Here is a 57,671-nt window from a genome sequence, read left to right as displayed (position 1 = left end):
GGCTCCTTCACCCGCCCGATGTGGGTCGAACGCGGCGATACCGTGCTCGCCGACTACGGCTCGTTGGGAACGGTCTCATGTCGCTTCGTCTGAATCCGACGTTCCGGGACCAGCTGACCCGCTCCGACCGGACGCTCTATGGCGGATGGATCTGCTCGGGTTCGCCGGTCGCCGCGGAGATCATGGCTGGCGCGGGTCTCGACTGGCTGCTCATCGACATGGAGCATGCGCCCAACGGCCTGGAGTCGACGCTCGCACAGCTCTACGCCGTCTCCGGCTATGCGTCGACGCCGGTCGTGCGCGTCCCGGCGGGCGACACGGTGATCGTCAAGCAGGTGCTCGACCTCGGCGCGCAGAACATCCTCGTGCCGATGATCTCGACCCCTGAGGAGGCGAAAGCAGTCGCCGCGATGACCCGGTACCCGCCCGTGGGGGTACGCGGCGTGGGCAGCGCGCTCGCGCGATCGGCGCGATGGAACCGCGTCGACGGATACCTGCAGAACGACTCCGCTCACCTCTCCGTGTTCGTGCAGATCGAGACCGTCGAGGGCGTGGCGAACGCCCGTGCGATCGCCGAAACCCCCGGCGTCGACGGTGTTTTCGTCGGCCCGAGCGACCTGGCCGCCTCGATGGGCCTGATCGGGCAGCAGACGCATCCGGATGTCGTCGCCGCGGTGAAGCGGGCCTTCGCCGGCATCGCCGCGGTCGGAAAACCCATCGGGGTCAACGCTTTCGATCCGGTCGCCGCACGCGACTATGCCGAAGCGGGAGCCCGCTTCATCCTCGTCGGAGCCGACGTGGCGCTGCTCGCACGCGCCTCCGAGAAGCTGGCCGAGACCTACATCGCGAGCACGGATCGGGTTCCCCGTGCCTCGTACTGAAAGGACCCGCACGGTGCGCGATCCGCGGACGGCAGCGTCCGCGCGCAGTGGCGTACCGCAAGCCGTGTCCGAGACAATCGCCTCAGGAGTGACGTCGTGACCGAACGCGAGACCATACTGCTTTCCTCCGCCCCCCACCAGTTGTTCATCGGGGGCGAGTGGATCGAGGCCGCCGGCGGCGGCACCTTCCCGGTACGCGACCCCGCTACCGGCCGGGTCGTGCGCGAGGTGGCCGACGCCACCGCCGATGACGCGATCCGCGCGCTGGACGCCGCCGTCGCCGCACAGGATTCGTGGGCGGCCACAGCGCCCCGCACCCGCAGCGACATCCTGCGTGCCGCTTGGGAACTCGTGCAACAGCACCGTGACGACCTCGCCCTGCTGATGACAGTGGAGATGGGCAAGCCCATCGCCGAGGCGCGCGGCGAAGTCGCCTACGGCGGCGAGTTCCTGCGCTGGTTCAGCGAGGAGGCCGTGCGCATCCACGGCAGATACGGGCTCAATCCCGAAGGCACGGGACAGATGATCGTCTCCCAGCGGCCGGTGGGACCGTCGTTCTTCATCACGCCGTGGAACTTCCCGTTCGCCATGGCGACCCGCAAGATCGCCCCCGCGCTGGCCGCCGGGTGCACGGTGGTGATCAAGCCCCCGCAGCTGACGCCGCTGACCACGCTGTTCTTCACCCAATTGCTCGTGCAGGCAGGCCTGCCCGCCGGTGTCGTCAACGTCGTCACCTCCGCGTCGTCGCGCCGTGTCTCGGCACCGATCATCGCCGATCCCCGGCTGCGGAAGCTGTCGTTCACCGGGTCCACCGAGGTCGGCCGCCAGTTGATCGCCCAGGCCGCCGACAACGTGTTGCGTGTGTCGATGGAGCTCGGCGGCAACGCGCCCTTCGTGGTGTTCGAGGACGCCGATCTCGACAAGGCCGTCGAGGGAGCGCTCACGGCGAAATTCCGCAACATCGGCCAGGCGTGCACGGCCGCGAACCGGTTCATCGTGCACGAGGATGTCGCCGACGAGTTCGCGAAACGGATCACCGAGCGGGTCGAGGAGATGAAGATCGGCCGCGGCACGGAGGAAGGCGTGACGATCGGCCCCCTCATCGACGACGACGCGGTGGACAAGGCCGCCGAACTCGTGGCGGATGCGACGGCGCGCGGCGCGGTGGTCCTGACCGGTGGCGCGAAGGTCGACGGCCCCGGCAGCTTCTATCAGCCGACGGTCCTCACCGAGGTCGCCGACGGCAGCGACATTCTCCGGGAGGAGATCTTCGGCCCGGTCCTCGCGATCGCCACGTTCTCCACCGAGGAAGAGGCGGTCCACCTCGCGAACAACACCGAATACGGCCTGGTCTCCTATGTCTACACCCGCGATCTCGCCCGCGGCCACCGCATGATCGACCAACTCGAAACGGGCATGATGGGCCTCAACTCCGGCATCGTCTCCAACGCCGCAGCGCCATTCGGCGGTGTCAAACAGTCGGGCGTCGGTCGTGAAGGCGGCTTCGAGGGCATCCACGAATTTCTCTCCACGAAATACACCCTCATCCCGAACCAATGAACGTCTGAGGACTGGGACCGGTCACCGAATCGGACTCGTCACCCCGCCTAGGCCGGCCGAACCGGCATCCCGCATACGGATCGGCCGCTGCCAGGATCCCATTCTTCTGCGCGGATCAGCTGAGTTCGAATCACACTCTTCCCATAATAGTACGCGCGTGCATACGATATGCACGTGCGTACTATTGAGATTCCTGAACAGCCGTTCGCGGAGGGCATCGTGCTCATGCCGTGGAAACCCGGTCCGCGCCAGGATGTTTCCGGGCGTGTATTCGTCAGCGTGACCGACTTCCTGGCCCGGTCCGACGAGGAAGTCCACAGCATCTACGAGATCGGGTACGAGCTGGGGAACACCTGGCCGGTCATGCAGGGTGCGGTGGGCCTGTGGCTGTGGGGCAGGCCCACCGCGCGGCGCGGCGGATCCATCACGGTGTGGGAATCGGAAGAGGACATGCGCCGATTCGTGCGATGGCCAGTGCACACCAAGATCGTGCGGGCCTGGCGCGGCAAGGTGGGCATCGGCACCGACTCGTGGCAGGCCGACCACTTCGAACCGCGACAGGTGCTGGAACGCGCGCGGAACACACTCGAACGTCCACATCGCGACGCCGCGCAACCACGCACGCATTGATTCGACATCGCGTGCCCGCACCGCGGTAACTCGAGTGGGCCATGGCCGCGGATCGGTCGTGGCCCGGCGTAGCCGCGGCGCTTGAACGCACCGGAGCCGATCGTCATCGGAGTACCCCGGCAGTGGAAGTCGCTGCGGATCCCGAGCATATCTTCGGGAATGCCCGTCGCATGAAGGTCGATGCCGGTGACCAGCTCTTGAACGATCGGGCGCGGCATCAGGACGTCCGGATCTTCGATAACCGGGGATCAGTTCGACCGCGTCGGCCGGGATGCCCGACCATTGCAATGATGGTGAGATGTTGTCTCCCACACCGTTTCCTGCGTAGCGGAGGGTCGACCGGAATACGGCAGAAACCTGCCGTTGAGGCCATAGTGGCCGGTGGGAGACCCGGTGTCGGTGTGGCGGGTGGTGCCGGTTGAGGTTCGGGTCTTCTGCTGATGTTCTTGTTCCGGGTGGGTTCGTGGCTTCGATCGATCGCACCGCGTATCCGCGGTTCAAGCGTTTGGTTTCGGCACGGGTCGTTCACTCCGTCCGAAGACGAGACCGGGTGGGCACGGTCGAAGACCACGTCGGATGGTCACTTGCTGGCGTTGGTGGTACTGCTGAAGTGCAATCAGCGGTTGGGGTATTTCCCGAAGCTGGCCGATGTGCCTGATGCCGTGGTTTCCTACGTGCGCAGCATGCTCGGTGTCGCGGATTCAGTTGTGGCCGGCCACGAGTCGGAGCGGACGTTGTGGCGGCACCGCGAGTTCGTCCGTACTCGGCTGGGGGTGGTGTACGAGCCGGCGAGGGTGCGGGCGGTGGCAGAGAAGGCTATTCGGGCGGCGGCGCTGACGAAGGACAATCCGGCGGACCTGATTAACGTCGCGTTGGAGGAGCTTGTCCGGCAGTCGTGCGAACTGCCCGGGTACACCACCCTGGACTCGATGACAACCAGCATCCGCGCGGAGGTGAACTCCGGCTTTTTCGCGACGGTGGCGAACCGGATCCCGATCACGGACCGGGCCCGGATGGCGCGGCTGCTGCTGGTGGATCCGGTGGCGCGGCGCAGCGAGTTCGATCGGTTGAAGACTCCGGCGAAGGCGGCGTCGCTGGGCAAGTTCCGGCAGCGTCTGGACCATCTGGCCGCCCTGGACTCCCTCGGCGCGACCGAGGTGTGGTTGGAGGGGGTGCCGCTGGGCAAGGTCGGGCATTTCGCCGGTGAGGCTCGGGTGACCGATGTGGCTGATCTGCGCAAGTACAGCGAGGACAAGCGGCTGACATTGCTGGTGAGCATGATTCACGTGTTGCGGACCGAGGCCCGCGACGAGGTGTGCGACATGTTCTGCAAACGCATCTCCGCGATCCACAAGCGCGGCCGCGAACGCCTCGACGAGCTGCGTGAACAGCATCGCGCCGAGTCCGAACGGCTCCTCGGGGTGTTCGGTGACGTGCTCGGTGCCGCTCGTGAGGTCGTCGGCCCCGCCGATGTGCCAGATGACGGCGACGGCGTGCCGGTCGCCTCGGGCGCTGGTGTTTTCGAGCGGGCCGGGCAGTTGATGCTGCAGGTGCTCGACGCCGGTGGCGGGGTCGAGCGGCTGAGCACGGCGCACGAGGCGGTGGCGGCGCATCACGACAACAACTATCTGCCGTTGTTGGAGCGGTTCTACCGCTCGCACCGCAAATCGCTGTTCACACTGGTCGACTCGATCGAGCCGTGGCGCGCGTTCGACCTCGACCGAGGCCGACACCGTGGCAGCGACGAATTCTTGGAGCAGGCCACTGGTGGAAACTGTTCTCGAGTTCTGTCAGGGGTCGTGCCTACCCTGTCGTCATGGTGAGTGTGAAGGTCTTCGACGAAACGGCATCCGGGGGTCGCGACGACGGCTGGATGTTCGAGGTGACCGAGGAGCGGCTGCCACTGCGGGAGATCATCCGGCGGCGGGTATTCCAGGAGGTCGCCGAGCACAATGCCGGCGCGTCTCGTGGTGTCTTTCGTGGTCTGGTACGGCCGGCAGATGCCCAGGCGGTGCGCGGCGGGTTCCGCACGACTGGTCGTGTCGATCCGGAACGTCAGTGTGAGGCGGCGTTGCAGGCTTTCGGGCGCAACGGTTTCGTGGTCCTGGTCGGCGATCGACAGATCGAGGAGTTGGACGAGGTGGTCGCGCTGCCACTGGGTGTGGAAATCACATTCCTGAAGCTCGTCGCATTGGTGGGTGGCTGAAATGTCGAGGTCCGAGTACGAGACCGCGGCGCGGGACGCCATCGCCGCAGACGATATGGACGCCTTCTTCGACGCGTATCTGCAGGCGTATCAGACGAAGACCGACAAGTACGTGTGGGGTGCGGTATCGGACATGGCACGCGTCTTGCCGGACGAGACCTCCGAGCGGTTGGCTCGCGTCTGCGCCACCGCGGCCCCGGCCGCTTCCGAGCACATCCGACACGGGATCAAGTATCTGCAGGGCAGCATCGTCCCTTCCAAGTACAAGACAGCGGTCCTCGATGCCATCGCTGCGGACGATATGGGCAGGTTGTGCGCCGAGATTGTGCGGGTACACCAGATCGCCGAGTCCTCCCATATGGCGTCTGACTATGCCTTATGGCATGCCCTGTTCGCCAAGGTGCGTGAACTGCCGACCGAGACGGTCGAACGGCTTGCTCGCGCTTGCGCGGTTGCGTTCCCTACCGCTTCGGAGCGCGAGCAGCACTCTCTGCTGCTCTTGGCGTCGACCATCGCACCTACCTTGCCGATCCTGGTCGAAGAACGGCGAGCAGTGCTGGAAACCCTGTCGAACCACCACGGCAGGTTGAGCCTTTTCGCGATCGACTCGTCTCTGGCCCTGGCGGAACTGGCGTCAGGACGTATCTTGAGCCCTGAGGTCGTCGCGGTGTACCGCCGCGGAGCCTGCGAGAGGTACCAGGACTCTCGTGTTGCACAGGTCGCCCGGCAATGCCCCGAACCAGTGGTCAATGTGGGTGAGCAATGGGCGGACCGAGCACTGGAGTTGGCGTGCATGTCTCCGAGTTGGAACGACCTATTGGCCTTTGCCGCGACCGCCACGATGGGAAGACCGAACGCCCAGTGGGAAAAGACCGGTCGAGCGCTGCTGGCGACTGTGGATTCCTTCGACGAGAAGGTGCTGTCGTTGTTGGAACTGGTGGGCCGACCCAGGACATTGCCGCTGCGGCATCGTCTCGCCGAAGATCCCGGCCTCAACGACGAGTACGACCCGTTCAACGCGAACGCGGTGCGCGGGCTGCTGTGGCTGCTGACGTATCGGCCTCCGCAATCGACGACCGCCCGCATCCTGGGCGGCCTGGTGGAAACGTCACTGCGCAAAATCAAGGGCCTGGGACCACGTAGCCCGAAGATAGCCAACGCCGGTGTTCACGCGCTGAGTCAGGTGATCGGCGAGGCTGCGCTGGCTGAGCTGGCCCGCTTGGCTGCCACGGTGACTTACAAGGGCACGTTGAAGCTGATCAACGCCGCGCTGGAGACCAAGGCACACGCACTCGGGCTGACCCGCACACAGATCGAGGAGATGGCCGTGCCCACCTACGGCCTGACGTCGGTAGGCACGGCGGAATTCGCCTTCGGCGACGCGTCGGCGACGGTGACCGTGGACGGCACCAAGGCGGTGCTGTGCTGGTTCACGAGTAAACCGGTGAAAAGCGTCCCGGCCTCGGTGAAACGCGACCATGCCGAGGAATTGAAAGAACTTCAGGCGACGGTCAAGGACATCGGCAAGATGCTGACCGCCCAAGTCGAACGGCTGGATCGCCAGTTCCTGGAGCGCCGCACCTGGGATTACCTCTCGTGGCGGGAGTATTACATCGACCACCACTTGGTGGGCACGATCGCCCGCCGTTTGTTGTGGACAGTCGACGGGGTCGCCTGCGGCTACTCGGACGGCACGCTGCGCGACGTGGCGGACAACCCGGTGGGTGGTGACGTCGTGGAGCTGTGGCACCCGCTCGGTCGCTCGACGGAGGAGATCCTCGCATGGCGAGACTGGTTGGAACGCAAGAATATTCGGCAGCCGTTCAAACAAGCCCATCGCGAGGTCTACCCACTCACCGACGCAGAACGCCACACCGGCACCTACTCGAACCGCTTCGCAGCGCACATCCTGCGCCAACACCAGTTCCACGCGTTGGCCGCTGTCCGGGGATGGCGCAACCAACTCTTGCTGGATGCCGACACCTCCGTGCCTCCACCGACCCGGGAACTGCCGCAATGGGGTGTGCGCGCTGAATACTGGGTGGAGGGCGACCGCGGCGACATCGGGGACGTCGACAGAACGGAGTCCGGCAGCTACCTACGCCTGCACACCGACCAGGTGCGGTTCTACCCGATCGACGCACCACAGAACCTTGCCAACAGTGCATTCCATGGCGGCTTCCATGGGTCGGCCGAGCCACTGCCACTGTCGGACGTGCCCGAACTGGTCCTGAGCGAAGTACTGCGCGACGTGGACCTGTTCGTCGGTGTGGCTAGCATCGGCAACGATCCGACATGGTACGACGGTGGTCCGAACGGCAGGTTCGCCAACTACTGGACCGACTACAGTTTCGGCGACCTGAACCAGACTGCACAAACCAGACGTGATCTGCTGACCAGGCTGCTGCCCCGACTGGCCATCGGCCACCAATGCACGGTGGAAGACAGATTCCTGCACGTGAGAGGTACCAAGCATTCGTATCGGATCCACCTGGGCTCAGGAAACGTCCTGATCGACCCCAACAACCGCTATCTGTGCATCGTCCCCTCGGCACGAACAACCGAACCGGACTCGTTCCTGCCGTTCGACGGTGACCGGATGCTGTCGGTGATCCTCAGCAAAGCCCTGCTTCTGGCCAACGACACAAAAATCACCGACCCAACCATCCTGAGCCAACTCCCGTGACAATGCTTCAGGCGTGACAGTTGGTCGAACTCGGTGCACCGATCGCCAGCTCGTGGCGCACTTCCGCTCCTGACACGATCCTTACTTACCTCACCCAAGACGAGGATGGGGCGGGGATGTTTCATAGGCGGTCACCTATGAAACAGCGTCACCTGGAGGCGCCGTCCAGGGCATCACGCGTTTCATAGGTCGTTCCATAAGAGTGGACCATTGAAACACTCCCATGAAACACTACGACGTGTGAGTGCCGACGAGTTCCTGAGCGTAGAGGCCAACGGCTGCCCGATGTCATCATGCAATGCCCCGGCCGGGTCACCATGCCGGACCGGCCGGGGCAAGGTAGCCAGCCAGTACCACACCGCCCGGTTCCGGCTCGTGCCTTCCCTGGCCAAGTCAGTCAACGTTGCGACCCCAGCAATCCGCAAGCCAGGCTCGACCTGGCTCGAACTGCCCCACCCCGCAGCAGCCGACCCGTCCCCGACCGGGGGTGTCCGCATCGGCTACGCCCGCGCATCCACAAGCCGCCAGTCGCTGGATACCCAGCTCGACTCCCTCCGCAACGCCGGTATCACCCGCGTCTTCTCCGAGAAGATCTCCACCCGAGCCACGCACCGCCCCGAACTCGACGCCGCGGTCGCTCTCGCCCAGGAGATGCGCGTGGCCGGGATCGCGGTCACCGTGGTGGTACACGAGCACAAACGGCTCGGCCGCGGCATCGAACTGGCGGCATTGGCCGAACAGCTCAAGGCATCGGGCATCGGCCTGGAATTCCTCACCGGCGAACTGCAAGGACAACACGACCCAACCGGGATCGTGTTCACCGTGCTCGCGGCACTATCCGGGATGGAACGCGAATACATCCGCGACCGCACACTCGAAGGCCACGAATTCGCCCGCAAACGCGGCAAAACCATCGGCGGCGCCACCGTTGTCGGCGACGACATGCTCTCCCACGCCCTGCACCTACGCGCCCAAGGACTTAGCCTCCGTGACATCGCCACCCGCCTCGTCATCGCCAAAGGCAAGAAGAAAGGCCAACATCCCTCCCCGGCCACCGTCTTGCGCATGCTCCGCGACCACGACCGCACCACAGACCAGGCGGTAGCCCCGGACTGACTCACACCCCGTCAGCTGCCGGCAGTTCTACCTTGGGGTTGGGGCCAGCTTCAGGATTCCCGGGCCTCGTCCGTGAATGTATCACCGGTCACCGCAATGGTTTCTGGTGCGCGGTGAGGCTCGCGAACACCGCCGGGTACGGCCGGTTCCAGCATCCGCATGCCAACGAATCCGATGTGCAGCGGTTCGCGGCCCGGCCCTGTCGTGGATTACTCGGCGGTGGCGAGCACGTCGGCCAACGATCGCACGGCGCTATCGGCGTCGGGGCCGTTGGCAGTAATGGTGACGGTACTGCCGACAGTGGCACCCAGGGCGAGCACGGCGAGGATGCCGGCGAGTTCGATGGATCTCCCGGCGTATTCGAGGGTGATGACGCTGGCGAACTGGGCCGCGGAACGGACGAGCCGACCAGCGGGCCGGGCGTGCAGGTTGGCGGGCAGGGTGACGGTGGCTTCCGCGCGCATTGTGGCGGAGGCTGTCGGCGTGGTCTCAGAATTTGGGAACATGGCGGGCTTCCTGTGCTGCGGCGATGACGGCGTCGAGGTCGCCTCCGCTCGCCGCGGTGACGACGGCGGCGACCGCTCCCTCGACAAAGGGAGCGTCGATCACGGCGATGTCGGCGCGGGGATGGTCCCCCAGAACGGTGCGGGCGGTCAGCACGGAGCTGCCCAGGTCCGGCAGGACGATCACCCCGTTGCCGTGATCGGCTTGGTCGATCGCCTTCGCCACCAGCTCGTAGCTGGTGCCGACCTCACCCTCGGATGTGCCGCCCGCCGCGACGACCGGCACGGTGTCCGAGCCGATCTGTGCAAGCATGGCCTTCAGCCCGGCGGCCAGGTCGACGCTGTGGGATACAAGCACGATCCCTACTGACTTGGTCATGAACAGCTATGCTAAATGTCTGAACACGATTCAGCAATACCGAAAGGTTCGGATGATGATGGTTCAATCGGTGCAGCGGGCAGCGCGGATCTTGCGAGAGCTGGCCGCCGGCGGCCCGCGGCTCGGGGTCACCGAACTGGCCGAGCGCACGGGGCTGACCAAGCCGACAGTGCACGCATTGCTGCGCACCCTCGAGGGCGAAGGTCTGGTCACGCAGGACGCCGAGACGGGCAAATACCGGCTCGGGCCGGACCTACTTCGGTTGGGCAACGCCTACCTGGATACCCACGAGCTGCGGGCACGCTCGCTGACCTGGGCCGATTCATTGGCCAGCCGGACCCGCGAGGCGGTGTGGGTGGCCGTACTCGACGGCGATCACGTCCTCGTCGTGCACCACGCGTTCCGGCCGGAAGGCGCCGTGCAGATCCTGGAAGTGGGCGCGAGCATTCCGTGGAGCACATGCGCGCTGGGCAAGGCGATCGTCGCGTTCGCGCCACAACATCAGCGCGAGCGGCTGCTCGCCGCGGACCTGCCGGTATTGACCGGTGCCAGCCTCACCGACCGCCGGCGCTTGTCCGAACAGCTCGATCGGGTCAAACGAGTCGGTTACGCCATGGAGGACCAGGAAGCCGCGATCGGCGACGCCGGGATCGCTGCGCCGGTGTTCGACCGTTCGGGCGAGGTCGTCGGCTCGATCGCCATCGTCGGCCCGGTGGAGCGATTGCTGGCGGAGCCGGTCCGCGAGGCGCACGCCGTGATGGTGCGGGAGACCGCCCGCAATCTGTCGCGCGACCTCGGCGCCCCGCGGGCGGGTGTTCGGCGCGGCGCCTGACCGAAAGGCGCTTGACAGTCCGATGTGACTCCGCTTACATTTACGGAACTCAGTTCAGCAATGCTGAACGTCATTCATTAGATATGACTCGATTTCGAGCCGTCAGCAACCTGAGTTCCGTTCGTAGGACGGAGGAGGTGAGACGCCCGGAAGGCCGATTACGGCACCGGGCACATCATGGACGATTACACCTACCCCCAGAAAATTCTCGCCGAGGTTCTCGGCACCGCCGCGCTGGTGTTCATCGGCGTCGGCTCGGTGCCCGCCACGAAGCTCATCGGCGGCACCGCACCGTTCACAATGGCCGAGTTGGGCGTGATCGCCTTCGCATTCGCCATGGCCGTGGTGATGATGATCTACGCAATAGGCCACATTTCCGGGTGCCACATCAACCCGGCAATCACCGTGGCACTAGCCGCGACCGGGAAGATGCCGTGGCGGCAAGTTCCCGGCTATATCGCTGCACAGCTCACCGGGGCCACCATCGGCGCGCTGGCCATCGTCGGCGTCCTCGGCGGAAAAGCCGTCGACCTCGGGTTGGGCATAGCCGCCTACAGCCCGCCGGTTGGTACCGGCCAGGCGTTCTTCGCCGAACTCGTCGGCACCTTCCTGCTGGCGTTCGTGGTGTTCGGGGCCATCGACACGAGGGCTCCCGCCGGTTTCGCCGGCCTGGCCATCGGTTTCGCCGTCTTCGCCATCATCATCGTGGTCGGCCCGACAACCGCCTCGGCCATCAACCCGGCCCGCGTGGTCGGCCCCATGCTGATCGGGCAGGCATACGGTGGCCCCGTGCACTGGGCTCAACTGCCCGTCTACCTCATCGCCGAGATGATCGGTGCTCTTGCCGCTGGCCTGGCCTATGCGGGACTGACCGCGCGCCACCGGGTAGCCGCGACCAACGCGCTGGCCAACCCGATTACCACTGAGGGGATCGTGCCGTGAAGAAGTTCCTCAACACACCCGACTCGTTTCTGTCCGACGCCCTGACAGGGATGGCCGCGGCACACCCCGGGCTGACGGTCGACCTGGACCGGAAGATCGTCACCAGGGCAGCCGAGCCACAGCGCCCCAAGGTGGGACTGATTTCCGGCGGCGGCTCGGGACATGAGCCCCTACACAGCGGTTTCGTCGGGTTCGGCATGCTCGACGCGGCCTGCCCGGGCCAGGTGTTCACATCACCGGTACCCGATCAGATCCTGGCCGCCACCAAAGCTGTCGACCGCGGTGTCGGTGTGGTGCATGTGGTGAAGAACTACACCGGCGACGTGATGAACTTCCAGATGGCAGCCGAGTTGGCCGCCGACGAGGGCATCTTGGTGGAAACTGTCCTGGTCGACGACGACGTTGCCGTGCAGGACTCCACCTATACGGCGGGCCGGCGCGGCACCGGCGCAACCGTTTTCGTTGAGAAGATCGCCGGTGCGCTGGCCGAAAACGGCGCGAGTGTGGCCGAGGTCGCCGAGATGGGGCGGCGGGTCAACGCGGCCTCCCGATCGTTCGCCGTCGCGCTGACCGCGTGCACGACCCCGGCATCCGGAGTACCCGGTTTCCATCTCCCCGACGACGAGATGGAAGTGGGCGTGGGCATCCACGGCGAACCGGGACGCAGCCGCGAGAAGCTGCGTTCCGCTGCCGAGATCGTGTCCACCGCGCTGGACGCGATCCTGTCCGACCAACCCCTCGCACCGGCCGACGAGACCATCGTGATGGTCAACGGGCTCGGCGCCACTCCACTGATCGAGCTGTACGTTCTGTTCGGCGAGGTGGCGAATGCGTTGTCCGGCAAAGGCATCGCGATCGCCCACTCGTTGGTCGGCAATTACGTCACCAGCCTGGACATGGCCGGTGCGTCCATCACCATCTGCCGAGCCGACGAACAGATACTCCAGCTCTGGAACGCGCCAGTTCATACCCCCGCGCTGCGCTGGGGAATGTAAATCGACCCCTGCCGAAGCCGGGCGCGCATGTACCGCAATGAGGGCGGCACGGACACGTCCGATCCACTCGGCACTCCCCATCACCACGCCCAACATAAGGAGAATCCGGTGGACATCGCCGCCACCCGAGGTTGGATACAGGCTATTGCCGCGACCATCGAGGAACACACCGACCAACTGACCCAGCTCGATTCGGCTATCGGCGACGCCGACCACGGCACGAACATGCGCCGAGGCTTCACCGCTGTGCTGGCCACGCTGGCCGACCTCCAGTCGACCACGGTGGGTGAGATCCTGCTGAAAACCGGCAACACGCTGATATCCAGCGTCGGTGGCGCCGCCGGCCCGTTGTACGGCAGCGCGTTCCGCGCCATGGCCAAAACCCTGGACGCACCCGAAGTGGACAGCAAGCAGGTCCTCGCCGCCCTGACCGACGGCTTGGCCGCCATTCAACGACTGGGCGCGGCTGTGCCCGGCGACAAGACCATCGTGGACGCTTACGCTCCCGCGATCGCCGCTTGGGAAACCGCACTGTCGGTCGGCAAGGATCTGGCCGACGCGGCGGCGGCCGCGGCCGCCGCCGCAGAGCAGGGCATGCGAGCCACGACCGAGCTACCGGCCCGCAAAGGCCGCGCATCGTATCTCGGCGCCCGCAGCATCGGCCACCAGGACCCCGGCGCAACATCCACCGCGCTGATCTTCCGGGCACTCGCAACCACCGCGGCCGCAGCATGAGCGGGAACGTGTTCAGCGGGCACCTCGCCTCGGCGGGCACCGCGCTCGGCTTCGCCCACCGAACCGACCGGGACTACACCACGACGCTGCCGCACCGCAGCACCGGCAATCCGGTCCAGCAGATCACCGACGCCTTCGACGCCGTCGCCCGGAACCTGCGCCAACTCGCGGAATCCCTGCGGACACGCGGTCAACGCGAGCAAGCAGACATTATGGAGACCACGAGCTACATCGCCGACGACAACGATTTGCGCGGCACAGCAATCGAACTCACACGCAAGGGCTATCCGGTCACCTTTGCGATCAACAAGGCCGTCGATACCTACGCCAGAGTGCTGGCGGAACTGGACGACCCGGTGCTGGCCGAACGTGCCACCGACGTGCGGCAGATCGGACGCCGCGCTCTGGCCTGGCTATACACCGACACCGACACCGACACCCGCCCGGACGGTCCGCTGGTCCTGCTCGCCCATGAAATCGGTGCGGGCGATCTCCTCGAACCAGACGCCCCGGTGGTCGCGGCCGCGTCGGTCATCGGCGGACCCAACTCCCATGCCGCGATCGTCGCCCGCTCCCTCGGTATCCCGCTGCTGCTCGGTATCGACGATGCCGCACTGAACTGCCCGGACGGCGCCGAAGTCCTCATCGACGGCGAGCATGGCACTGGTGTGCTCACCATCGATCCCGCACCGGACCAACGGCGGGTCGCGCTCGACGCGATGGACACCGCCCGCGCCCGGCGAGCGGCGTTGCTGACCGACCGTGACCTGCCGTGCGAAACGCTCGACGGCCGCCGCATCATTCTGCGAGCCAACATCGCCACCCCGACCGACGCTCGCACCGCAGTGGAAGCCCACGCCGACGGCATCGGGCTGCTACGCACCGAACTGCCGTTCCTGGACTCGACCGCGTGGCCGAGCTATCTCCAGCACACTGCCGCGCTGACGCCGATCTTCCGGCGGCTCAACCACCTGCCGGTCACGGTGCGGACCTTGGACTACGCGGATGACAAGCTCCCACCATTTCTCGCCGCTGGCCGGGTGGACGGGAGACTCGGCCGCGGCCTGCCGTTGATGCTCGCCCAACCGACCGCGTTCATCGAGCAGTTCCGCGCTCTCCTCACCACCGGCACCACGGCCGACCTGCGCATCATGATCCCCATGGTGGCCACCGTGGATGAGTTTCGAACCTGCCGAACACTGCTGGACCGGGCCGCCGCCGAAAAGGGCATCACGCCACCCCCGCTCGGGGCCATGATCGAGTTACCCGAGGCGGTCGCCGCGATCGACGACATTGCCGCGGCCGCTGCATTCCTGTCCATCGGCAGCAACGACCTGACCTGCCAAATCCTCGGCCTCGACCGCCGAGACCCCGCCGCCACCCCGGCCATGGCCGCCCACCCCGCGGTCTTGCGCGCCATCGCCGACGTCATCGACGCCGCGCACCGCCACCAGCGCCAGGTGTCGGTGTGCGGAGACGCCGCCGCACACCCACAGGTCATCCCGCTCTTGATCGGTCTGGACTGTGACATCCTCTCTGTCGCTCCCGCCGCACTCGACCAGACCCGCGCCTATATCCGCCGCCTCGACCACGCCACCTGCGCCGCACTTGCCACCACAGCACTCACCCAGGCCACCGTGGAACAGGTCTGGCACCTCGTCGATCACAGCCATCCCGCCGATTCCCCCCTGACCATCACACCCGAGATCCCGACCGGCGATGCAGCGGCTGCACGCAGACGGAGCGCTTGATACCCATGTCGAGCGAAGTCAGGCCGAAAGCCATTGGTGGATCTCCGAACGTCTTAGGCAACTATCCGGCAATTCGTTGGTTGCCACAGCAGGACGTGTACACAAGGACCGTGTGTGGAGCGGCATGAGCGCCTGAGCCCCGCACACCGACAAGGAGGTTCCCATGACTCTGCTGCTCAGGGCCGCATCACATCAACGTATCGGCCTGGGGCTCGCTGCCGTCGGGCGCCCCGGCTACATCACCCTGGGCCGCCGGTCTGACTTGCCCGAGGTGCGCTCCCCCGAGGCCCTCGAGGAGCGGGCCTTCGAGTTGATGGACACTGCCTACAGCCACGGCGTACGTTACATCGACACCGCACGGTCCTACGGACGGGCCGAGAGCTTTCTCGCTGAATGGCTAGATACCCGCTCTGAGATCAAGGACCTGGTGATCGGCAGCAAGTGGGGTTACACCTACACCGCGGACTGGCGCACCGAAGCGGATGTGCACGAAGTCAAGGACCACAGCGTCTCCGCATATCGCCGTCAAGTCGCCGAGACCCGTGCGCGGCTTGGCGACCGGCTCAGCCTCTACCAGGTCCACTCCGTCACCCCGGACAGTCCCGCACTCAGCGACACTGCCCTGCACGAGCAACTGGCGCAGCTGTCGACGGAGGGAGTCACAGTCGGCCTGTCCACCAGCGGCCCCCACCAAGCCGACACCATTCGCGCGGCGCTAACGGTCACCGTGGGTGGAAAACCACTGTTCGGCTGCGTACAAACCACATACAACCTATTGGAACGTTCCGCATGCAGCGCCCTCGCAGAGGCGCACGCCGCTGGCCGCGCGGTCATCATCAAGGAAGCCCTGGCCAACGGCCGCCTTACCGCCTCCCACCTCGCAACACCGCAAATGAATGCATTACACGAGATCGCCCGACAGACGGGCACCTCCTGCGACGCCGTCGCCCTCGCCGCTGTCATCGCGCAGCCCTGGGCGGACATCGTGCTCTCCGGAGCGGCTACCGTCGATCAGCTCACCAGCAACCTCGCAGCCACCCATGTGCACCTCAACCCCGCACAGCTGGAACGGCTCACCGAGCTGACCGAGCCCTCTGATGCCTACTGGGCACACCGATCCCGGCTGGCCTGGACCTGAAACCTCACGAGCCGGTCAGGGGGAAACGTCGTGCCGGGGGCTGTCAAGCGACGACGGAACGTTGTGGCACGCCGACGTATTCGCTCAGCGGCCGGATCAGCGCATTGGATTCGCCCTGTTCGATGATGTGGGCGGTCCAGCCGGTGATGCGGCTCATCACGAAGATCGGCGTGAACACCTCGATATCGAAACCGAGCAGGTAATAGGCCGGGCCGGTGGGGAAATCGAGGTTGGGTTGTATACCGGTCGCCTCGTTCATGGTGCGCTCGAGAATCTCGTACATGCGCACCCATTTCTGACCGTCGGTCGCGCCAGCGATGTCGAGGAAGGCCTGCTTCATGGTCGGCACCCGGGAGTCGCCGTTCTTGTAGACCCGGTGGCCGAAGCCCATGACCTTCTGCTTGTGCGCCAGCTTGTTCCGCATCCACTGCTCGGCCAGCGCGGGATCGTTGATCTCGATCATGTCGTGCATGACCGCCTCGTTCGCCCCACCGTGCAGCGGGCCTTTCAACGCGCCGATGGCGGCGGTGACCGCACTGTAGATATCCGACAGCGTGGAGGTGACCACCCGGGCGGCGAAGGTGGAGGCGTTGAAACTGTGCTCGGCGTACAGGATCAGCGAAACCTCGAACGCCTTGACCAGCTTCGGCGCGGGCACCCTGCCGAAGCACATGTTCAGGAAGTTCTCGGCGAAGCCCATATGCGAGTGCGGCGCAATCGGGTCCAAGCCGTGGCGGCGGCGGTGATCGGCGGCCACGATGGTCGGCAGCACCGCCATCATGCGAAGCGCCTTGGCGCGGTTGGCCTTCGGGGAGTTGTCGTCCTCGAGCGGGTCTTCGGCGCCGAGGTAGCTGATCGCGGTGCGCACCACGTCCATCGGGTGGCAGTTCTCGGGCAGTTTGGTCACCAGCGATAGCAGCGAACGGTCGATGCGACGGGCCGTGCGCTCCTGCTGGCAGAACTGCGCCAGCTGGGCGTTGTTGGGCAGCTCGCCGTACCACAGCAGGTAGGCGACCTCCTCGAAGCTGCAGTGCGCGGCCAGGTCCTGCACCGCGTAGCCGCGGTAGGTCAGTGAGTTCGTTTCCGGCACCACCTTCGAAATCGCGGTGGTGTCGACGACGATGCCGGCCAGACCCTTGTAAATGGTCGGTATCGCGGTCTCCGTCATCACTGGTTCCTTCCCAGAGTGAAATTGAAGATATCGGAATCGAATTCGTTGTAGCGCTCGTACTGCAGCAGCTCGTAGAGGCGGCTGCGCTGCTGCATGCGATCCAATAGATCGGATTGCGTTCCCACAGAGTAGATTTCGCGCAAACCGAGCTCAGCGGCGAACATTGCCAGCCGCAGTGTGGTCACCGGGTAGATGACCGCGTTGTAGCCGATTTTCTCCAGTGCCGAGGCGGGGACGAGTTCGGACTTGCCGAATTCGGTCATATTCGCCAACAGTGGGGTCGAGACCGCCGCGCGGAACTTCTCGAAATCCGCGACGGTGCGCAGGGCCTCGGTGAAGATCAGGTCCGCACCGGCGTCCGCGTAGGCCTTCGCCCGTTCGATCGCCGCGTCGATGCCCTCGATTCCGGCGGCGTCGGTGCGCGCGCAGATCACGAAGTTCGGATCGCGCCGCGCCGAAACCGCCGCGCGCAGCCTGCGCACCATATCCTCGATCGGCACAACGGCTTTGCCGTCGAGGTGCCCGCAGCGTTTCGGATTGACCTGATCCTCCAGGTGCAGCGCGGCGATTCCGGCGTCCTCCAGGATCGTGACGGTACGTGCGGCGCTCATGGGTTCACCGAAACCGGTATCGGCATCGATCAGCACCGGCAGATCGGTGACGCGCGCGATCTGCTGCCCACGTCCGGCAACCTCGGTCAGGGTGGTGAGCCCGATATCGGGCAGTCCGAGATCGGCCGAGAGCACGGCACCGGAGACGTAGACGCCCTCGAAGCCGATCTCTTGAATCAGCTTGGCCACCAACGGGTTGAAGGCGCCGGGCAGGCGCTGAATGCGATCGGAGGACAGGTCCGCGCGGAAAGCGGCCCGCTTGTCGGCGGCGGAGGTGGACGCGGCCAGCAGTCCGGTCATCAGAACAGTCCCTTCGGCGATTGGGGCGCGCGGGCGAGCACGTCCGCGGAGACGGTGAAGGTGAGTTCCGACAGCTCACCAGCGGACAGTTCGCCCGCGCGCTGGACCGCTTCGAGGAACCGGTCCTGCTCGGCGGGGTCGATTACGTCTTCGGCGAGGGTGCGGAACTTGGCGATGTACTGCTCACGCGCGAACGGTCGTGCCCCCAAGGGATGTGCGTCCGCGATCGCCAGCTCGTCGACGATCACCTCGCCGCTCTTCAAGGTGACCTCCGCACGCGCCCCGAACGCCTTCTCGTTCGGATCGGTGGAGTGGTAGCGGCGGGTCCACTCCGGGTCCTCGGCGGTGGAGATCTTCTTCCACAATTCGATCGTGTCGGGCCGCTGCGCGCGTTCGGGCGCGTAGGAGCGCTCGTGGTGCCAGGTGCCGTCCTGGAGGGCGACCGCGAAGATGTACATGACCGAGTGGTCGAGGGTTTCGCGCGACGCCGTGGGGTCGAACTTCTGCGGATCGTTCGAGCCGGTGCCGATCACCACATGGGTGTGGTGGCTGGTGTACAGCGTGATGGTCGCGATCTGGTTCAGGTCGCCGATGCGCTCGCGCATGCGGCGGGCCAGATCGATGGGCGCCTGGCTCTGGTATTCGGCCGAATGCTCCTTGGTGTAGGAGTCGAGGATGGCGCGTTTGGGTTCGCCCGGACCGGGCAGCGGCACCGCGTATTCCTTGTCCGGACCACCCAGCAGCCAGGCGATCACACCGTCCTCACCCTCCCAGATCGGCGAAGGCGCGCCCTCACCGCGCAGGGCGCGGTCCACGGCCTCGACGGCCATCTTCCCCGCGAACGCGGGTGCGTAGGCCTTCCAGCTCGAAATCTCGCCCTTACGGGACTGGCGGGTGGCGGTGGTGGTGTGCAGCGCTTGGCCGATGGCCTGGTAGATGGTCTCGGTGTCCAGGCCGAGCAGAGTCCCGATACCGGCGGCGGCCGACGGACCCAGGTGGGCGACGTGGTCGATCTTGTACTCGTGCAAGCAGATCGCACGGACCAGGTCGATCTGGATCTCGTATCCCGTTGCCAGACCGCGGATCAGATCGCGGCCCGAGCGACCGGCGTGCTGGGCGACCGCCAGGATGGGTGGAATGTTGTCGCCGGGGTGCGAGTACTCGGCGGCCAGGAACGTGTCGTGGAAGTCGAGTTCGCGCACCGCGACCCCGTTGGCCCAGGCCGTCCATTCCGGCGAGTACGAGCCGCCGACGCCGAACACGGTCGCACCGGGCCGATAGGGGTGCGCGAGCGCTTGGGCGCGGGCGTTGGCGACGGGCCGCCGAGTGAGCGAAGCGGCGGCGACCGCGGCGTTGTCGATGATCCGGTTGACGATCATCTCTTCGGTCTCCGCGGCGACCTCCACGGCATCCGCGGCGACCTCGGCAATCCGCCAGGCAAGGTGTTCCTCGCGCGGGAAGTGCTCCGCGGAGCGGTGGGTGCGGACGAGATGATTCTTCACGGTCGGGGTCCTCCCAGACGTCGATTTCACCGGTACATTTCGCACGCTACACATCCGCGTCGGCAGTGGAAATCCCACGCAAATGCCTAATTTTGTGGAACAGCACCGGTGAATTTGCGAAAGTTGTGTAAGTTGTTTTTGCTACATTCGCCGTATGCAGAAGATGTACGCGGGTGGCCGGCTGCGCGCACTGCGAGACCAGCGGGGGCTGTCGCAGTCGGCGCTGGCGAAGGCGCTCGGACTCTCGGTCAGCTACATCAACCAGCTCGAGCACGATCAGCGCCCGCTGACCGTGCCAGTGCTGCTGCGCCTCAATGCCAGCTTCGACCTTGATGTGGGATTCTTCGCCGCCGACACCGACGCCCGGCTCATCGCCGACCTCCAGGATGTATGCGCCGAGGACCCCGAAGGCACCAACATCACCACCGCCGATATGGAGGATCTGGTGGCCCGCGTGCCAGCGGCCGCACGCCTGCTCGTCGGTCTGCATCGACGCCTGCGCGGAGCCACCGAACAGATGGAACGCGTCTCGGCCGGAATCGACAGCAGCGCAGGCGAATCCGCCGCCGCGATGCCCTTCGAGGACGTGCGCGACTACTTCTACGACCGGCGCAACCACATCCCCGAACTCGACACCGCGGCCGAAGAGTTGTTCGCCTGCAACGGTTTGAGCCTCGGCGGACTCGACCTGCAATTGACCGGACTACTGCGCGAGCGACACGGCATCGCGGTGGTGATCCGCACCGACGACCCCGATCACCCCGGCCCCAAACGCGTGTACGACCCCGATGCACGCGTACTTACCCTGGCACGACGGCTCACCGCCGGACAGCGCGCCTTCCAATTGGCCACGCAGCTGGCCTTTCTCACCCAGGCCGAGACCATCGCCGACCTGATCGACGAAGCCGAAACCATGCCCGAGCATTCGCGCGGGCTGCTGCGCATCGGATTGGCCAACTACTTCGCGGGCGCGCTCATCCTGCCCTACACCCAGTTCTGGAACGCGGCCGAAACCCTGCGGTACGACATCGAATTGCTCGCCGCCAAGTTCGAGGTCGGATTCGAGACCGTCTGCCACCGCCTGTCCACGCTGCAACGACCCGGCAAGCGTGGCGTTCCGTTCTTCTTCGTCCGCACCGACCGCGCCGGAAACATCTCGAAACGGCAGTCCGCCACCGCATTTCACTTCTCCCGCGTCGGCGGTAGCTGCCCGTTGTGGGTGGTACACGAAGCCTTCGCCACCCCGGGTAGCATCCGCACTCAGATCGCCCAGATGCCCGACGGACGCAACTACCTGTGGCTGGCACGCACCACCGACGAGAAGACACCGGGATACCTGTCCCCCAAACGAGATTTCGCCATCGGACTCGGTTGCGACCTGGCCTACGCGGACAAGCTCGTCTATTCACACGGGCTGCCCATCGACGACCCGCGCACGGCGGTGCCGATCGGCGCAGGCTGCAAGGTCTGCGAGCGCACCGATTGCGCGCAGCGCGCCTTCCCGCAACTGGGTCGCCCGATTCGAGTGGACGACAACAGCTCCCTGAATATCCCCTACGTGCCGACAACGGCCTGAGGCTGGATAGCCGGCGGGCGACTCGTGGTCGTCACCGGATCGCGACCACCACCGCATAGGTGATGGATCGCCATCCCCCACCGGTCTCGACGAAACCGGGCTCGCGCAGTCGCACACGATGCCAGGCCAGCGGCTGGGGCACCACTGAGCCTTTCGTCCGGAGATCGCACGGCTCACCCATTTCAAAACACCTAGGCGGACAGCCATTGAACACCGTGCCAGGACGTACCTTTCATCAGGTTGACGCCGAGTTCGGGGTCATCACCGGTCAATTCGACGAGTTCGCCGGCCGTCGGGTTCGACTTACCCCCCTTGAACCGTCTGATGATCTCGTCGAGTTGCTTTCGGTCGGCTGGCGAACAATCGGGACGGATCGCGGCGGCTCGTTCTTTGATGCTGGACACCGCCCGGGCCAGCTTATCCGAATCACGGTCGAAGTCGAAACCCGCTCGCGCCCAAGCGACGCTGCCGTCTTGAACTGCGAAGATCTTTATCTGGTCGACGCCCGAGCGGCGGTAGTAGTCGTTTATCGCAGCAGTGAAGGCTTTCGAAAAGCCCTTGCCGCGAGCCGCGGGTTCCAAGCGCATATGAGCGTTGAATACGACCGTCCGGCCATGCTCTGTGTAGATGTGTCGTTCGAGTTTGCCGACACTCTTCCCGGCATCATCAATGATCGCACCGTTGAACCTGAAGCCGCTGACTGCAGGCCCCCCGGAACCTGTGGGGCCGAAGTAGGCAGCGTCGGTGAGCCGCAGGCGATAGGGGCCGTACTGCTGTTCCAATCCGGACAGATGCTCACGAAGCCAGCGGTTGTCTAAGGTGGGGACCCGCAGCAGTTCATCCACGCCCGGTACCGACGAGAGATTGGGCCCAGCGATCCGTGAACGGCCAGCCGGCTCGATCCGGCCCAGTTCACGATCCGCCCCGCCCGCACGTTCTATCGTCTTCGCGATCTGATCGTCCTTTCCCCCGGTTGTCCTGGCAAATCTGGCAAGCTCGTCAGCAGAATGCCTAACCGCGGACGCGTCATGCTCCGCAAAGCGTCCTAGCGCTCGGGATACACGACCCGCACCGTCACGCAGCAGCTCAAAGGGCCTATACATCGAATAACACGCTCCGCCTGTTCCGAGTCTGCATGTCTAGTTTGTCATGCTCGTTCACCTGCGATCTCGTCCCACGCAACGACACCTCACCATCCCCGGTCGATGCGGTAGTCATGGGACGGCCCGAGGCTCACGTCGAAAACAGCTGTGCGGCACGGTCCGCAGGTGATGCACAAAGCGTTTGGCGACGAAGCGCGACCGGCGCCGGAACCTGCGTCGAGCGGATTACGAGCCCTGGCTACCGTCACCCACTTTCGGACACGGGCTAGTCGCAACCCTTTCGCACGCTGATGCAGGCACGGCCACCGATACCAAAACGGCATGTTCTGGAGTGGTGAATGACGTCAGCCCCAGACCCCGTTGTGTCATGTGTGGGCGCCACCGCGAAGCCAATCGGACCAGGGGATGCTCCAATCGCCGTTCTGCCAGATGTCGAGGGGGTCGCCGCCGGTGTTGCGGACCTCGACTACGTCGCCGGGGATAACGAAGTCGTAGAACCATCCGGCATCGTCGGGGGAGATGTTCAGACAGCCGTGTGAGACGTTGGTGTTGCCTTGGGCCCACATGGTTGCGGCCAATTCGTGCACGAAGATTCCGTCGTGGCTGATGCGGACCGCATGGTTGATGCTCGTGCGGTAGCCGAGCCCGGAGTCGGTGGGCAGGCCGTAGCTGGCGGAGTCCATGATCACCGGGTCTTTTCGGTCCAGCACGGTGTAGATGCCCGGGCGGGTCCAGAACGACATCACTCTGCCACCGATGGCCGCGGTGCCGCCCATGCCCATCGACGTGGGCATGGTACGCACCAGGTTTCCGTTGTCGAAGACCTCGATCTGTTTGGTGTTGTCGTCGGCGATCGCGATGTGCGCGGGCCCGATGTTCACCGACACTTGGCGGTCGCGCAGGCCGTAGCGGCCTTCGCCGAGCGAGCGGCCGAAGAGTTCGGCCGCGATCGTGATCCTCGTGCCCGGTGCGTGATAGCGCTCGGGCCGCCAGTGTGCGTTCTGATCGTCGAGCCAGTACCAGGCACCGGTGACGGCCGGCTCGGTGGTGACCTTCAGGTGGCGTTCCACAGCTGCCCGATCGACGGGTTCGTCGAAATGGGCGACGAGCACGAAACCTACTCCGTAGGTGTCGTTTTCGGCCAGATCGACGAGATTGGCGGAGCGCAGGGAGACGTCGACGAGCTGTTGCGGTCGCACCGTGGTGCAGGTTGTCGTCGCGGTGACGTCGCCGGTTTCGCCGTGAGCCACGGCTTTCGCGATATAGGTGTGTCCGTAGCCGAGTGGTTCGGCACTGGTCCAGGTTCGATTGTCGGGTGCCGACGCGCCCGGCAGTGATCTGCCCGTTTCATCGATCCATTCGACCGACCGCAGCGTCCCGTCGGTGACGGTGATCGTGCCAGGGCGGCGCGCTTCGACATTGTGGGTGCCGGGTGCGGGATCGAATCGGATTGTGGCAGGTTTGCCTGGCGCGGATTCTCGCGCCCACCCGCATCCGGCCAGAGCGAGGCCACCCGCACCGGCGAAGCCGATCAGCAGCCGACGACGTCCGAATGCCACCGTGTATCTCCCTTCTCCCGGGTAGCTGGACCGACCTCTGTCCGTCAGCATGCGGCAGCTACGCGCCGGCCGAGACACGGACGACCACTATCTCCACCGATCCGTCGCACAACCGATACCGATCCTCGATCGATCCGGTTCTCATAAGACGGTCATCGGCGGTCTGCAAACCCGTCGGCGACCGCCTTCGCGTTCTGCACGTGCGTTAGATACGCAGGGTCAGCGTCTCCAACCCCTGCCCGATCAGGAACATGTTGAGCGATGAGATCGACGAACCGAGGTCGTGCGGCAACTGCACCCGGCCTCGAGCGCGAAGGCTGGGCGCGCTCGAGGCCGCGTAGACCACGCCGGGGTAGCTGGGATCGGGGTCAGAGAAACCCGGGAATCGGGGCTTATCGTCTGCGCGTACCGTCCAGTCGAAGGTGCCGCCGTCGACGATGACACACGCGATGGTCGCACCATGGCCGCCAAGGTCCCGCCGGGCCCGAATAGCACGCGCCGCACCCGGAACACGCACGCAGAGCGGAACGGAACGGTCGCGACCTGCATTCATCGAATGCTGTAGCGTTGAAAGCCATTGCAGATGAATGGCTTTCGCCTGCCATCGCGTGGCGCTATTTCGCAGGAACGTCTGGAGAGCTGGTAGAAGAGCCGCTCAGGTTCCGACCTAGGTGGGCACTGGTTGCGGCGAGATCGGCTGTCCGGCAGGCCCGCCACCTGCACACCAAATCCATACTCCGTCAAGGAAATCCCGCTGAAAGCCAACCCCACCGCCGGATGGACTCAATTCCGTGGCAAGCCCCAGCAAGGGTAATCGCGGTCGGCATCGACAAGGCCGACGCTCTGCGGTGTTCGACAGATGACGTGCGGTTTATGGCGGTAATCCACAACCAGATGCAGAGTCGCGGCCTTGTCACCCGTGAACGTCTGATGGCACTGGGAACAATGGCACACATTGTGCGCGCTCAATGGCCACCAGCACCGACATCCTCGGCATTTCACCATCTCCGACGATCTCGTCTTCATGATCACTCACCCACTCGCACAACCCGGATGCGGTCCGTCACACCATCATCCTCGCCTGAGAGGCATCTGGGAATTCGGGTGTGCTGCTTGGGTGTTCAGGTTCGTCGTTACGGCAACGACTGGTAGCGGTCGCTTGTCGGTGGCTGGTGCGATGCTGTGGCGGTGGCGCGGTTCACGAGTTTCCGATTCCGTCTCGACCCGACCGTCGAGCAGCAAGCACTGTTGTCCCGCCACACGGGTACAGCGCGGTTCGCGTTCAACCAGTGCCTGGCTATGACGAAGGCAGCGTTGGAACGTCGTCGCCGTAACGAGGATGTGCGGGTGCCGTGTAAAGGATCGATTGATCTATATCGGCTACGAGTGCGCGACCTCGGACAACGACGCTGAAGATAGATGGACAGAACCGCCGCCAGGAGTTCGGGACTTGCCGCCGCGCAGCACGGGCTCTTTCGCGAGCCGGTCTTTCAACTGGACATGGTCGCATGGCGGTCGTCCCGGACAGGCGGGTCGACACTTCAGGCATGAATTCCTCGAAATGGCTTCGCAGGCAATGACGTAACACAGGTATGACTGGACAGCGCAAACCCCCGCGCCGGTTCGACCGGTATCAGCCGCCAAGGCTTCCCGGCGCGGACACCTGTCGATGGATTCGGCGGTGCGGCAGCAGCCGAGAGCGATGAGGGGGTCACGATCACCTCGGAGGTGTCGTGTCAGTGCCGGTAGAGATCTACGGTGGAGGTATGACCGCCTTGGAGTATCAGCATGTGTTGGTTGCGCGGGATGGCGACACGGTGCGCATCACCATGAACCGGCCGGAGCGGCGCAATGCGCTGTCGGGCGAGCATTTGGCCGAACTACTCGCCTCGTTCCGGGCCGCAGGCGAGACCGACGCCACGGGGATAGTGCTCGGGGCGCACGGTCCGGTGTTCTCCGCGGGACATGATTTCGCCGACGTTGCCGCGAGAGATCTGCTCGGCGTCCGGGAACTGCTCACACTGTGCACCGAGCTCATGTCGACCATCCAGTTGGTGCCCCAGGTGGTGATCGCCCGCGTGCACGGTCTGGCCACGGCCGCGGGCTGCCAGCTGGTGGCCTCCTGTGATCTGGCCGTCGCCGCCGAATCGGCCGGCTTCGCGCTCCCCGGCGGCAAGGGCGGCTGGTTCTGCCACACACCCGCGGTGCCGGTGGCCCGCGCCGTCGGCCGTAAACGGCTGATGGAACTCGCCCTCACCGGAGATCCGATCGATGCCCGCACCGCCGAACAATGGGGCCTGATCAACCACGCAGTGCCAGACGAAGAACTGGACACCGCCGTGAACGAGTTGCTCGCCCGCGCTACCCGGGGTAGCCGGGCCAGCAAGGCGCTCGGCAAACGCACTCTCTACCGCCAACTCGATCGCCCCGAAGCAGATGCCTACGCCCTCGCCCTGGAAGTCATGGCCGCCGCTGCCCAACTTCCCGGTGCCCGCGAAGGGATGGCGGCCTTCCTAGCGAAGCGCCCACCCGTCTGGGGCGATTAGCGCCGCCCGGCGACTCTTCTCAATAGTCGCGACGCCGGCCATGAGAAAGCTCGCCGGGTAGACCACTCACGGACCCGCCGGTTAACGACTGGCAAGCGGGGGGATAGCGGTCCGGCGCATCGAGGTAGCAGGACGTGTCGCGCGCCGCCTGGGCGCAGCCACAGATGTGTCAGAGACACACGAGATTTGACGGTCCTCCCCGATCTGGCCGTGTCGGCCGCTTAGACTATCCGCGCCGCAACGTGCGACAAATACTCGAGGTCGATAAGCGCTTAGAGGTTGACGTCCAGGAGGTGCGGAATGCCGGAAGCCGAGCGGTGGCGATCACGTCCGATGTTGATTGCCAGCATGTTGCCACTTGCGCTTGTTCTCGGAACCGGGGTAGCCGCCGCATCCCCGGATGACACCGCGCAGGCACCTGCCATGGTCGCCGCACTCGGCCAGTCGCTGGCCGACACCGCACCGCCAGGGGACATCGCGCCCTTGGTCGACATGCGCCGTGGCGATCGAGCTCTCCTCCCTATGAATCGGCTCGCCGCCGACCGTTGGACCAGAATCCGAACGGTGGACGCACCCGCGGCCGCGGATCAGCGGCCGATCGAGGCGTTCTGCGAGCAATTTCCCGTAGATCCGCGCAGATGCTCCGACACCGCCGTCGACGCGGGTGTCGGTGCGATAATCGGCGCAGGTATCGGCGCGGGAGTGTCCGCGCCCGTCGCGATAGCCGCCGGAATGGTCGGCGCCGCCGCCGGGTTCGTCGTCGGTATCCCATTCATGCCGACCGGCTTGGTCGTCGGCCCGCTCCTCGGCGCCGCGGTCGGCGTCGCTGTCGTTGCCGGACCTGCCGCCCTGCTCGGTGGGGCGTTCGGGGCGTCGCTTGGGACGATATTGGGCACCTCCACTACTCCCCTACCGCTGGATGGATTCGGCGCGCCCATCACCCCGCCGACATAAACGCGGTCATCGATCCAATCGTGTGTTGAGAATCCGGGCGATCTGGGCAACCGCGCTCGGTTCGGTCATTGCGAGGTGGGTCGCGTCGATGTCGAAATTCGTAATCTGCCCGCGGACCACCGACGCCCATCCCTTGTGACCCACAGCATCGGATCGCCTTTCCCGGGTCGCGGTGAAGTACAACATGTCGCTGTCCAAGACCGCGGGCCGCCACACACTGGCCGCCCGGATCCCCAGGTTGTAGGCGTCGGTCAGGCGCTCGATCATTGCGGCGTCGATACCGAGGCCGCCTCCCAGGTGCTGTTCGATCAGGTCGGCGGCTTCCTCGGCGGTCGCATCGGGGCGCACGAAATCGACGCCCATGACCGGACCGAGGTTGCTGATCAGTTCTCCGGTCGAGACGGCGGCGACCATCGACTCGTCGACACCGTCCACCTCGGCGTCCAACAGCGCCAATAGGGCGACTTGTTCACCGGCGGAGCGCATCTCGACGGCAATGGCATGGGCGAGCGCACCACCCAGCGACCAGCCGAGGAGATGATAGGGGCCGTGTGGCTGAACCGTGCGAATCTCGGCGAAGTAGCGTTCGGCCATTTCTTCGATCGATGTCGGACCGGGGACCTCGCCGCCGATTTGTGGCGCCTGAATGCCATAGATCGGTCGACCCTCGGACAGGTATCGGTCGAACGTGCGGTAGCTCCACGACAGGCCCAAGGCCGGGTGGATACAGAACAGTGGTGGTCGCTCACCACCGGTCCGGATCGGTAGCAGCACATCGAAGCCGATATCGGTCCGGTCGACCGTGAAACCGGAGCGCATTCCGGATTCGATCCGCTTTGCCAGGTCGGCCGGACAGGGATCCGACAACATCCAGCTGATCGGGACCTCGTAGTCGAGTTCTTTGCGCAACTCGCTCACTACTTGCACCGACTTCAGCGAGTTGCCACCCAACGCGTAGAAGTCGTCTTCGACGCCCACCCGATCCACGCCCAGTACCGTTCCGAAGGCCCGCGCGATCTCCCCTTCCAACCACGACGAGGGCTCCCTGAACTCCGCTACCGCGAGCACCGGCTCCGGTAGCCGCGTGCGGTCCAGCTTTCCCGACGCGGTGAGAGGCACCGTGTCGAGCACCATCACCGTGGTGGGCACCATGTAGTCGGGCAATTCGGTTTTCGCGTGCGCCAGGACCGCCGCGGTGTCGACCGTGGCGCCCGCGGCGGGCACCAGATAGCCGACGAAGTGGTCCACCGCACCGGTGGAGCGCACCACAGCGATCGCCCGGGCGATGCTGGGGTGCTCGGCGAGTACTGCCTCGATTTCACCGAGTTCGATACGCAGGCCACGCAGCTTCACCTGGAAATCGGTGCGGCCCAGGTATTCCAATTCGCCGGTATGGCGCCAGCGCACCAAGTCGCCGGTCCGGTACAGGCGGCCACCGTCACCGTACGGGTCGGGCACGAACCGTTCCGCGGTGAGGCCAGGGCGTGCCTGATAGCCGCGCGCGAGCTGGGTGCCCGCCAAGTACAGCTCCCCAGCAACGCCGGGCGGTACCGGATGTAACCGGTTGTCGAGTACGTATGCCCGCGCGTTCCATACCGGTGTGCCCATCGGCATGCTCCCGCTGTCGACTTCGGTTACCCGATGCGCGGCCGCGCACACGGTGAACTCGGTCGGCCCGTACAGATTGTGCAACTCGACCCCGGGCACTATTCGCCGCACCGCGGCCACCACTTCGGAACCGAATGCCTCACCGCCCACCAGGAACGTATGCACCGACTCCAGGGACTCCGCAGGCACCGCGTCCGCGAATACCGCCAGCATCGACGGCACGAATGCGGAGATCGTGACCCGTTGGGTGGCAATGGTTTCGGCGAGATAGGCCGGGTCGAGATGCCCGTCGGCTCGCGTGATCACCAGCCGCGCCCCCATCGCCAATGTCGCAAACAGCTCCCACACCGACATGTCGAACGTGGCCGGGGACTTCTGCAGCACTACGTCATTCGGCGTCAGTGCGTAGGTCGCGTTGACCCACCGCACCTGGTTTATCACCGAACAATGCGATACCGCAACACCTTTCGGTCGACCGGTCGACCCCGAAGTAAAGAGCAGGTATGCGATGTTGTGCGGTCGCAGCGGTGCGAGCCGATCGGTGTCGGTGACCGGCGTGTCATCGAATCCGGACAGCTCCAGCCCGTCGAGGGACGACAGCTCCAGCACCGGTGCGGCGATCGACAGCATGTACGCGATGCGGTCGGCCGGCAGGTCCGGATCGACCGGCACGTACCCACCGCCGGCGGCATGCACCGCGTACATGGCGGTGACCTGGTCCAGGGAACGCCGCATCCGCAGCGCCACCAACGACTCCGGCCCGACTCCGTGGGAGATCAACCACCGCGCCAACCGGTAGACGCGCGATGCGAATTCCGCATAGGTCAGTGACTGTTCGCCGAACATGACCGCGGGCCGGTCCGCATGCGCCTGCACCGAGTGGGTGAAGACCGAGGCGAGCGTTTCGTCCGAAGGGAGCCTGACATCGGTCGAATTCCACTGCGTCAGAACGGCTTCCCGTTCCACTGCGCCGAGCAGATCCACATCGTGCACCGGTTGTGCGGGATCGGCCGCCAGTGCGCCGAGCAATCGCAGCAGGCGATCGACGATCGCAGTGACGGTCGTCGAGTCGAAGAGGTCGGTCGCGTAGGTCACCGCACCGCTGATGCCGGCCGGGGTGCCGGTGCGGTCGTAGGAGTCCGACACGGTGATCTGCAGATCGAACAGTGCGGTGTCGATCTCGGCCGTCATGGCCGACGCCGACAGCCCCGGAAGTTCGAACTCGGCTCTGGCGAGGTTCTGGAATGCCAGCATCACCTGGAACAGTGGATGGTGCGCGTGCGACCGCACCGGGTTCAGCTCCTGCACCAGCCGCTCGAACGGAACATCGGCGTGTCCGAAGGCGGCCAGATCGGTCCCGCGCACATGCTCGAGCAGCTGGGTGAACGTCATCCCCGGGGTCAACCGGGTCCGCAGCACCAGGGTGTTGACGAACATCCCGACCAGATCGTCGAGTTCTGGCTCGCCGCGTCCGGCATACGGAGTGCCGATCGCGATGTCGTCCGTATCGGCCAGCCGGGCCATCGTGGCCGCCAGCGCAGCATGGAAGACCATGAACAGCGTCGTGTTGTGTGCTCGCGCGACCTGCTGCAATCCCGCGTGCAGATCGGCGCCGACAGTGATCGGTACGCTCGCACCTGCGTAGGTCTGTATAGGCGGACGCGGTCGGTCGGTCGGCAGCTCGAGCAAAACCGGAAGCTCCGCCAATTCGAGTGTCCAGTAGTCGATCTGGGCGCGTAGCAGCGATTCGGGATCGTCTTCGCTCCCCAACACCGTCCGCTGCCAGATCGCGTAGTCGGCGTATTGCACCGGCAGCGGCGGCCAGCTCGGTGTCTCCCCGTGCACGTGTGCTGTGTACGCGGTCATCATGTCCCGTGCCAGCGGACCCAGTGACGCCCCGTCGCAGCAAATGTGGTGCGCTACCACCGCCAGGACCCACTCGTCCTGCCCGAGCTCGAACAACCGTATCCGCACCGGGGTCTCGACCGTCACATCGAACACCGTCGAGATGAACGCCGACAACGATTCGGCCAGTTCCGGTTCCGCGACCGAGGTCACGGTAATCGGCGTGATCGCCTCGGCGGCGGGCAGGACAACCTGCAACGGCTCGCCCTCGGCATACGGGTATACGGTCCGCAGTACCTCGTGCCGGTTCAGCACATCGTCGACGGCCGCGCGCAGCGCGTCGAGATTCAGTGGTCCGGACAGCCGCAGCACGATCGGGATGCTGTAGGCAGCCGAGCCGGGCTCGAGCCGGTTCAGGAACCACATCCGCTGCTGTGCGTACGACAGGGGAATTCGCTGCGACCGTGGCTGCGCAGTCAGCGCCACCCGACCGGTGTCGGCCCGCGATTCGGCGCGCGCGGCCAACCTCGCGACCGTCGGCGCCTCGAAAATCATCGATGCCGGGATGGTCGCGTCGAGCGCGGCACCGATCCGCGCGGCTAAGCGGGTGGCTACCAGGCTGTTGCCACCCAGTTCGAAGAAGTCATCGTCGGCGCCTACCGGACCGTCGATGCCGAGGATATCGGCGAATACGCCGGCCACTATTTCCTCCGTCGGTGACGCCGGGGCCCTGAATCGCTTGGCCTGGACGGTGGGTGCGGGCAGGGCCGCGCGGTCGAGCTTTCCGTTCGGCGACAGGGGGATCTTGTCGAGGATCATCACCGCGGCAGGCACCAGGTACGACGGCAGCACCTCGGCCAACGCCGCCCGCAACTGTTCGCCCGACAGACTCGACCCGATGCCGGGCACCACATAGGACACCAGCGTCACCGGACCGGTGCCGTCCTGTCGCGCCACGGTGACCGCGTATGTCACATCCGCCTGTGTCCGCAGCACCGCGTCGATCTCGCCCAGCTCGACCCGGTAACCACGGATCTTCACCTGGGAATCGTTGCGCCCCAAGAACTCCAAGGCGCCATCGGTATTCCAGCGCACCACATCACCGGTGCGGTACATGCGACGTCCCGGCTCCCCGAACGGATGCGCCACGAATTGCGCCGCACTCGTCGCCGCCCTGTTCAGGTACCCGCGTGCCAGCGCGGGGCCCGCCAGATACAGCTCTCCGGCCGCCCCGACCGGCACCGGCTGCAACCGGGCATCCAGCACCAGCGCCTGGGTTCCCGGCCGCGGGGCACCGATCGTCGGCCGGTCATCCGGTCGCAGCGCACCCGTCGCCGTGGCGACTATCGTGGCCTCGGTCGGCCCGTACAGCACCTGGAACTTCCGGGCGCCGGCGAGGTCGGTGCCCGCCCATCGGCTCACCAGGTCCGCTGGGACCACGTCACCACCGGACATGACCAGCCGCAGGTCGTCCAGCCCGGCCGGATCCACCGACGCGAGCGCGGCCGGGGTCATGAAGGCGTGGGTGACCCGCTGCACGCGTAGGAGTTCGGCCAGCTCACCGCCGCCGTAGATCGCAGTCGGCGCCACGACCAGTGCTCCGGCCCCGCTGACCGCGATCAGGATCTCCATCAGCGCGGCGTCGAACGACGGCGACGCGAAATGCAACACCCTGGACGTGTGCTGGAGTTCGCGATCGGTGCGCCACCCCGAGACGAAGTCGGCGATGCCGGAATGGGTGATAGCGACACCTTTCGGCACCCCGGTGGATCCGGAGGTGAAGACCACGTAGGCGACATCCGAGACCCGCAGCGGCCGCGTCCGCTCGTCATCGCCGATCGGGCCGCTCGCCGTCGCGTCGATCTGCGTGGCGATGGCCGGGTCGTCGAGCACGATCCAGTCCACCGAATCGGGCATCTGGGCACGCACCGACGACACCGTAACTCCCAGCGTCGCACCGGAATCCGACACCATCTGCGCGATCCTGCCCGCAGGATAGCCCGGGTCCATGGGTACGTGTGCCGCACCCGTCTTGACCACTGCCCACCACGCGACGACGGACTCCGTCGACCGCGCGGCCGCCACCAGCACCGGATGCTCGGGTCCAGCGCCGCGGCGGATCAGTAACCTCGCCAGCCGGTTGGACTGTTCGTCCAGCTGCGCATACGACAAGGTGGCATCCCCCGAGGCGACGGCGATACCGTCGCCGTTGTCCCGGACGGCCGAGGCGAACACCTCCGGTAGCAGTCCGGATGGCTCCAGCGCCGCTACGGCGTGTGCCCCCACTCGCGACGTGAGAGCCGAGCGCTCGCCGGCTTCCAACCAGTCGATATCCCCGATCACTACGGACGGATCATCCGCGACGGCTTCCAACACCCGCACCAGTCGCCGGACGATCGCCGCTGCGGTCGCCTCGTCGAACAGATCCCGCGCATAGGTCATCATTCCCGAGATGCCTTGCGCCACACCGGCATTTACGGGTGAATCGGCCAGCACCAGTTGCAGGTCGAACTGGCTCGCCCCGGTATCCACATCCGCGCGGGCAACCTGGACGTCGGGCAGCGCCACATCGACCGTCGACACGTTCTGGAATGCCAGGGCCACCTGGAACAACGGATGCCGCGCCGCCGATCGCTCCGGGTTCAACTCCTCCACGACCCGCTCGAACGGCACGTCCGCGTTTTCGAACGCCAGCAGGTCCATCTCCCGGGTGCGCATCAGCAACTCGGCGAAGGGCTCGCCGGTATCCACCCGGGTCCGCAAGGCGAGGGTATTCACGAACATCCCCACCAGATCGTCCAGACCGGGTTCGCCCCGCCCCGCGACCGGGGTGCCGATCACAACGTCATCGGTGCCACTGAGCCGCCCCAGTACGGTTGCCAACGCTGCATGCATCACCATGAACAGCGACGCCCCCCGCGACCGTGCCAGCGCGAGCAGCCGCTCGTGCAGCCGCGCACCGATCTGCACCGGTACCCGGGATCCCGACAGGGATGCGACGGCCCGGCGTGGTCGGTCCGCCGGTAGTTCCAGCCGGTCCGGTGCCCCCGCGAGCGTCGAGCGCCAGAACTCCAGCTGCGCCGACATCAACGACGCCGGATCGTCCGCGGCCCCCAGCATTTGCCGTTGCCACCACGCGAAGTCGGCGTATTGCACGGCGAGCGGTTCCCATTCCGGCGCGTGCCCGGCCAATCGCGCGGTATACGCCACCATGACGTCACGAGCCAGTGGCCCCATCGACTGACCATCGCCTGCAATGTGATGGACCACCAGCGCCAGCAGGAATTCTCCGGTGTCACTGTCGGACTCGGCGTCGAGCTCGAACAATCCCACTCGCATCGGCACTCGTGCGGTCACATCGAATCCGCGCCGCACGAACTCGCCCACCACATCCGGGACCGACTCCACCGATACGCGCACCGGTTCCACCGGCACCGCGGGCTCGTCGAGAACGACCTGCCGTGGCTCACCGGAGATTTCCGGATATATCGTCCGCAATACTTCGTGACGTGCGACCACATCCACGAGCGCGGCTGTAAGCGCTTCGGTGTCCAGCCGTCCAGACAACCGCAGCATCACCGGAATGTTGTAGGCCGCCGATTCGGGTTCGAACCGGTTCAGCAGCCACGTCCGCTGCTGTGCCAGCGACAGCGGCACGGGGTCGGGGTGCACTCCGGACCGCAGGGGCAACCGGCCTCCACCGCCGAGTGACCCGGCGTGCGCGGCCAATCCGCTGACAGTCGGCGCCTCGAATACCGACCGCACCGGCACGCGCACGTCCAGGGCCGCGCCGATGCGCGCCGCCACCAGCGAGGCGCTGAGCGAATCGCCGCCCAGTGCGAAGAAGTCGTCGTCGACGCCCACCTGGTCCACGTCGAGCACCTGCTCGAATGTCCGCGCGACCAACTCTTCCACCCCTGGTGCCGGCGCTCGGAATTCGCGCGCGACGGCAACTGGCTCGGGCAACCGCTCGCGATCCAGCTTCCCGTTGGCGGTCAGCGGCACCTCATCCAGCACGATCACCACGGACGGCACCATGAACCGGGGCAACGCCTCGGCCAGCGCCCCACGCAACTCCACGCCCGACACCTCCGTCCCGGTTGCGGGCACGACATAGGACACCAGCAGCGCTGGTCGCCCGTCATCGCTGCGCGGCACGGTGACCGCGTATGCCACATCCGCACGCGCACCCAGTATCGCGTCGATTTCCCCCAGCTCGATTCTGGTGCCGCGCACCTTCACCTGAAAATCGTTGCGCCCCAAGAACTCCATCGCGCCATCGGCACTGCGGCGCACCACGTCACCGGTCCGGTACATGCGCTGACCCGGTTCCCCGAACGGGCATGCGACGAACCGCGCCGCGGTCAACCCCATCCTGGCGACGTACCCCTCGGCCAGGCCGGTGCCGAACAGGTACAGCTCGCCCGCGACACCGTGTGGCACGGGTCGTAACCAGGTATCCAGGACCACGGCCGCGACGGGACCGACCGGCCCTCCGATCGTGACCGCGGCACCGGGCACCAGCGCATCGCTGGCGGTAGCCCAGATCGTGCTTTCGCTCGGCCCGTACAGATTGACCATAGTGCGCTGCGCCGCCCACCGATCGACCAGTTCCGGCCCGACCGGCTCGCCGGCTGTCGCCAGCACGCGCAGCCCGTCGAGACCCTCGGACGGAACTGTCGCCAGCGCCGAGGGGGTCACTACAGCATGCGAAATATGTTCGCGCCCGATCAGATCCGCCAGCTCGGGGCCGGCGTAGACATCGGCCGGCGAGACCACCAATCGGCCGCCCGAGCCGTGCGCCAGCAACAACTCGAACACCGAGGCGTCGAAGCTGGGCGAGGCGACCTGCAGTACCACCGACATCGGGTCGACGCCGAGTATTCGCCGCTGCGCCGCGACAATATCGGCTAGGCCCCGGTGGCTGACGAGTACGCCCTTGGGCGTACCCGTCGACCCCGACGTGTAGCTCACGTACACGGTCTGATCCCGCCGAATCGGCCCGCCGCGTTCGGCATCGGTGATCGGCGTGGCGGGAACCGAGTCCATGGCATCGAGCGTCTGCTCCTCGTCGAGGATCAGCCAGTCGACGCCGTCGGGAAGCTGCTTCCCGGCGGACGTGTAGGTCAGCCCGAGCACGGCTTTCGAGTCGGACAGCAGGAATTCGATCCGCTCTGCCGGCAGGGTCGGATCGATCGGCAGGAAAGCCGCACCGGTCTTCGCCACGGCCCACAGGGTGACCGTCGCCGCCAGGGAGCGTGGAAGCAGAGAGGCGACGATCTGTCCCCGCCGCGCGCCGTGCCGCAGCAGGACTCGGGCCAGACGTGCGGATCGCTCGTCGAGCTGCTGGTAGGTCATGGCGGCCGTGCCGCACCGCACGGCGATCGCGGCGGGTTCGGCGGCAGCGGAAGCTGCGAGTATCCGATCCAACGTCTCCGGGATCTCCCGTTCCGCACCCGAAACGGGCCACGACGGCCCTGGTTCCTCGTCGAGCGGCAGCTCGCCCAGCCGCACGTCGCCGTGTGCGGCGATCTGGCACAGCAACTCGACGAAGCGGTCGAGGATGCGGCGCGCCGACGCGGTGTCGAAGGCACGGTTGTGGAATCGGAGGGTGATCCGCAGTCCCTGTGCCTCGCCGTGCTCGGACTGCCTCGGTTCCACGACCAGGCTCAACGGGTACGGCGTCGCGTCCACACCGCTGAGTTCGTTCACCTGTAGGCCCGCCGAATCGACGAGTTGCTGCAGTGCCGTCCGGTCGACGGGGAACGACTGGAAGGTGATGGCGGTGTCGAAGAGTTCGGGCAGTCCGACGCTGCGGTGAATCTCGGGCAGGCCGATATGGTGATGATCCAGCATGCGGGCGTGCCATGCCTGAATGCCGGTCAGCAACTCGTGGACCGTCATTGTGGGTTCGAGCGGGACTCGCACCGGAATCGTATTCAGAAACATGCCGAACGTCTGATCGACCAGCGGCAACTCCGGGGGCCGGCCCGACACCGAGGAGCCGAAGATCACATCGGTCTCACCGGTCAGTACACGTAGATTCAGGGCCCAAGCCGCGGCGACGGCCGTATTGATGGTGACGGCCGCCTCCGCCGCCACTCGCCGGAGTTCTCGGAAATGATCCGCCGTCAGCTCGGCCTCGACCTCGTCGGCGGATACCATGCTCGCGGAACCGTTGTTGCGGGACACCCGGGTGGGTGCGTCGACATCCGAAAAGGCTTGCGCCCATGCAGCTTTGGATGCGGCGATGTCCTGCCGACGCAGCCAGGCCAGATAGTCGCGGTAGGAGGGCGCGGGTCCGGCGGAGTTGATATGCGCGGGAGATCCGTAGTAGTCGAGCAGTTCTCGCATCAGCAGTGGCATCGACCAGCCATCCAGGATCATATGGTGATTCGTGACGAGCAGCCGGAAGGATCCCGCATCGAGACGGATCAGCGTCAAGCGCAGCAGCGGAGGAGCCGACAGGTCGAATCCCACGGCCGCGTCCGCTGCGGCAATAGATTCCGGGTCGGCCGGGGATTCCGCATCGCCACCACCGGCGAGATCGATCTCGCGGAACCCGATCTCGGCATGGTCCAGCACGATCTGGCACGGCCCGGCCGCCGTCTCCACAAAGGCGGCCCGCAGAACATCGTGCCGGTCGACCACGGCCTGAGCGGCACGTCGCAGGCGCTCGGCGTCGACCGCGCCGGAAAACCCGATCATCGTCTGGACGGTGTAGTTGTCCCCGGCGTCCGGGTCGAACGTGGAGTGGAAGTGCATCCCGGATTGCGTGGGCGACAACGGCCATACGTCCGACAGCCCGCGGTACTGCCGCTCGAGCCGATCGATCTCGGCTTGGGCGAGCGCGACGAGCGGAAAACCCGAGGCCCGATCCGCCATCGGGAGTCGACGGGGTTCCTCGATCGTCACAGCAGCCGCATCGCCGCCCGCCATTGCGGCGAGCGCGGCAACTGTCTTGCCTTCGAAGACATCTCGCGGCGTGAGCATGAGCCCGGCGGATCTCGCCAGCGCCACCAGCCGCATCGAGACGATGCTGTCCCCGCCGAGCGCGAAGAAGTTGCTATCGGCGGACACCGTGTCGAGATGGAGCACATCGGCGAAGAGTGCCGCCACGACCTGCTCCGCATGCGTCGACGGCGGCCTACCACCCGCGGCGGCGTCGGCATCGAAGGCGCGCTGCTGCAACGCTTTCCGATCGAGCTTTCCGCTAGGCGTGCGCGGCATCTCGTCGAGCTGCACGATCGCCGCGGGGTTCATATAGCGAGGTAGCCTGCCCGCGAGATCGTCGTCGAGTGCCGCCACATCCACAGCGGCGCCCGGCGCGGGGACGACGTAGGAGACCAGAACCGGTTCCCCGGCAGGTCCGGTCACCGCAACGGTGGCGACACTCGCCACGTCCGGGTGCCGGGCCACGTGGGCATCTATCTCCCCCGGCTCGATCCGCAGGCCGTGAATCTTGACCTGTTGATCGCAGCGGCCCAGATATTCCAGTGCCAACCCGGCGCGTCCGCGCACCCAGCGCACGGAATCACCGGTGGCGTAGATCCGCTCGCCGCGGGTGGATCGCGGATCCGCGACGAAGCGCGATGCGGTCACGCCCGGTTGATCGACGTACCCGCGGGCAAGTCCGGGCCCACCGATATAGAGTTCGCCCGCGACCCCGACCGGCACCGGTCGCAGCCACATGTCGAGGACCACCGCGGACGCGCCCAGGATCGGGCCGCCGATCGTCACCGGCTCGCCGGGGTCGAGGGCATCCGACCCCGTCGCCCAAATCGTGCACTCGGTCGGTCCGTAATGATTCATCAGCCGTCGCCCAGTGCCCCATCGGTGCACGGTGTCCGGCCCGGTCGCTTCGCCGACCACCGCGACCGATGTCAACGTCGGCGTCCGGGACGGATCCATGGTGTTCAGCACGGACGGGGTGATGATCGCGTGCGAAACCTGCTGCGACCGAAGCAGTTCCTCGAGGTCGGTCCCGGCGTACACCTCTGGTGGCGCCACCACGAGACAGGCGCCACTGCGGTGCGCCAGCAGCAACTCCGCCAAGTAGGCGTCGAATCCCGGCGACGCGACCTGCAACACCGCCGACTCCGTCCCCACACCAAAGGCGTCGACTTGCGCCGCGACAAGATCGGCCAGACCTCGATGGCTGAGGTGGACCGCCTTCGGTTTGCCGGTCGATCCGGATGTATAGATCACGTATGCCGCATTGTCGGCCGACAGCCGGTCGGCCCCGGCCGGGATACCGGACGGGTGAGGTAGATCCGCACGATCGTCCGAAGCCGAAGTGTCCAGAATCAACCAATCGACGGTATCCGGAAGCTGCGGTGCGACAGCGCTGGTCGTCACGCCCAGACTGGTCCGCGAGTCGGACAGCAACTCCCCGATCCGCGCGGCCGGACTGCCGGGATCCAACGGCAGGAAGGCGGCACCTGTTTTCGCCACCGCCCAGATCGCGACGACCAGTTCGGCCGAACGGGGCACGGCCAATGCGACGATCGATTCGGCGCGAGCACCGTGGCCGGCCAGCAGGCGAGCGAACCCGTCGGCGCGACGCTCGAGTTCACGATAGGTCCACGCGGTGTCACCGAACCGGACAGCCACGGCATCCGGATACCGCCGTGCTGTCCCCCACAGGATGTCGCGCAGCATGAGCTCCGCGGCTGGCTTCGCGCCGCTGACCGAAAGCAGTTCCGCGCGTTCGGAATCCCAGCACGAGGAGATCGCGGCGACCTTCCGGGCGGGATCGATGACGATCTGGGTGAGCAGCAGCTCGAATCGTTGAAGCAACGTGCGGGCGTCGTCGGAATCGAATCGGTCGGTGGCGAATTTCAGTGTCACCGTATAGGTGTCGGTCTCCTCGGCGTCCGGTCGCCCGTCGCGACTCGACCGCGGCGGGGTCACTTGCAAACTCAGCGGATACGGCGTGGCATCGTGTGCGTCGATCTCGACGAGCCGCAATCCGGCGTCGGAGAGATTGCGCGCCAACAGTTCCCGATCGAGTGGATACGATTCGAGCACCGTCGCGGTGTCGAACATATCGGTGATGCCGGTGGCCCGTTGCAGCTCGGCCAAGCCGATGTGCTGGTGATCGAGCATTGCGGCCTGTTCGGATTGCACGCGGACGAGCAGATCGCCGATGGTTTCGTCGGGTTCGAGCCGGACGCGGACGGGCAGCGTGTTGACCAGGAGCCCGACCATGCGTTCGACATCCGGAAGCTGCGGCGGGCGCTGCGACATCGTATTGCCGAACACCACATCCGACCGTCCGGTCAGGACGGCCACCAGCAATGCCCACCCCACCTGCAGGGCCGTGTTGGCAGTGACGCCGTGCGAGCGGCCCAGATCAAGGATTGCGGCGGTGGTCGCGGCGTCCAGGTGCAGGCCGACTTCACCGGCGTCCGCGGTGACGGTTCGCTCCGACCCGGTGGTGACCCGCGTCGGAGCGTCGATTCCGGCGAGCATCTCCCGCCACGCGGCGGTGGCGGCGTCGCGATCCTGAGCCTGTAGCCACTGCAGATACTCTCGGTACGAACGAGGGGGCGTGAGCGCGGCAGTATCGCAATCGGATATGTACAACGAGAGCAACTCGTGGATCAGCACCGGCATGGACCAGCCGTCCAGCACGAGGTGGTGGTTGGTGACCAGCAGCTGGAACATCTCGGCGCCGGTGCGCACGAGGTGGAACCGCAGCAGCGGCGGGCGTGCCGGGTCGAATGGAGCCGCAGCCGCCATCGCGAGTCGCCGGAGTGCTGCTGCCTGCTCGCCGACATCGCTGATGTCGGTGATACTCGATTCGCCCCAATCGACCTTGGTGTCGCGCAATACGATCTGACGTGGCCCATCGGCACTCTCGACGAACGCGGTCCGCAGGCTGTCGTGCCGATCGATGAGCACCTGTGCGGCCCGCCGCATCCGATCCCCATCCACCTGCCCGGCAAACGTCAGCGCCGCCTGCACGATGTAGCCGTCGACGCCGTCCCGGTCGTAGATCGTGTGGAACAGCAGCCCGGACTGCAGGGCGGTCAGTGGCCACACATCGGTCATCGATGGGTATTCCCGCAGCCAGTGGTCGACATCGTCCTGCGATATCGCAGTGAGCGGGAAGTCGGATGGCGTGAAACCGTATGCGGTTTCGGCTCGGACGTGCTCGGCAAGCGCCTCCAGGGCTCGAGCCCACAGGCCGGCGAGCTCGTCGACCTCGGCATCGCCCAACACCTGCGAGGCGAACTCCCAGGTCACGTCGAGTTCGAGCCCGTCGCGACCTTCCTCGGCGATCGCATTGATATCGAGCACCGCCGACAGTGCCATCCTGGGATCGCTCGTCGCGGTCAGTGCGGTGAATTCGGTGGTGGGCGTCCAGGGGCCCGAGCGTTCACCGACACCCACCCGACCGAGGTAGTTGAAACTGATCTGCGGTTCGGGCAGGTTTGCGAGCTCGGCGCTCCCCCGGGAATCGAGATGGCGCAGCATCTGATAGCCGATGCCGTTGCCGGGCACCGCGCGCAACTGCTCCTTCACCTGCTTTATCGCCAGTCCCGCAGCCATACCGCCGGCCAGCGCATCATCGAGGTCGACATTCTCGCATTCGATCCGGACCGGGAAGCGGCTGGTGAACCAGCCAACGGTGGCGCTGAGATCGGCGCCGGGTACGGCCCGCTCCTCGCGGCCGTGTCCCTCCAGTGCGATCAACTCTCCGGCGGCTGCCGCCGTACCGCGCCTGCGCCGCCACTCACCGAGTGCCAGTACCAGGGCCGCCAGCAGCGGATCGTTGGCACCGCAATGGAAGCGGTCCGGAATGGTGATGAGAACCGCCTCGGCAACCGCTGCCGGGATGCGCTGATGTACTCGGCCCGCCGTGGCCCCGACGTCACGATCCGGGTCCAGACGGCGGGCTCCGAGTAGCTGATCGCCGCGCTCGAGTACGTCTTTCCACAGGTCGAGCTCCACCGACCGCCGGCCCGGCGCCTGCTCGACCAGGCCATGCACCCATCGCCGGAACGTGGTGGTGACCGGGCCGAAATGCGGTTCCCCGCCGTCGGCAGCCTGGGACCATGCCTGCGCGAGGTCGGCGAGGATGATGCGCCACGACACCGCGTCGACGGCGAGGTGGTGGATCACCAGCCACATCAGGTCGGGTCCCGAGCCGTTGCGATCCCGCAGCCAGACGGCCTGAACGAGCACACCGTTGCCCGGGTCCAATCGATCCGCGGCATCGTGCAGGTGCCGGTCGACTTCGGCGGCGTCACGTCGATCGAGCCGAACCTCGACGAGCGCGGTATCCGGATCGACAGCTCCCCGATCGAGTACCTCGATGTACCGATCAACCGAATCGCCGTCGCGCAGTACCGCGCGCAGCACATCGTGACGGTCCAGTAAGGATCCCAATGCGCGCACGAGACCCGCTCGATCGACCCGCTCGGGCAGCTGCACGAGCGCGGCCTGGGCGAATCGGTCGTAATGACCCCGCTCGAGCATTGCGTGCATGATCGGCGACAACGGCATCGGCCCTACGCCGCCACCGGGCAGCTCGGCCAACTCGGGGGTATCGCCGGCTTCCGTCGCCGTGGCCGCCAGGCCCGCGACGGTCTTGTGCACGAACACATCTTGGGTGGAGAAACTCAGGCCCTCGGCCTTGGCCCGCGCTACCAGCCGGATCGACAGAATACTGTCGCCGCCGAGGGCGAAGAAGCTGTCGTCGGCCCCTACTCGAGGCACGCCGAGCACCTCGGTGAACAGCCTTGCGACCGCCTCTTCTCGGGCTGTGGCCGGCGCCCGCCCGACCGGCGCTGTCCCGAATTCGGGCTTCGGCAAAGCGCTGCGATCGAGCTTGCCGAAGGCGTTCACCGGGAGGCTGTCCAACGAGAGGATCACCGCCGGAACCATGTGCGACGGTAGCGAATCGCGCGCGAAGCCCTGGATTTCGAGCGGATCGACCCGGTGGCCGTCGACCGGGACGACATAGGACGCCAGCACCGTCGTACCGACATTGTTTCGCACCGGCACCGTGACGGAAAGATCCACGTCTTCGTGTGTGGTGAGCGCGGCATCGATTTCACCCGGTTCGATCCGGTATCCGCGGATCTTGACCTGGAAGTCGCTGCGCCCCATCAACTCCAGCGTCGCCTCGGCGTTCTCGCCGGTCCAACGCGCGATATCGCCGGTGCGGTACATCCGCTCACCGGCGCTGCCGTATGGATCGGCGACGAACCGTGTGGCGGTTTCGACGAACCGATGGCTGTAGCCACGGGCCAAGCCCGGCCCAGCGAGATACAACTCGCCCGCGGTCCCCTTGGGCACCGGTTGCAGCGTTCGGTCCAGCACCATCGCGGAGAAGCCACGGATGGGGCCACCGACGGTGTGGGCGCGGCCGGGGCTCAGCATGGCGCCCGCGGCGGTCACCGTGGTTTCGGTGGGACCGTATTCGTTGTACATGGACAAGTACGGTGTCCACCGCTCGATGACATGCGGCGGACAAACATCGCCACCGACCACGACCACTCGTAGGTCGGTTGCCGGATGCGGGTCCACGGTTGCCAGCATCGTGGGCGTCAGCGTCAGGTGGGTGACGTACTCGTCGGCCAGCAGTTGTGTGAGCGGTTCACCTCCGGTCACCTCGGGCGGCACGATCACCAGCGTGGATCCGTTCGCGAAGCAGGTCAGAAACTGTTCCAGGGAGGCGTCGAAACTGGGCGAGAGGGCATAGGACACGCGGGAGTTCGCGTCGATGCCGTACGTGGCGGTGCGGTCGGCAACCAGATTCGCGAGGCCGGTGTGGGTGACCTGGACACCTTTCGGCGCTCCGGTGGATCCCGAGGTATAGGTCACGTAGGCGACGTTGGACGGCCGTATCGGGCGGATACGGTCATCGTCGGAAATCGGCCCGCCCACGGCGTCGAAGTCCACCGAGGTTGCGGGGTCGTCGAGAACCACACGGTGTACTGCGTGCGGGACCAGCCCGCGCAGGGCGTCGACCGTGATCGCCACGGTTGCACCGCTGTCGGCGACGATCTGTTCTATCCGCTTCGACGGGTACTCGGGTGCCAATTGGACAAACGCGGCCCCGCATTTCGCGACCGCCCACGTCGCCACGACCGATTCGACCGAGCGTCGCAGCATGATCGCCACCGCCGTGTCCGGCCCACAGCCCAGAGCTATCAGCTGTCGGGCCAACTGGGAGGATCTGGTGTCCAGCTCGCCGTACGTCATCGTCTGCCCGGCCGCGGCGATCGCGCACGCACTGGGATTCCGGCGTGCACTGTCGGTCAGAATCTCCGGAAGTAGCCGTGTTTCGACCCCACTGGGCCCCCTTACCGGTAACAGCGCAGACCGTTCCTGTACTTCGAGCAGCGGCAGTCTGCTGATCGGAAATTCGTCTCCCCCGGCGAGGAATTCGTGCAGAAATATGCAGAACCGTCGGTGGTGAGCAGCGAGCTCGTCAGAGCTGTAGGAATTCGGATTCCCCTGGAAGTCGATATGTGTGCTGTCCTTGCCCGCACCCGGGTAGATATTGACGAAAAGGTCGGCGGTAGGGCCCGAGGTGAGGACATTGAGGCGGCCTGTCGTATTGCCGACAACAACCTCGTTATCAATCATCATGAGGTTGACGGCCGGCCCGAAGGATGCGGCCTCGTCGCGCGCAATCCCCATATCATGAAATATGTCCTCTTGGCGGTAGCGCTGCCGCCGAAGGGCACTTGTCAATTCGCTTTGCGTAGCGGCGATCAGTTCACCGACGCTGTGGCCGGAGACCCGCACTCGCAGCGGGACCACATTTGCCACCATCCCCCCGGAACGGCGCAGCACGGCAGAATGCCGACCCGAAACCGGCAGGCTCAGCAGTACTTCATCGCTTCCGGTCATCCGCGCGAGATATGCGGCGAACGCCGCGACGATGGTTGGAGTCACGCTCGGGCCGTGCGCGAGCGCGACGCTTTCCAGTAGCTGTGCGGTGGTGTCCGGTAACTCTGTGCTGACCAGCGCCGGATGAATGGTGGGCTTGCCAACGCGACCGGCCAGGCTGACGACGGGAGGTGCGCCTGCCAGGTGCTCGAGCCAGTATCTGCGATCGTTGTCGAAACGCGCCGAACGTCGGTACGCCAGATCCTGCTCGACGACGGCCCCCAGGTCCTGCGCCGCGCACGGCGCGGGTTCCTCGAATTTCGTCCAAGCGTTGTACAACTCGGTTATCCGGTGCAGCATTGTCACCGCGGCGAATCCGTCGAGCGCAATATGGTGCGCGCGCTGATACCACAGGAAATGGTCCTCGCCGACCTGGAACACAATGCTTGTCATGAGGTCGTCGTTCAGCAGGTCCAGCGGAGCGGAATAATCCTGAACCATAATTCGGTGCGCAGTCGCAACCGGATCGATGTGCCGGCGCAAGTCCATGATCGAAACCTGAGCTTGATACTCCTCGTCGACGAACTGAAATGGCTCTCCGTCGACCTCGATCAGGCGCATATTTCCGGACCCGAACTCGCGACCGGCGGTTTTGCAAGCCTCGGCGAGCAAATCCATGTCCAACTCGCCGACGATCTCGACATACTGGGCCACAGATATAGGCGACGATTCCGCGAGATGCTGGGCAAACCAGATTCCCCGCTGGGCCGCAGTCAATGGAAGAATGTCGTATGACGGCAGTCGCACGGATCCGCTACGGGTGTAGCGCGCACCGGAACCGTTACCTGAATCGGGGTTTCCGGAAAGACCGAATGAGCCGGTTTGCAACGATTTCGACCATGACGGACTGCGATCGATGCCACTCTTCGATTGGTCCATATCGACCTCCGCTGACATCTCTCATATCAAGAGCTCAGTAGTTTTGCTGTAAAGTTGCCGATATCAGTTTGTTGGAATTTTGCAACATGGTGACGACAACCAGATCGCATGTTCTGAGACGCAGTCATGGCGATCGACATCTGATTTCGTCGACGCATGCGTGGCGTCCTCGTCGGTCGGACTCCTCAGTCATCTGTCCATCTTCGGGTCGCTCGTAGGGCAGGGCCCAGGGACTGGAGCTATCAGGATCGGGTGCCGTCCGGCGGTTGCTGGCAAATGTGCCGCAGGCTCTTGTCGTGCCATGGATACGACGATAACGTGGCATGTAAGGTTATGCGAGCGTTGCTTGGTGGTTCGTGTCGATAGACAGCAAAGATTGAGCTAATGTCCGTCGTGGGCGGTTGGGTTAGGCTACTGACAGTTCCATCGCTCCATGGCCGGTCTCGAAATCGCAAACAACTGCGAATACTCTAGCATCAGGTAGACGTCAAATCCTACGGAGATCCAACGCCCCCAGCCCGCCGAGGCGATTCCTCGGTCAGAGGTATGCTCATGATTAGCGGTGATTGAGCTTGTGGCGGCTGACAGCGCCTGTTGACCTGGGGTGTCCACGCATTCATGAGTCGCTGAATTACACGCCGCGAAATCCCTGTTTCTGCCTATGAGAGGGCCGGAAACCGCATGCACTGGGAATAGCTATATGCAGCGATCTTATCGCTGGATCGACAGTGAGTTCACTGCTGACGGTTTGATCGGCGATACGCTGTACCGCGACAGGATCCGCCCCTCTCCAGCGTCATGATGCCCGTGTTCGGGTCTTATTTCTGTACCTCTGTCCGGTAGACACCCCGAAGCACCCCTATGGGTGGGCCGCGAAGATCCGGAACGAATTGCCCTCCGATCCCGGCCGGGCCACTTGGCCCGATAAGGGAGGCTGCCGGTTTCGATCGGGTACAGACTCCGACAGGCGAGGTTCCTCGACGGCGTGTCGGCACGCTGGCGACGTGTCGAGAGCGGGTGGGTCGGTCATCGACTGGAATTCGTACGCTTCCGGGGCTATCGGCTATCCAGTGTTGTAGATGCGAGGCCGTGCCGATTTCCGCTCCACTCGAAAGGTCCAGCCGGGCGCGAGTTGCTCGACATGGCCTCGGCATTCGATTTTGATCGGCGGCAGCTCACCCGGCTCGGACCGCACTTCCACGCCTTCACCGCTGATCCGGATGGTCAGCCGGTGACCGCGGTAGCTGATCGGGAACTCGAGCGAACCCAGGGACTCCGGCCAGTGCGGCGTGAATATCAAACGCCCGCCGCGGGTCTCCAGCCCCGTCAAACAGCGCTGCACCAGATCGATGCTGCCCGCCATCGCACCCAGGTGGATACCTTCCGCGGTCGTTCCGCCCTGGATGTCCCCGATATCGGATTCCAGGACACTGTCGAAGAACTCCATGGCGCGGTCACGGTTGGCACGGGCCAGCACCCAGCTGTGTACGACACTGCTCAAGGTCGACCCGTGTGAGGTGCGGGCAAGGTAGTAGTCGATGGTCCGCGGGATCATCTCCCCGGGCAGGTCGTATCCCAGTCGTTCCAGCAGTTCCCGGAGTTCGTCCGAGGACAGCAGATAGAACAGCATCAGCACGTCGGCCTGCTTCGCCGCCTGGTACCGGTTGATGTCGTCGCCTTCGGCGTCGAGGATCCGGTCCAGCCGCTGGATGTCACCGTAGCGCTCCCGGTAGCGCTCCCAATCCAGTTCGGCCAGTTGGCCGTAGCCTTCGAATTGGCTGATGACGCCGTCGTGGAACGGCACGTACATGCGGCGGCTGACCGCTGCCCAGTGCGCCGGCTCCGACGGTGCGACGCCGAGGGTCTCCATCAGTTCGGCGCGATCGCGCGGCGCGAGCAGCTCCAGCGCGTCGAGCGCCCGCAGAATCACCCAGACCGCCATGACGTTGGTGTAGGCATTGTCATCGATGCCTTCGTGCGGAGTTGCCGGATAGCCGGAATGAAATTCGTCCGGGCCGATCACGCCACGAATCCGGTAGCGGTCGCGGTCGGCGTCGTAGATAGCTGTGCTCGCCCAGAAGCGGGCGATCTCCACCAGCATTTCGGTGCCGTATTCGGTGAGGAATTCGCGGTCGCCGGTCGCCTGATAGTAATGCCAGACGTTGTAAGCGATCGCGATGCCGATGTGCCTCGCCCGATGACTTGGATCGGGGTTCCAACGTCCGGACCGGGGGTTGAGATGCATCTGCTGGCTTTCCTCGCGGCCGTCGCTGCCGGACTGCCACGGGAACATCGCACCTGCACAACCGTTTTCACTTGCGGCGCGGCGTGCTTCGGCCAGACGCCGGTAGCGGTACCGCAACAGCGATCGAGTCAGGGCGGGAAAGCGCAGATTCAACACCGGGAATACGAACAGCTCATCCCAGAACACATGTCCGCGATACGCCTCCCCATGCAGACCTCGCGCCGGGACGCCCACATCGAGGTCGGCCGTGTTGGGTGACAGCGTCTGCAACAGATGCAGCACGTGCAGACGCAGTATGCGCACCGCGTTCTCGCGGTCTTCGAGATCGATACGCAACCTGTCCCACAGGTGTTCCCACGCCGCTACGTGCCCCTCCAGCAGATCCGTGAACCCGGGCTGGCAGCTCAGCCAGCGGACGGCCTCCTCCTCCGGAACGGAGGTCGCGTGGTCGCGCCCGGTGAAGATGGTGACGACCTTCTCCAGGGTCACCGCTGCCCCGGCGGTCATCGGAACGTCGATATCGTGTCCGATCATGCCGTCCTGATCGACGAGTTGTCCTGTGCCGGTGGTCGTTTTCCCGTCCCGGAAAATTCTGCTGCGGGCCGCCAACGCCACCGGAATCCGGGATCGACTGGTCTGTACCGCTAGCAGCACCGAATCCGTAGACAGTTTCGTAGCGCGTACGGGAGTGAGATGATCACCGGACAGGGCTCGATAGCGTTCCACCAACGAGTTCCGTACATTGCCGTCGAGCGCCGAGCGGATCAGCAGACGTCCCGACCAGTTCTCGGCGACGATCGTCGTCTCCAGAGCGCATACGTGCGGCCGGTGCATGGCGGCGAACCGCCGCTGTGTGACCTCCGTGATCCGGCCCGCGGTGTCGCGGAATCGGAACCGGCGGGTGAGCACCGCTCGGCGCAGATCGAATTCCTGTCGGTAGGCCAGCAATTCGGCGGTGTCGACATCGAACCATGCACCGTCCTCGATCCGGAACGACACCGGCAGCCAGTTCGGCAGGTTCACCAGGCTCTCGTTGTCCACCATGCGCCCCGAGAGCTCGTCGCTGCGACGGTCGTAGACTCCGGCGACGTAGGTGCCGGGATAGTGGTACTCGCCGGCCCGCGATTCGGGTGCGGCACCGCGAGTGGCGAAGTAGCCGTTGCCCACCGTGCACAGCGCTTCGCGCAGTTTCTCGGTGTGCGGGTCGTACCCGTCGAAGACGAGTGTCCAGGCATCGGCCGCCTCCGAATCGGATTCGCGGCTCAGGGGCCCTGCCATCCGGTCGAGAATGTCGCGGACGCGACCGGGACTGTCTACCGCAAATCGCGCCGCAGTGGGCCGGTCCCCGTCCTCGGTGTGACGCACCACGATTCCGATGCCGTGCGACGCGACGGCATCGAAGGCATCCTCATCGGTGAGATCGTCGCCGAAGTAGATCGGCAGTTCCGGGCCGGGCAGATGATCCAGGATCCAGTTCAGGGCCTGGCCTTTGTCCCAGTCCACATCCGGGCGTAACTCGGTGACCTTGCGGCCGTTCGTCACTCGCAGCCCGCCCTGCTGCGCGACCGCGTGCACCGCACCGATCGCCCGGCCGACGACGTCGGGAGTGGCGTTGCGATAGTGCATCGCGACGGCGAATCGCTTGTGCTCCACCCGAACTCCGGGAATATCGCCGAGCCGGCGGCCGAGTTCTTCGGCAGCGGCGACAATCGCCTGTTCGGCGGCCGGTGCCGCATCATGTACGTGATAGCTGCCGTCCGGAGCGACCAGCTCGAAGCCGTGGCTTCCCGCGTACCAGACGCCTGCCAGACCCACTCGATTCCGCAGATCAGTCAGGTCGCGACCGCTGATGATCGCGACCGGGCACAGGCCGACGAGTTCGGTAATCGCCGCCGCTGCTCCGTCGACCAGGGCGGCGGCATCCGGGTCCGAGACGATCTCGGCCACCGTACCGTCGAAATCCATCAGTACGGCCACGTTCTCGGTATCGAGCAGAGCGGAGATCCGAGGCCAGGACTCCAGCGCACCGGGAACCTCCGACATACACCGGAATCCTGCACGCACCCGGACCTCGGCCAGATCGGCGACCACCACATCGGCGCCATGGAAACGCAACTGATCGGCGTGCCCGGTCCGGTCGATGCCGATGACCAGCGCGAACCCGCCGCGCCGGCCGGCGGTGACTCCGGCTTCGGCGTCTTCGACGACGACGGTCCGGCTCGGATCCGCGCCCAGCCGCCGCGCGGCCTCGACCAGCATCGCCGGGTCGGGCTTTCCGGCCAGCCGCAGATCCTCGGCGACCATCCCGTCGACGCGCACCGCGAACAGATCGCCGATACCGGCCGCCTCGAGCACTTGGGCACAATGACAGCTGGCCGAGAAGATCGCCGTAGCGAACCCCGCGTCACGCAACTCACGCACCAGCGCGACCGTCGACTCGAAAACCGGGATTCCTTTGCGGGCCAGCCGATCCTGGAACAGATGATCCTGACTATTGCCGAGACCGCAGATGGTGGCGGCGTTCTCCGGATCGGACGGGTCGCCCCAGGGCAGCGAAATTCCGCGCGCCGCAAGGAAATCGGCCACACCGCTGTAGCGGGGTTTACCGTCCACGAAACGCTGGTAATCCGCCTCGGTGAACGGTGAACGGTCCTGGCCCGGACCGGCGGCGTGTCCGGCGAGAAACGCATCGAACAGTTCGGTCCACGCGGCGGCATGTATCGACGCGCTGTCGGTGACCACCCCGTCCAGATCGAAGATCACCGCGTCGTGTCGGCGTGCATCGATCACTAGCGCAGGCTGTCCGCTTGCTCTCACCTCTTCAGCCTGGGGCGATCCATCCCCCTGATCAAGGGCCGGAAGTCCCGGCGAGTGACCGTCTGTCATCGCCGCGGGCTGGCGCACCGTCATCATCCGGTTCACCGAACCGACCTGACGCATCCATCTGGTTTCCGGTCGAGCCGGGCGCGTTCTTGCTCTTTGGGAAAGTCGCGTCACTGCTGGGGCGGCGTCGATATCCGGAAAATCGCCACCACTAAAAGGCGATAGGCACCGATCATAAGGTCGAAAGACCTGGTCGCGGGACCCAATTCCCCTATTCGGCGACCAGGTACGCGACAGAAGGTGGGATCACCACCTGTCGATCGAAGGAGCTGTCGCCATAGTCATCGCGTTGATGGTCATCGTGACCACCTATCTGTCTGCCAAGAAGTCATAGCCACGAGATAAGGAAGAGGCAAATGGCGCAAGCGCATCCCGATCCCGATACCCTGCGATCCGCGCTGGCACTGGCCGTGCGCGCACCGTCGGTTCACAACACCCAGCCGTGGCAATGGCGCGTCGGCGACCGCACGGTGCACCTGTACGCCGACGAGACTCGGCAGTTGTCGCTGGCCGACCCGGATCGGCGAGATCTGCTGCTCAGCTGTGGAGCGGCGCTGCATCACTTCCGCGCCGCTGCACGGTCGTTCGGTTGGCACACGGTGGTGCACCGGCTCCCGAATCCGGCCGAGCCGCAACACCTCGCGTCCATCGAATTCACCGCGACCACGCCCACCGCCGACGTCATCGCGGTGGCCAGAGCGATCACCCGTCGCCGCACCGATCGGCGGCACGTCACCTCATGGGAGGTCCCATCCACGCATACCGCGCACATCATCGAGGCGGGTGCCGCCGAGGGAGCGCTGGTCCACGAGATCGCGGGCGGCGGCACCCGGACGCGGCTGGTACAGGCCTTTCAGCAGGCCGCCCGCCTGCATCGCGACGACGCCAGATATCAGACCGAACTCGCGCTGTGGAGCGGGCGGCATGTCACGCCGGAGGGCGTACCCGCCCGTAGCGCTGTCACCGCGACGGATCCACTGACCCGCGAGTTCCGTAGTCCCGAGCTGACCGAGGCGGTGATCCGCGATCTCGATGACCGTGGCGTGCTCCTGTTGGTGCACACCGCCGCCGACGATCCGCTGTCCCGGTTGCGCGCGGGCGAGGCCACCAGTGCCGTACTGTTGGCCGCCACCACGTTCGGGTTGGCCACGTGCCCGCTCACCGAGCCGCTCGAACTGCCGGGCACTCGCGACTTGGTGCGCGCGGATGTCCTGTCCGACAGCGGATTTCCACAACTTATCGTTCGAATCGGCTGGGCCTCGACAAGTGCCCCGGAGGTGCCACTCACCCCGCGACGCCCGCTGGATGACGTGGTGCGACCGCTGTAGGCGATATCCCGACGGAACAGCCGGCATGTCACCGACCATCCGAACCGCGGGGTCGACCAGGCGCTATGGCAATAACTTGGCGCTATCCGACGGCCGAGCAATATCTGAGTTATCTCGCGAACCTGTGCGGCGGGTCGACCAGAAGGTGCGCGACCGCCTCGCCGAACGCCCCGGATTGGGGTGGTGCGCCGCGGAGCAGCCGCACCAGTTGTCGCGATTCTCAGGGGCCAACGGCTGTGGAGTCGGTGCCATTCGGTCCTGTCGCCGCATCGTGCGACGGCGTGATGATTGACATATGTTCGGTGGTCCGGTCATGTACGCACAACCAGGAGACTGGCTGATCGTCGAGGGCGGCGCCAATCGCGGCCCGACTCGGCGCGGCCTCATCGAGGAGGTGCATTCACGCGATGGTTCGCCACCTTACTTGGTGCACTGGTCCGATACCGGGCATCGGGCACTGACCTTCCCCGGTCCCGACGCCTATGTGCTGAGCAGTGTGCAGTTGCGCGAGCGGGAGCAGCGCGCCGCGGCCCGTTTCGCGGCACTGCGGCGTGAGCTCCCGCATCCGGCCATCTCAGCGGAATCGACGTCCGAGCCGGGCACCACGACACAGGGTACGAGGTGATCGAGATGTCGGAATACCCGTCCTTGCCGACCCGCTTGTGGCAGCGACGACCGTGGCGCACCAGTTCGCTGATGCGGGTCTCGGACCGAGTCGAGGTGCTGGTGTGGCTGTTCGCGATCATTGTCATGCTGATCGCGGTGCCGATCGCGGGCGCGGCGGGCACCGCGGGCTACACCGCGGCCGCGAGCCGGATCCGGGTCGAGAACGCGGCGAAGGCCGCTGTGCCTGCGACGATCACGACGCCGCCGGAACGGATCGTGTCGGTCGACGCCTACGGAACGACCACCGAACGATTCGACGCGACCGTGCGTTGGGATCAGAACGGCCGCACCGGTACGACGACCACTGAGGTACCCGACAAGTCCGCGCCGGGCAATGTGGTGCGAGTGTGGCTGGATGGGAATGGCAAGGTGACCGCACCGCCGGTGCGCACCATCAACGCCGCCGACAGTGGCATCGGCATCGGCATGACGGTACTCGCCGCCATCTGGAGTGGCGCAATCCTTTTGGGCTACGGAACCGGCCAGTTACTGCGGGTGTGCCACTACAAGGCGTTGGACCGAGAATGGCGCGGAATGAGCCGCCCGGTCGGACAGGACTCGTGACGACAGCCGACCACAGCCCGGACGGCGGCTGCCGCGATTGATGCCTCTCATGACCGGATCAAGTCGTCATCGACACCCGATACCGGGCTTCGGTCGCAACAATACCGAGTGAACTGTCTCGGGTTCGGGACTGCGCACAGTGGCTCGGCTATGACCTCGTGGATGAGGGAAATCCCTTGTATCACAATATTTCTCGGCCGGGACGACGGCGTTCACATCTCGTCGACAGTGCCCTCGTCGAAGGGGCCGGTATTCACGCCGAACAGCAGTGAGCGCAGGTCGGCTGGGAAGACGACCGCGACGTGATCCAACTGGCCTGGTGAGCAGAGGTCGCGCAGCGCGTCGGTGACGAGCCAGGCCAGGCCGGCGGCTTCGTCCTCGGTTACGCCGGCTTCCGCGGCGAACTGCTGGACGAACTCCGAGACACGGTGTGAGACTGGCACTTTAGTGGGTATCCAGCCCTCGAAGAAGATTCCGCGCAGCAGTTCGGGCAATTGTGCGCTCAGATGCGCGGCACCAGGTATCTCGAGCCGGTCGCGCACGCTATGCAGCCAGGCGCGGGTTGCTCGATAGGCGAAGGCACGGTCCTCGGTCGCCAGATCCTCGGCGATGCGGCGCAGCCATACATGCGCGGTCTGCACGGCAGGAGCGAATGGGTCAGCGGAGTTCGACATCGTTACCACCTAGTCGGGATGTGTCACCAGCACCGGGCAATACGCGTGCTGCACCAGCGAATTGCCGGTGGAACCGAACAACAGGCCACGGAATCCGTCCCGGACCCGGCCACCGACGAACGGGCACACGTTCTCGATGGTCGGGAATTCCGCGAGCCACTCGGCGGGCAACAGCGAGTGTGCGCGGTGATGTACCGGAAGCAGACTCATGATCAACTCAATTTTCGTTGGGAGACTGACACTTTCACCCATGAGACCCCACTGTGGCCGGAGCGCGGGCTGTCCGACCCGCAACGTCAGAGTGAATTGATCACATTCACCTTTCGTCATGCGGCCCATGGTGGGTCAGTGCAACGAGTCATCGGCAGTCGCAACTTCGGCCCACAGTGCCGGGCCGCGTCGCCTCGACTCCGGTGACCCTGGCTGCGGGATAGCGCACGTCTACGGCGTTTCGGCTCTGGACCGGTCCTCGGCGGCGATGGGGCCCAGTTGGGCTACGAACCAGTCGCGGGCCAGTTCGGCGACTTTCTCCAAGGCGCCCGGTTCGGCGAACAGGTGGGTGGCGCCAGGGACGACGGCGAGTGCGGTTTCGCACGACATCGCCGCTTGCGCACGCTGATTGAGTTCCAGCACGACGGTGTCGTGGCCGCCGACGATCAGCAGTGTGGGTGCCTGGACATCGGCCAGCCGGTCACCCGCCAGGTCTGGTCGGCCACCACGGGACACCACCGCGTCGATCTCGACCTGCGCATCGGCCGTCGCCGACAGTGCCGCACCCGCCCCGGTGCTGGCCCCGAAGTAACCGATCCGCACACCGGCGACGTGTTGTTGGCGCGTCAGCCATGTGGTCACCTCGACCAGCCGTCGCGCCAGCAGACCGATATCGAAGACCCGGGCCCGGTCGACCTCCTCCTCCAGGGTGAGCAGGTCGAACAGCAATGTGCCCAGTCCCGCCTGGTTGAGCACGCTCGCCACGTAACGATTGCGGGGACTGTGCCTGCTGCTGCCACTGCCGTGTGCGAAGACGACCATCCCTATCGGCTGCTCGGGAATGGTGAGATGTCCGACGAGTTCGACCTTTCCGGCGATGACCCGCACCTCGTCGTCGCGCAGCGGTGGGTCGTCCGCCGGAGCCGACAGCGGCTCGGGGGCATTCTGGGCCGCGCGGCGCAGCAGGTCGGTGACCTTCCGGTCGGAGGTCTGACCGAAGTGGTAATACCACTGCCCGACCGCGTGGAACCAGGACGGCTGCTCGAGGCAGATCACCTCGTCGGCCTCCTTCGACAGCTCGGCCAGCGTGTCCCGCGCACCGACGGGGACGGCGAGCACGATCCGGGCCGCGCCCGCTGCTCGCACCACCTGACAGGCGGCGCGGGCGGTGGCGCCGGTGGCGACACCATCGTCGACAACGATCGCGGTCCGTCCCGCGAGGGGAATTCGCGCGCCTTCATCCCGGTACCGTTCGACCCGACGGAGAAGTTCTTCGCGCTCACGGCTTTCCACGGCCGACATCTCCGCGTCGGTGAGCCCCGTCCCCTTGACGACGGATTCGTTGAGCACACGGACACCGGCCTCGCCGATGGCGCCGAACGCCCACTCCGGCTGATACGGAACCCCGAGCTTGCGCACCACGATCACATCGAGCGGAGCGCCCAGCGTGCGCGCGACTTCGAACGCGACCGGAACGCCGCCGCGCGGCAAACCCAGGACCACGGGATCGGCAGTCTGCAACGGTCGCAGGCGCGCCCCGAGTTGTCGGCCGGCGTCGGCTCGATCGAGAAATACCATCGCTCACCTCCTGACGGGTCATCGACCGATCAGGTCAGTTGGATCGTGCGCTGATGCGCGTCGACGGCGCGTCGCAGCTCAGCTCTGGACAATTCGTGCATGCCGCACTCGCAGTAGGCGGGGACCGTGTCCTCGGTGAGCGGATCGCCATCGAGCAGGTCGGTGTAGGGGGTGCCGTGCTGGCTCGCGTGGTGTGGCTCGTCGACGAAGTCCCGGTGACCGTGCGCGTGCGGGCCGACCGACGACACGTAGACCGCACCCACGGGCGTGTCGAAAACGGTTGCGACATGGTGACTTCGACCGCAGCGCACACGTACCACGACGTGCTCGTCGCGGTCTGGACCGAGTTCGTCCACGGCATGCCGGGCCCGGAGTTGGCGTTGCGCCGGGCTCAGATCAGCGGGGTGGCTCATAGCTTTCTCCTACTCGTGCTGCATTCGGGATACGGCCGGGTTCATATCGAATCGCCGTTCACCGCGGGTCCGTCGGAGGCCGGTTCGCAGCCGCGGGCAAGCGCGAATAGGCGGGCGCGGTACTCGTCCTGGCCGATCCGTCCGCTCAGCAGGGCGGCGAGCAGCACGTTCTCGGCGTCCAGGGCCACCCACACCTGGGCCGGATCGGCCCATTCGGTTGTCGGCGGTGCTTGCGACCGCGGCGGAGCATCAGTGTGCCGTGGCGCATCAGCGGCGATGACCGACCGTCCGGGCGATCGGGTGTGCCGACCGCACGATTCGGTGCGGCCGAGCACGTCCAGCCACCAGGACACCAGCACCACGAGTGCCGCGTACAGCACACCAGCCACCAAGCCCGCAATCATCCGGCCCTCCCGGGATTCGCCGGCTACTCGCCCGGTTTCACTTCGATCCGCTTGGCGCTCTCCTTGGTCTGGCCCATCGGGATGCTGATCGTGAGGATGCCCTTGGCGTAGGTGGCCTCGATGCCTTCGCCTTCGGCGCCGGGCGGCAGCGTCACCGTGCGGTAGAACGAACCGTAGTTGAACTCCGAACGACCCTTCTCCACATGCTTTTCGGCGCGTTCCGCCTTGATCGTCAGCTGCCGCTCCTGCACGGACACCTCGACATCTTTCGCCGGATCGATGCCGGGGATCTCCGCGCGCACGATGTAGTGGCCGTCCTCGACGGTGTCCTCCACACGCAGCAGGTGAGTACCGAACAGTGCCAGCCCGGGCGGGGTGAAGGCGTTCCAGAGATCGTTGAGATCCGGCAGCAGAGACGTGCGATGCACGGGAAGTCGGCTCATCATTCCTCCTCGTGGAACGAACTATTGGGTACCGTCCATTCCACTTCAGACCCGGATCACGGAAATAGAGCATCGAGTAGTCGTCGCAACGGACCGCCTGTCCCACCGCGAGTGACCAAAGTCCCTTCGCTGCTCCGAGTCGAGGTTCGCATGCGATGCCGGTTCGGCCGGGCGCGGCGTTACGTGGCCTTGTCGACGAGCCGGATGCCGGTGACGATGGAGGGCTCGATTTCGATGACGGTGTCGGTTACCTGGTCTACCCAGGGGTGGAGCAGTTGCTCGTAGCGGGCGATGCGTTCGGGGTCGGTGACCGGGCGGGCGAGCCCGGTCACTACGACCGACCA

At 65.7% G+C, this 57,671-nt stretch carries 36 protein-coding genes and 2 pseudogenes (1 of these 38 running past the window's edge); 21 read left to right on the top strand and 17 right to left on the bottom strand.

Features of this window, described 5'->3' with window-relative positions; translation table 11 throughout:
• The 8 genes from AB0J29_RS27330 to AB0J29_RS27295 form a co-directional block, all read left to right on the top strand.
• Positions 1–93, top strand: the 3' portion of a protein-coding gene (locus AB0J29_RS27330) for a fumarylacetoacetate hydrolase family protein (protein WP_364792204.1). It extends 699 nt beyond the left edge of the window; 93 of the gene's 792 nt are visible here — the last part of the coding sequence; the start codon falls outside the window, past its left edge; its stop codon occupies positions 91–93.
• Positions 78–881, top strand: a complete 804-nt coding sequence (locus tag AB0J29_RS27325) for an HpcH/HpaI aldolase/citrate lyase family protein (protein ID WP_364792201.1) — start codon at positions 78–80, stop codon at positions 879–881. The genes AB0J29_RS27330 and AB0J29_RS27325 overlap by 16 nt, the downstream gene beginning before the upstream one ends.
• A gap of 96 nt (positions 882–977) precedes the next feature.
• Positions 978–2,441 carry an NAD-dependent succinate-semialdehyde dehydrogenase gene (locus AB0J29_RS27320; protein WP_364792198.1) on the top strand — a complete coding sequence of 488 codons (1,464 nt, stop codon included), beginning with the start codon at positions 978–980 and terminating at the stop codon, positions 2,439–2,441.
• A 174-nt stretch (positions 2,442–2,615) separates the two neighbouring features.
• Entirely contained in the window at positions 2,616–3,071 is a 456-nt protein-coding gene (locus AB0J29_RS27315; protein WP_364792195.1) for a hypothetical protein, read from the top strand.
• Positions 3,072–3,511: 440 nt separating this feature from the next.
• Complete coding sequence (locus AB0J29_RS27310) at positions 3,512–4,894, top strand: DUF4158 domain-containing protein (RefSeq protein ID WP_364792192.1); 1,383 nt, start codon at positions 3,512–3,514, stop codon at positions 4,892–4,894.
• On the top strand, positions 4,888–5,277 hold the full coding sequence (locus tag AB0J29_RS27305; protein WP_364792189.1) for a hypothetical protein: 390 nt from the start codon (positions 4,888–4,890) through the stop codon (positions 5,275–5,277). Before AB0J29_RS27310 ends, AB0J29_RS27305 begins: the two co-directional genes overlap by 7 nt.
• Position 5,278: 1 nt before the next feature.
• The gene (locus tag AB0J29_RS27300) at positions 5,279–7,963 is read left to right on the top strand and encodes a DUF4132 domain-containing protein (protein WP_364792186.1); all 2,685 of its coding nucleotides are present in this window, start codon (positions 5,279–5,281) and stop codon (positions 7,961–7,963) included.
• Positions 7,964–8,203: 240 nt separating this feature from the next.
• The gene (locus AB0J29_RS27295) at positions 8,204–9,079 is read left to right on the top strand and encodes a recombinase family protein (protein ID WP_364792183.1); all 876 of its coding nucleotides are present in this window, start codon (positions 8,204–8,206) and stop codon (positions 9,077–9,079) included.
• Positions 9,080–9,288: 209 nt separating this feature from the next.
• Here the strand turns inward: AB0J29_RS27295 and AB0J29_RS27290 are convergent, their stop codons facing one another.
• Together AB0J29_RS27290 and dhaM are read right to left on the bottom strand one after the other, a co-directional pair.
• Positions 9,289–9,543: an HPr family phosphocarrier protein gene (locus AB0J29_RS27290; protein ID WP_364792180.1), complete on the bottom strand. Its 255-nt coding sequence runs from the start codon at positions 9,541–9,543 to the stop codon at positions 9,289–9,291.
• Positions 9,544–9,568: 25 nt separating this feature from the next.
• Positions 9,569–9,961 carry a dihydroxyacetone kinase phosphoryl donor subunit DhaM gene (gene dhaM, locus AB0J29_RS27285; RefSeq protein WP_364792177.1) on the bottom strand — a complete coding sequence of 131 codons (393 nt, stop codon included), beginning with the start codon at positions 9,959–9,961 and terminating at the stop codon, positions 9,569–9,571.
• A 52-nt stretch (positions 9,962–10,013) separates the two neighbouring features.
• Between dhaM and AB0J29_RS27280 the strand changes: the two genes are divergently transcribed.
• The 6 genes from AB0J29_RS27280 to AB0J29_RS27255 all read left to right on the top strand — a co-directional run bounded on the left by AB0J29_RS27280 (position 10,014) and on the right by AB0J29_RS27255 (position 16,354).
• A complete protein-coding gene (locus AB0J29_RS27280) occupies positions 10,014–10,793 on the top strand; it encodes an IclR family transcriptional regulator (protein WP_364792174.1) in 780 nt (259 codons plus the stop codon).
• A gap of 177 nt (positions 10,794–10,970) precedes the next feature.
• A complete protein-coding gene (locus AB0J29_RS27275; RefSeq protein ID WP_364792171.1) occupies positions 10,971–11,735 on the top strand; it encodes an aquaporin in 765 nt (254 codons plus the stop codon).
• Positions 11,732–12,730: a dihydroxyacetone kinase subunit DhaK gene (gene dhaK, locus AB0J29_RS27270; protein ID WP_364792168.1), complete on the top strand. Its 999-nt coding sequence runs from the start codon at positions 11,732–11,734 to the stop codon at positions 12,728–12,730. Before AB0J29_RS27275 ends, dhaK begins: the two co-directional genes overlap by 4 nt.
• A gap of 27 nt (positions 12,731–12,757) precedes the next feature.
• Positions 12,758–13,465: a dihydroxyacetone kinase subunit DhaL gene (gene dhaL / locus AB0J29_RS27265; protein ID WP_364792165.1), complete on the top strand. Its 708-nt coding sequence runs from the start codon at positions 12,758–12,760 to the stop codon at positions 13,463–13,465.
• Positions 13,462–15,216 carry a putative PEP-binding protein gene (locus AB0J29_RS27260; protein WP_364792162.1) on the top strand — a complete coding sequence of 585 codons (1,755 nt, stop codon included), beginning with the start codon at positions 13,462–13,464 and terminating at the stop codon, positions 15,214–15,216. The genes dhaL and AB0J29_RS27260 overlap by 4 nt, the downstream gene beginning before the upstream one ends.
• 163 nt (positions 15,217–15,379) lie before the next feature.
• Positions 15,380–16,354, top strand: a complete 975-nt coding sequence (locus AB0J29_RS27255; RefSeq protein WP_364792159.1) for an aldo/keto reductase — start codon at positions 15,380–15,382, stop codon at positions 16,352–16,354.
• Positions 16,355–16,397: 43 nt separating this feature from the next.
• On the opposite strand, the gene AB0J29_RS27250 is transcribed toward AB0J29_RS27255, so the two are convergent.
• The 3 genes from AB0J29_RS27250 to prpD are packed head-to-tail and all read right to left on the bottom strand — an operon-like array spanning position 16,398 to position 19,938.
• Positions 16,398–17,522, bottom strand: coding sequence for a bifunctional 2-methylcitrate synthase/citrate synthase (locus tag AB0J29_RS27250; protein ID WP_364792156.1), 1,125 nt, complete (start codon positions 17,520–17,522; stop codon positions 16,398–16,400).
• Positions 17,522–18,436, bottom strand: a complete 915-nt coding sequence (gene prpB / locus AB0J29_RS27245) for a methylisocitrate lyase (RefSeq protein ID WP_364792153.1) — start codon at positions 18,434–18,436, stop codon at positions 17,522–17,524. The genes AB0J29_RS27250 and prpB overlap by 1 nt, the downstream gene beginning before the upstream one ends.
• A complete protein-coding gene (gene prpD / locus AB0J29_RS27240; RefSeq protein ID WP_364792150.1) occupies positions 18,436–19,938 on the bottom strand; it encodes a 2-methylcitrate dehydratase PrpD in 1,503 nt (500 codons plus the stop codon). The genes prpB and prpD overlap by 1 nt, the downstream gene beginning before the upstream one ends.
• A 154-nt stretch (positions 19,939–20,092) precedes the next feature.
• Here prpD and AB0J29_RS27235 point away from each other — a divergent pair, with 154 nt between their 5' ends.
• On the top strand, positions 20,093–21,514 hold the full coding sequence (locus tag AB0J29_RS27235; RefSeq protein WP_364792147.1) for a short-chain fatty acyl-CoA regulator family protein: 1,422 nt from the start codon (positions 20,093–20,095) through the stop codon (positions 21,512–21,514).
• A gap of 191 nt (positions 21,515–21,705) precedes the next feature.
• Here AB0J29_RS27235 and AB0J29_RS27230 read toward each other — a convergent pair whose 3' ends face one another.
• The 3 genes from AB0J29_RS27230 to AB0J29_RS27220 form a co-directional block, all read right to left on the bottom strand.
• Positions 21,706–22,359, bottom strand: a complete 654-nt coding sequence (locus tag AB0J29_RS27230) for a hypothetical protein (protein ID WP_364792144.1) — start codon at positions 22,357–22,359, stop codon at positions 21,706–21,708.
• Between the two features lie 623 nt (positions 22,360–22,982).
• Positions 22,983–24,176, bottom strand: a complete 1,194-nt coding sequence (locus AB0J29_RS27225) for an Ig-like domain-containing protein (protein ID WP_364792141.1) — start codon at positions 24,174–24,176, stop codon at positions 22,983–22,985.
• 205 nt (positions 24,177–24,381) lie between these two features.
• Positions 24,382–24,729, bottom strand: a complete 348-nt coding sequence (locus AB0J29_RS27220) for a hypothetical protein (RefSeq protein WP_364792138.1) — start codon at positions 24,727–24,729, stop codon at positions 24,382–24,384.
• A 629-nt stretch (positions 24,730–25,358) separates the two neighbouring features.
• Between AB0J29_RS27220 and AB0J29_RS27215 the strand changes: the two genes are divergently transcribed.
• The 3 genes from AB0J29_RS27215 to AB0J29_RS27205 all read left to right on the top strand — a co-directional run bounded on the left by AB0J29_RS27215 (position 25,359) and on the right by AB0J29_RS27205 (position 27,676).
• The gene (locus AB0J29_RS27215) at positions 25,359–25,589 is read left to right on the top strand and encodes a helix-turn-helix domain-containing protein (protein ID WP_364792135.1); all 231 of its coding nucleotides are present in this window, start codon (positions 25,359–25,361) and stop codon (positions 25,587–25,589) included.
• A gap of 353 nt (positions 25,590–25,942) precedes the next feature.
• Positions 25,943–26,722: an enoyl-CoA hydratase-related protein gene (locus AB0J29_RS27210; protein ID WP_364792132.1), complete on the top strand. Its 780-nt coding sequence runs from the start codon at positions 25,943–25,945 to the stop codon at positions 26,720–26,722.
• Between the two features lie 300 nt (positions 26,723–27,022).
• The gene (locus tag AB0J29_RS27205) at positions 27,023–27,676 is read left to right on the top strand and encodes a hypothetical protein (protein ID WP_364792129.1); all 654 of its coding nucleotides are present in this window, start codon (positions 27,023–27,025) and stop codon (positions 27,674–27,676) included.
• A gap of 6 nt (positions 27,677–27,682) precedes the next feature.
• Here the strand turns inward: AB0J29_RS27205 and AB0J29_RS27200 are convergent, their stop codons facing one another.
• Entirely contained in the window at positions 27,683–45,919 is an 18,237-nt protein-coding gene (locus AB0J29_RS27200) for an amino acid adenylation domain-containing protein (RefSeq protein ID WP_364792126.1), read from the bottom strand.
• Positions 45,920–46,982: 1,063 nt separating this feature from the next.
• Positions 46,983–50,954 carry a trehalose-phosphatase gene (gene otsB / locus AB0J29_RS27195; protein ID WP_364792123.1) on the bottom strand — a complete coding sequence of 1,324 codons (3,972 nt, stop codon included), beginning with the start codon at positions 50,952–50,954 and terminating at the stop codon, positions 46,983–46,985.
• 449 nt (positions 50,955–51,403) lie between these two features.
• Here otsB and AB0J29_RS27190 point away from each other — a divergent pair, with 449 nt between their 5' ends.
• The 3 genes from AB0J29_RS27190 (at position 51,404) to AB0J29_RS27180 (ending at position 53,605) form a co-directional block, all read left to right on the top strand.
• Positions 51,404–52,375, top strand: a complete 972-nt coding sequence (locus tag AB0J29_RS27190) for an NAD(P)H nitroreductase (RefSeq protein ID WP_364792120.1) — start codon at positions 51,404–51,406, stop codon at positions 52,373–52,375.
• A 295-nt stretch (positions 52,376–52,670) separates the two neighbouring features.
• On the top strand, positions 52,671–53,000 hold the full coding sequence (locus tag AB0J29_RS27185) for a DUF1918 domain-containing protein (protein ID WP_364792117.1): 330 nt from the start codon (positions 52,671–52,673) through the stop codon (positions 52,998–53,000).
• A 5-nt stretch (positions 53,001–53,005) separates the two neighbouring features.
• Entirely contained in the window at positions 53,006–53,605 is a 600-nt protein-coding gene (locus AB0J29_RS27180; protein ID WP_364792114.1) for a hypothetical protein, read from the top strand.
• 212 nt (positions 53,606–53,817) lie between these two features.
• Here the strand turns inward: AB0J29_RS27180 and AB0J29_RS27175 are convergent, their stop codons facing one another.
• From AB0J29_RS27175 to AB0J29_RS27145, 7 genes and pseudogenes are all read right to left on the bottom strand, one after another.
• Entirely contained in the window at positions 53,818–54,279 is a 462-nt protein-coding gene (locus AB0J29_RS27175) for a DUF2267 domain-containing protein (RefSeq protein ID WP_364792111.1), read from the bottom strand.
• A 9-nt stretch (positions 54,280–54,288) separates the two neighbouring features.
• Positions 54,289–54,396, bottom strand: a pseudogene (locus AB0J29_RS27170) (universal stress protein); the annotation flags it as partial.
• A gap of 324 nt (positions 54,397–54,720) precedes the next feature.
• Positions 54,721–56,067, bottom strand: a complete 1,347-nt coding sequence (locus tag AB0J29_RS27165; RefSeq protein ID WP_364792108.1) for a phosphoribosyltransferase family protein — start codon at positions 56,065–56,067, stop codon at positions 54,721–54,723.
• Positions 56,068–56,096: 29 nt separating this feature from the next.
• Complete coding sequence (locus AB0J29_RS27160; RefSeq protein ID WP_364792105.1) at positions 56,097–56,480, bottom strand: hypothetical protein; 384 nt, start codon at positions 56,478–56,480, stop codon at positions 56,097–56,099.
• A 41-nt stretch (positions 56,481–56,521) separates the two neighbouring features.
• Positions 56,522–56,884, bottom strand: coding sequence for a hypothetical protein (locus tag AB0J29_RS27155; protein WP_364792102.1), 363 nt, complete (start codon positions 56,882–56,884; stop codon positions 56,522–56,524).
• Between the two features lie 23 nt (positions 56,885–56,907).
• Positions 56,908–57,327, bottom strand: a complete 420-nt coding sequence (locus AB0J29_RS27150; protein WP_364792099.1) for an Hsp20/alpha crystallin family protein — start codon at positions 57,325–57,327, stop codon at positions 56,908–56,910.
• A 179-nt stretch (positions 57,328–57,506) separates the two neighbouring features.
• A pseudogene (locus AB0J29_RS27145) lies at positions 57,507–57,671 on the bottom strand (pyridoxamine 5'-phosphate oxidase family protein); the annotation flags it as partial.

Origin of the sequence: Nocardia sp. NPDC049707, from assembly GCF_040674855.1 — a bacterium.
GTDB lineage: Bacteria > Actinomycetota > Actinomycetes > Mycobacteriales > Mycobacteriaceae > Nocardia.
This window is presented reverse-complemented; position numbering and strand designations above follow the sequence as displayed.

Bases quoted from the DNA above. Each gene is read 5' to 3' on its own strand.
- AB0J29_RS27325 (WP_364792201.1), top strand. From the start codon at position 78: ATGTCGCTTCGTCTGAATCCGACGTTCCGGGACCAGCTGACCCGCTCC.
- AB0J29_RS27310 (WP_364792192.1), top strand. From the start codon at position 3,512: ATGTTCTTGTTCCGGGTGGGTTCGTGGCTTCGATCGATCGCACCGCGT.
- AB0J29_RS27305 (WP_364792189.1), top strand. From the start codon at position 4,888: ATGGTGAGTGTGAAGGTCTTCGACGAAACGGCATCCGGGGGTCGCGAC.
- AB0J29_RS27300 (WP_364792186.1), top strand. From the start codon at position 5,279: ATGTCGAGGTCCGAGTACGAGACCGCGGCGCGGGACGCCATCGCCGCA.
- AB0J29_RS27290 (WP_364792180.1), bottom strand. From the start codon at position 9,543: ATGCGCGCGGAAGCCACCGTCACCCTGCCCGCCAACCTGCACGCCCGG.
- dhaM (WP_364792177.1), bottom strand. From the start codon at position 9,961: ATGACCAAGTCAGTAGGGATCGTGCTTGTATCCCACAGCGTCGACCTG.
- AB0J29_RS27280 (WP_364792174.1), top strand. From the start codon at position 10,014: ATGATGATGGTTCAATCGGTGCAGCGGGCAGCGCGGATCTTGCGAGAG.
- AB0J29_RS27275 (WP_364792171.1), top strand. From the start codon at position 10,971: ATGGACGATTACACCTACCCCCAGAAAATTCTCGCCGAGGTTCTCGGC.
- dhaL (WP_364792165.1), top strand. From the start codon at position 12,758: ATGTACCGCAATGAGGGCGGCACGGACACGTCCGATCCACTCGGCACT.
- AB0J29_RS27260 (WP_364792162.1), top strand. From the start codon at position 13,462: ATGAGCGGGAACGTGTTCAGCGGGCACCTCGCCTCGGCGGGCACCGCG.
- AB0J29_RS27255 (WP_364792159.1), top strand. From the start codon at position 15,380: ATGACTCTGCTGCTCAGGGCCGCATCACATCAACGTATCGGCCTGGGG.
- AB0J29_RS27250 (WP_364792156.1), bottom strand. From the start codon at position 17,522: ATGACGGAGACCGCGATACCGACCATTTACAAGGGTCTGGCCGGCATC.
- prpB (WP_364792153.1), bottom strand. From the start codon at position 18,436: ATGACCGGACTGCTGGCCGCGTCCACCTCCGCCGCCGACAAGCGGGCC.
- AB0J29_RS27235 (WP_364792147.1), top strand. From the start codon at position 20,093: ATGCAGAAGATGTACGCGGGTGGCCGGCTGCGCGCACTGCGAGACCAG.
- AB0J29_RS27220 (WP_364792138.1), bottom strand. From the start codon at position 24,729: ATGAATGCAGGTCGCGACCGTTCCGTTCCGCTCTGCGTGCGTGTTCCG.
- AB0J29_RS27210 (WP_364792132.1), top strand. From the start codon at position 25,943: ATGACCGCCTTGGAGTATCAGCATGTGTTGGTTGCGCGGGATGGCGAC.
- AB0J29_RS27205 (WP_364792129.1), top strand. From the start codon at position 27,023: ATGCCGGAAGCCGAGCGGTGGCGATCACGTCCGATGTTGATTGCCAGC.
- AB0J29_RS27200 (WP_364792126.1), bottom strand. From the start codon at position 45,919: ATGGACCAATCGAAGAGTGGCATCGATCGCAGTCCGTCATGGTCGAAA.
- AB0J29_RS27190 (WP_364792120.1), top strand. From the start codon at position 51,404: ATGGCGCAAGCGCATCCCGATCCCGATACCCTGCGATCCGCGCTGGCA.
- AB0J29_RS27185 (WP_364792117.1), top strand. From the start codon at position 52,671: ATGTTCGGTGGTCCGGTCATGTACGCACAACCAGGAGACTGGCTGATC.
- AB0J29_RS27180 (WP_364792114.1), top strand. From the start codon at position 53,006: ATGTCGGAATACCCGTCCTTGCCGACCCGCTTGTGGCAGCGACGACCG.
- AB0J29_RS27175 (WP_364792111.1), bottom strand. From the start codon at position 54,279: ATGTCGAACTCCGCTGACCCATTCGCTCCTGCCGTGCAGACCGCGCAT.
- AB0J29_RS27165 (WP_364792108.1), bottom strand. From the start codon at position 56,067: ATGGTATTTCTCGATCGAGCCGACGCCGGCCGACAACTCGGGGCGCGC.
- AB0J29_RS27160 (WP_364792105.1), bottom strand. From the start codon at position 56,480: ATGAGCCACCCCGCTGATCTGAGCCCGGCGCAACGCCAACTCCGGGCC.
- AB0J29_RS27155 (WP_364792102.1), bottom strand. From the start codon at position 56,884: ATGATTGCGGGCTTGGTGGCTGGTGTGCTGTACGCGGCACTCGTGGTG.
- AB0J29_RS27150 (WP_364792099.1), bottom strand. From the start codon at position 57,327: ATGAGCCGACTTCCCGTGCATCGCACGTCTCTGCTGCCGGATCTCAAC.